Here is a 53,695-nt window from a genome sequence, read left to right as displayed (position 1 = left end):
ACTGATAACTCACTCCCATGTGCATCCAAAACACCTTACAACAGAAAATAGCCAACCTCACCAACGACGGTGAGACCATAGCCATGTTCTTGGCAGACACCTTGCAAAGCGACAGCTATGCCATCAAGCACTGCCACAAGTTGGACGCCGCACGCCTGCTATCCAAGTACGGCTTCGCGCAAGTCGAAGGCAAAGTCATACCCTTCGACCCAACCGGCGACGAACCATCAACCGACAACTCTGAACTGATAACTGATAACTCTAAACTGACACCCACGCTCAGAGACATCGTAGCCTACCCCATTGCCCGATACATCCGAGACCGCACAAACGAAGGCGAAACCCTAGTCGAAGCCCTCTGCGACATAATCCACGACGACGGAGAATACGACAGTCAAGCAGCGCAGGGCTTCGGATACGGTGGAGTCCGCCCGCCCGCAAAGCCACACCACAAGCTCGCAGCAGCAAGCGAACTCCTGCGCCGCGCATTCGGCGAGTCCGCCAAACGCCGCAGGTCCGCATCCTACGACCCCGAAGCGGACTTAGACGACGCAGCCCCCATCAACGGACACTTGGCAAAGCTAGTCCGAGACAAGACAAACGGCGGCACGGAAGCCGCAGAACTCCTCATACGCATAGCCGAAGACGACCGCAGCGATGGTGACTGGACAGCCGCGCACCGCGTAGCAGCCGCGCGTGAACTGCTCCACCGCGCCTACGACCTCAACTACGAAGCCGTAAGCTGGGAGCATGTGCAGGCATACAAGCAAGCCACCGACTTCGCAGATGAAGGCGCGACCCTTGAACACGCCCGCATCCAAGCCGGACGCAACGCGCTGCTCCGCGAATTCAACGAAGCATACGAGTCCGGCGACGAAGAGGCAGCGCAAGAAGCCGAAGATAGGTACAACGCCTACAACCGCTACATCACGGAAGGCAAAAGTCCCGAAGACGCAATGGCATTCGCCACCTGTGGCCCCAACGACCCCGACCCTGAAGACGAGCAGGGAATGCACGACGGCAATCTGACCCGCTACAACCTCGTAGGGGCGACCGGCCGGTCGTCCCACACCGCAGCAGCCCAAATCCCCACTCCCAGGCTAACCATCCCCATCAACAACCGCAGCCCCTAAAAAATCTTGTCCATCGGTGTTAGATGCTCATCCAGTGCCCGCTCGCACCAGGCGGCTGTGGCTAACAGGCGCGCTTCGGCGAAATGGGCGGCGACGAGCTGCACGCCCATCGGCATGCCGCCTTCGCTCAATCCGGACGGCAGCGTTATCTCCGGGAAGCCGCCGAGCGTCCATGTGGCTTGGAACTTTGGGTCGCCGGTGGTCTCGCGGCTTGGCGGCGCGGGCGCGGGCGTGGTCGGCATCAGCAGTGCGTCATAGCCCGGCATGCCCGCGTGCACGGCGCGCGCGAACTTGCGCTGGAAGTGCTTCGCCTTCAGGTATTCCAAGCCGGATGTGGCAAGACCACGCGCTACCAACTCGCGCACATTCGCCGAATAGTCGTCCGCGCGAGTGGCGAAGTTGTTCTCGTGCACCTGTGCGCCTTCGACATCCATCAGAGTGCGCTGTGCGGCGAGCGCGGCGTCGAAGTCCGTGTTCAGCGTAACCTCTTCGACATTCGCGCCGGCGTCTCGCAGCTTGTCTGCGGCGGCGAGCGTGTTCGCGCGCGTCTCGTCGTCGCACTGCTCCATGAAGAACTGCAGCACGATGCCCAAGCGCGGCGGCTTGACCTGCGACTGCGCCGCCTGCAAGTAGTCTTCGGTTGCACGCTCCGACGAATCCGGATCGGCGATGTCGTGCCCGGCGAGCGCGTTCAGCATCAGCGCCGCGTCCGCCACGCTGCGGGTGATGGGCCCCATCGTGTCCAAAGACTCCGCGACCGGATACACGCCATACCTGCTGACGCGCCCGAATGTCGGCTTCAGCCCGACGACGCCGTTGTACGATGCCGGGCGCACGATTGAGCCGCCCGTCTGCGAGCCGAGTGATGCGGGGAACATGCCAACAGCCGCGCCCACGGCAGAACCGCTGCTAGAGCCGCCGGGCGTGTGCGCCGCGTTCCACGGGCTGATGGTGGGCGATGGATCGCCGCACGCGAACTCGGTCGTAATCGTCTTGCCCATGATAATCGCGCCTGCCTGCCGCAGCAGCGCGACCGTGGTGGCGTCGTAATTCGGCACGAAATCCGCGAATATCTTCGAACCGCTGGTCGTCAACACGCCGCGCGTAAAGTATATATCCTTGATGCCCACCGGAACGCCGTGCAGCGCGCCACGAACGCCTTCCGCCGCGAGTTCCGCGTCTCGCTGCCGCGCCGATGCAAGGGCGGCAGCGCCGTCTAGCGTAACCCAAACCTTCAGAGCGTCATCGAGCGCATCGCACCGCGCAAGCAGCGCCTCCATCAGCTCCACCGCAGAAAATTTCCCGCCATGTATCCCTTCGGCAATCTCCACTACGCCAAGCTCATGCAAATCATTCATAGCGTCATCCCCTTTATCATGTCCATCCATGTCGTCTGTCTAACTGATATACTGACGAACTGAAAGACTATTCACGGAGTATATTATGCCCAGACTCACTAATGAGCAAATGATCGACTTTCTGACCGGCGGCGCGCACCTGATGAAGCTGGCGACGCTCACGCCCGAAGGCTGGCCCTATGTCGCGCCCGTATGGTACGACTACGACGGCGAGGCGTTCTATGTCGCCGGCAGACGTACCGCGAACTGGGTGGCGCACCTCCGCGACGACGAGCGCGTGTCGTTCTGCATCGACACCTGCGACGCTCCGTATGTCCGCGTGGTCGTAGAAGGCACGGCGGAGATTGTCGATCCCGCGTGGATGGGCGATTGGAAGCACTGGGCGGTGCGCTATCGCGGCGAGGAAGAGGGTACACAATACTACGAAGAGACCAAACACATGCCCCGCGCCTACATCCGCATCACGCCGCGCAAGATAACGACTTGGGCAGGACCGGGCTGGCATCCACGCTATCAGGAGTAGGGCAAGTTTAACATGTCCCTTCCCCCCTAGAGGAAGGTTAGAGCCTGCCCTTGCGAAGATAGGGATGGGTGAAAGACGAATCGTTCTTATACGCCTGCCCGCCACAGGATATAATCCGCGCAAGGTCGCGGCGATTCGCGTTCCGTCTATCTTTAGGATGAAAGGAGAATGTCTAATGCACATAGCCCGACGGATTATCGGAGCCGTCCTCATCCTGCTGGCAGTGCTTGTGGCAGTCTATTTCGTCGCTACGGAGTACGATGTCGTCTCCAGTTCGTTCGCGCTGGCGAGATTGAGCTGGAGCGTGCTGAACTACCTTATGGCGATTGGCATCGTGCTTGGAGTTGTGTTCGCATGGATTCGCAAGCGCGCCGTCGAAGCCGAAGGACTGTCCAATAGCATCACGCGCCCGTACCTTGAAGCCAATGTCCTTTTCTACGCCTTCATGTTCACCGCGCTGCTCTTCTTCTGGAACTGGTTCGACAGGCTTGCGGGCGGCGATGTATTCCAAGAAAGCGTTACGAGGCGTCTGGCGTGGATTATGCTGGATGCGATATTCCCGCTGATTTCGGGCGCAATGGGCATGTACTTGTGGCGCGGCGGCAACGATAGTTAGACTAGCTGAAAGTGAGCGATGAAAGGAGCAGTGAGCATGGACATCATCAGGCGAATCGTAGGGATATTCCTCTTGATAGTTGCGGTCGCGGTCGCAGTTCATACCATAGTGGAGCCGCTGTACTTCGACAGCAGGCTGTCCGAAAGCGGATACAACGAATCTATTTGGGCGATACTCAATCCGCTGATGGCGCTTGCCGTGATACTGGGCGCGATATTCGCATACTTCCGCAAGCGCGATGTTGGCGGCGCGGGCGATGACACGGTTACGCGTGAGTTCCTGACGGCAAATGTCGTGTTCTACGGCTTGTTGTTCATCGGCATCCTGTTCTTCTGGAACTGGTTCAACCTGCTCAGTGCAGCTTACAACGCCATAGGGCCGGACGCCATTTCGCTGACATGGATTGTCATAGATGCCGCGCTGCCCCTTCTAACGGGTGCGCTGGGCATACACCTGCTGCTTGATGGCGCGGACGGCTAGACAAAGTCCCTGCCTGCTAGAATGTCAGCGACACTTTCAGCGCGCCGTCCTCTCGCGACTCCGCGAGATCGAACGCCTCTTGCACGCGCTCGACCGGGAATTGGTGCGTTACGAACGGTGCCATGTCGATTTCACCATTCGTGATGTAATCCGCAGCGAGCTGGAACGCAGGCAAGCCCGGCTCGTCCTGCGCGCCGAATGTCGTGTACATGTCAAGGCGCTTTCGGAAAAATGTGTCCCAGTCAAACGGGACGCGCTCCATTGTGGGCGGCAGCCCGAACACGGCGACCGTGCCGAGCGGCTTGACTATTTGCAGCGTCTGGTTCAGTGTTTCGACGCTGCCGCACGCCTCTATGACCACATCCGCGCCTTCTCCGTCCGTCAGGTCTAGCACCGCGTCCGTAGCGCGGTTGCCCGTAACGTCGATCGCGTGGTCAACGCCCATGCGTGTGCCGTGTTCGCGCCGCGCTTCCACCGGCTCCACCGCGATAATCTTATGCGCGCCAAGCCGCCGCAGCATAAAGTCGTGGAACAGCCCGACGGAACCTTGTCCCAGCACGGCGACCGTCTTGCCCAGCAGCGGCGGCAGCTTGCGCGCGCCGAACACCACCGTGCCGAGTTGCTGCGCCATCAGCAGGTGCGCGGGCGGCACATCGGTCGGCAGCTTCAGCAAAAACTGCTCTTCGACCATCTGAAAGCCGGCGAACACCTTCGATTTCCAGATGTTCGGCGCGGTCAGCACGATGTCGCCCTCGTTCAGCGAGGTATCGCCCGGATCGACCACCTCGCCCACGCCTTCGTGACCGGGGTAGCCCGGCGGCAGCGGGAACTCGTAGGCATTCCAGCCCATATAGACGATGTGCAAGTCGCTGCCGCAGATAGAGCCGAGCATAGTCCGCACGAGCGCGTGGCCCGGCTCAAGCGCGGGAATCGGCACATCCTCGCAGCGCAATTCCCGCAATCCGGTCGCAATCGCCGCCGGCATCATAGCCATGTTGTTATTCCTTTCCGCTCCGTCAAATCAAGCGTCTGATACAATCGTTGTTGCCGTGTAATACTGCCAGAGATTGTGAACCGACGGCGTAGCGGTGTCAAGGAAGTGGCGCGAGCGCTAACTGCAATTGGCAGAGGCTCGGACGCCGCTTGCCGATACTATGAGTCAGGTGGAATTAGTCGATAGATGCCGCCGTCGAAAGACAGGATAAAAATTTCTCCAGCCTGCTCTTCGCCAAATGATGATATTTCCAGCCTGCTGTCCACAATTTCGAGATGCTCGGTGATTTTCGCGCCGTCGTATCGCAGCGCCCAAATCTTCCCGCTGCAGAAGTCTCCGTAGATGTAAGCGCCATACAGCGAAGGCAGCCTCTTGCCACGATAGACATATCCGCCCGTTACTGAGCATCCATCCTCTCTGCCATATTCGGCTATGGGCATTTCAAGCCCTTGAACATCGCAGCCACGACTGGGCTTGAAGCACGAACTGCCTTCCATCGTGTTCCAGCCGTAGTTCAGCCCACGACTGACGATGTTCACCTCCTCGAGTCTATTCTGCCCCACATCCGCCATCCATAACTCGCCGCTCTCCCTGTCGAACGAGAAACGCCACGGATTCCTGATCCCATACGCCCATATCTCTCTCTTCACCCCCTCGCTGCCGATAAACGGATTGTCCGCCGGAATGGAGTACGAACCGCTTTCGTCTAGCATGCTCACATCTATGCGAAGAATGGAGCCGAGCAGTGTGGACAAGCTCTGACCGTTGCCTTGTGGGTCGCCCCGACTGCCGCCGTCGCCAAGACCGATGTAAAGGTATCCCTCGGGACCGAACGCTATTTGTCCTCCGTTGTGATTGGAATAAGGCTGCTCAATTTCCATAATGATGCGCTCGCTGTCCGCATTCGCAATGCTGCCGATGGAGTGCGCCGTAAATCGAGATAGCACAGACCTCCGGGGATTCGTCGCCGAGTAATACACATAGAAATAACCGTTGGCGTTGAAGTCCGGGTCGAACGCAAGCCCGAGCAGCCCTTCCTCATTGCCCCTGTCGCTTACGCGCTCGCGGATATCCAAGAAGATGCTTGCCGTTTCCACATTCTGGTCGTTGGCAAATGTCATTATAATTCCGGGCTGAAGCAAGACGAACAGTTGATTGCCGCCGTCGTCTGGGTAAGCCATCCCGACCGCGCGCTTGAAGGACAGATTCGGAAAAACTCGCTCGACTCTCATCTTTTGCAGCGGCTCAGGCAGGATTGACAGTGACAAGCTATCCTGAATTTTTGAGGACGCAAAAGTGGGAGACGCCGTGGCAGTTATTGCGTCAGCAGTGTTGATAGAATCCAAAGCCTGTACAGGCGTCGGCGTCGATACGAAAACAAGAAGCGGAGTCGTTGCAGTCGGCGAGGGTAAAACAGCAGACGTCTCCGTTGTTTGCTGAACGGATGTTGCCCCTGTATTCGCGCACCCGACCGCCGCCGGAAGCGCCAACAGAGCCAGCAAAGCAATCCACAATCTCATACAATGAATTATACCAATTCGTCGGTCAATCCATCCAAATGCGTTTTGTCAGCTTAGTCGGCAATGCTACAATTAACCGGACTCGATAATCGTATCTACCAACGACGATTCTACCAACGACAATCACCTGACAACTTAACCTGCTGACAGACTATGCCTCGCACTATAATCGCAATCGCCGCCATCTTTGGGCTGCTCGCCGTCATAGCGGGCGCGGCGGGAACGCATGCGCTGCGCGACACGTTTGATGCGGACGCGCTCCGCACCTTCGAGACTGCGGCGCGCTTTCAGATGTACCATGCCCTCGCGCTGCTTGCCGCCGGGCTGCTGGCGCTGCGCTGGCAGACGCGCGCGCTCACCATATCCGCAGCGCTCTTCACGCTAGGCACGATACTATTCAGCGGCAGCCTGTACATACTCGCGCTGTCCGGCATCGGCATCTTCGGCGCGGTCGCTCCGGTGGGCGGTCTGTGCCTTATGGCGGGCTGGGCTTCGCTTATCGTCGCCACGCTTCGCCCAAAATAATCCCTTCTATCCTGTCCATCCATGCCAATTCTGATATGATATGCCAAATCAAAAATCAGAAGGACGGAGGATAGATACATGCCCAACAGCGAAGACATGAAGCAGCGAATACGCGACGGTGAGATTCTCATCGGTGTCTCGGTGCCTCTCAATGCGACCAAGAGTCTGATGGAGGACATCCTCAGTAAGGACGACTATGCCTTCATACACACTGACAGCCAGCACGGTCCGTTCAACGAGGAGACGCTCGTGCAGTTCTGCGGATACGCCGCCGAACTCGACATCCCCGCGCAGTTCCGCATCAAGCACACGCGACACGCCTATCTCATCGGCAATCTACTAGACCTGGGTCCCGCAGGCATCGAAGTGCCGCAGGTCGAGGAACTGTCAGTAGCGCAGGAGTCTGTGGACTACTTCTACTATCCGCAGTTCGGTAAGCGAAGCTGGGGCGGCGCGGCGCGCTGGAAGGTGCAGGGCCGCGAGGACAGGCTGGAGTACGCCGAATGGTGGAACAACCACGGCTGGCTGTGCCTGCAGATGGAATCCATTCTGGCGACCAGCAACGCGCGCCTGCTTGCGATGGAAGGTGTGGACTGCCTGACATGGGGACCCAACGACCTGCTCGGCGACATCGAGAAGCATCCGAAGCACCCATTCCAGACCGTTGACGACTGCGTGAAGCATGTGTTGACGCAGCTCGAGGGCAGCACGACGCGTGTGTCGTTCCGCAGCTACGACCCCGCGCTGCGCAGCAAGTATATCGACATGGGCGTGACCATTCTGATGGAAAATCCCAAGCCGTAACAAGAACTAACATCGATGGACAGGATGATCAGGATTTTCCTGCATCATCCTGTCCATCCTGTATATCGATGCGAAATTTTTGGAGGGACTGATGGCAGACAAAATCCGCATTGGCAACGTCGAAATAGTCTTCGCGTTGGACATGATTCCGCCTGCTCGTCCGCCGGACGCCTTCTTCGAAGGCATCGCCGCCGCCGACTGGGAGCCGTATCAGGACATACTTGCAGACGGGCAGATTCAGCTCTACTACGGGCATTTCTTCGTGCGCTCTATGGGCAAGACCGTGATGGTTGACACCGGCATGGGACCAGGCCCCCATCCTGACAGAGGTAATGTCAGGGGCGACCTGCTGAACGCCATCCGTGCGCAAGGTGCCAACCCTGAGGACATCGACATCGTGGCGCATACGCACCTGCACGCCGACCATGTGGGCTGGAACATTGACCACAGCGGCGATACGCCCAAGCCCTACTTCCCAAATGCGCGCTACCTCGTGCCGCGCCTCGACTGGGAACATTTCACGCAGCCGGAACCTCTCGCATATTCGCCGCAGGTGCGCGACAGTGTGATTCCCCTCGAAGACTTGGGCTTGATGGACCTCATCGACGAAGGTCATCAGATTACCGACGAGATGACCACTTTGGACACGCCCGGGCACACGCCCGGGCATCAGGTCATACTCATCAGCTCGCAGGGAGAGCGGGCGATGATAGTCGGCGACGCGATACACAGCAGAGTGCAGATACAAGAGCCGGACTGGTGCGCCGGCGTGGACACGAGCAAGCCGGACAGCCGCAGCAGCCGGCACTCCCTGCTGCAGCGCGCCGAAGACGAAAGCTACATCATAGCCGCGGGCCACTTCCACCCAAACGACCACATCGGCAAAATCATCCGCTCCAAAGGCCGCCGTCTCTGGCAAGCACTGTAAGTGAATCAAATACAAGCCAAGATAAGGCATCTCGAAATGATTCAGAGCGCCGTTAACGCGGCATCTGGTAACTCTTTGGGGGATATAAAGGGCTTTGCGATGTTGCTTCTTGCGCGTACTCTGGGCGCTATCTTTGGACTAATTGGCGGCGGCGTAATCTTTTGGATGATATACAACCCCAAAGCCGTGGCTATAACGGCTGCTTCGATATTTTCCGTAGCGCTGTTGTATCTGACGCTACTCGTACTGCAACGCGGCGTCGGAGTACAATAGCCCATTGACTCGATACTGAAACGAACAGGAAGATGCAAAAAATGTCAACAATGGTCACCGGCGGCAACGGACTTATTGGCAGGCGCATCGTGCGCGAGTTGGCGGAGCGCGGCGAGGATGTCGTTAGCTTCGACCTCGCGCCGGCTACGACTCCACTTGACGGCGTGACATACTACCGCGGCGACATAACGCAGCTGCCGCAGATTCTCGAAGCCTGCAACTCGCACGCCGTCAGCCGCATCATCCACATGGCGGCTTTGCTGCCGCCCGATACCGAAGACCGCCCGCACTTCGGCATGCAGGTGAACATCATCGGCACGAACAACATCTTCGAGGCGGCGCGTTGGTGCGGCATCGAGCGCGTGGTCTATGCCAGCTCCATCGCGGTCTATGGTGTGCAAGACACCTTTGGCGAGCGACCCGTCAACGAAGACGACCTGCCTGCGCCTGCAAACGTGTACGGCATGACCAAAGCTGCCAACGATTTCGCTGCCGCGCGTTACCGCGACCTGTACGGGCTGGACCTGCGCGGTATCCGCATCTGCACAGTGTTCGGGCATGGCAGAGTTACAGGTATGACCGGCATGATAGGCGGCCTGATGGTCTCGCTGCCCGCAGTCGGCGCGCCCATCGACCTGCCCTTCCACCGCGACGAACTATCGCCGATGATACACGCCGAAGACGCGGCGCAGATTTTCGTCCGCACCGCACTTGCCGAACGGCTCAACCATCCCGTCTATATCAGCGGCGGCCACCTGTGCAGCGTCGGCGACATGGCGGACATCGTGCGCGGCATTGTCCCGGATGCGCGAATCACCACCGGCGAGCGCCGAGTGCCGCATATCTACCTCGTGGACAACAGCCGCATGCTCGCCGACATCGGCTACGAAATCGCGCCGCTAGACGCCCGCATCCGAGAGCACATCAACGACGCCCGCCGCGAAGCCGGCTTCGCGCCCGTATGATGTCCATGTCTTCTACGCCTCATAACAAACCCGCGCTGCCGTCGCTGCTAATCTCCATCCCAGAAGGCATCATCGACCTTGGATGGGGGCATCCGTCGCCGCGATTGCATCCTATCGAAGCCCTGCGCCGTGCCGCTGAAATCGCGCTCGCGGACGGCTCGCCGGTACCACTGCAATACGGTGCGCCGCAAGGCTATGGACCGCTCATCCACTCGCTCACGGAGTTCCTGTCTGCGCAGAGTTCGTATCCCGATGGAGTATCGCCGAACGAGCTGTTTCTCACGGCGGGCGCGTCGCAGGCGATAGACCACGCCACCACGCTGTTCACGCAGGTCGGCGACACCGTGTTCGTCGAAGAGCCGACCTATTACCTGATTCAGAGCATCTTCGAGGATCACGGGCTGAATGTCGTGGGCGTGCCGACGGACGGCGACGGACTGCGTCCGGACGCGCTCGAATCGATGCTGCAATCTCCGGATGTGCCGCGTCCCAAGATGCTGTACATCATCCCAACATACCAGAATCCGAGCGGCAGCGTACTGCCAGCCGACCGCCGTGAACGCCTTGTCGAACTGGCGCAGCGGTACGGCTTCGTCGTCATCGCGGACGAAGTGTATCACCTGCTGCACTACGGCGAGCCCCCACCGCCGCCAATCGCGTCCCTCGACGATTCTGCGGACGGCTGCGTCATATCGCTCGGTTCGTTCTCTAAGATACTCGGTCCGGGCTTGCGCACCGGCTGGATGCACGCGCGCCCGGCGATAATTCAGCGATTCGCCAATGCGGGCTTGACCATCAGCGGCGGCGGGCTGAACCACTTCACGTCCACGCTAGTCCACGCGGTCGTAGAGCAGGGCATGCTGTCCGACAACATCGCCCTATTGCGGCGCACATACGGCGAGCGCGTATCCGCGATGAGCGCGGCGCTGCGAGAGCAGCTGGGTGATGTCGTTGAGTTCACCGCGCCCGGCGGCGGCTACTTCTTCTGGCTAACCTTCAACGATGGTACGAACGCGGACGCCTTGCTGCCCATAGCGCAAGAATGCGGCGTAAACTACCGGCCGGGCACCGCATTCTCCGCATCCGGCGCCTTCCCCAACGCCATCCGCCTAGCCTTCGCCCTCTACGAACCGGACACCCTGACAGAAGGCATAAGGCGCATCGCAGAAGCGCATAAGGCGCTGAGGGACATTTGACAAACTATGCTATAATTTCCGTAGTGGATAGCGGATTCCCGTTATCGGCGCTCATCTTTCAGAAGGTGAGCGCTTTTAATTCCCTCGGATTGCCCCGCATTGAACCCGATGCACTTCGATTTTGTCCCGAATGTCCGAATCTGGGAATATCTTCACGCCGAACTTGCCACGCATGCCGTCGTCTCGGCAGTATATTTTCTTCTCAAAGACTTCCCACCTATACGGTTTGATACCACATTCGCCGCGTACCCACTCATATAAGTCTCTTGAAAACATGTCCGACAGTTCCATTGGATGGGAATTGGATTTTGGAGCGAATCGCATCCCTGTTTCAAGCCAGTTGCGGAAAGCCGACGACGGCACCCACTGAGTTCCATCTAATAATAGGCGAGCATACTCCAACTGATGCTCGGCGTCTTCCTTAGGACCTTGGCTTTCAAAATATGCGTGTTTTCTCACACCTACGCCAAAGGCAACAAAAGGCGTCGCTTCAATCAGATTATTGAGAGCATCATCAAAAGCATTTTGCTTAGACTTGTCGCCATTGAAGTAATACAGAGCGTCATGGTTTCGCATATAAGGCTCGTGGAATGTAAAATCCGACCGCCCAAAGAAATCGTTCTTCAGTTCGTCCGCCGCATTTCTGTACGAATCGGCATCGTCGGGCGTCATGGAAATTGCGCCTAATGAGAAAAATGTTGGCGTAGCCAATGGTTCCGGCTTGGACTTGCCGTTCTCATCGACATACAAGGAATTTGTGGTGCGATCTTCCAACAGAGGCTGTGAAGATTGACCCTTATATCTTTTCCTAGACTCAAGTCTGCCATAAGTCTTTACCAACTGCGAATTCTCATGTCCCGCAAGGTCTCTCACCAACTTCTTGTAATCGTCGGTGTTGTAGTCCGCGCGCTCAAGAAGAGATTCAAGCAAGCGTGCCACCTTGCCAGCCTCAGCTAAGAGCAAAGCCCTGCGTCTTGCTAATCTTCTCCCATCAGGATCGCCTTTCGGTTTCATGCTGCACATAGGGCAATGTCAACGTAATCGGTTCAATTGATCTAATCAATCTTGCAAAACAACAGTATCATAAGAGTGATGATGAATACACACTACATTTATCTGATTCATTGATTTTATTCTTTGTAATGAATAGGGACATTAGAATCCCCGTTGACATCCATCTCATCCATACTACCCATCGCCCAAGCATGCTAAAATTATCGGACTATTCGGTTTTCTCCGTCCCGTATGCAGGTAGCATAGCATCTAGCCAGACTGTATACAGGCAGCGGGCGGACAGCCATCCTTTCATTCGGGGTACACCTATGCCAGATTCCATGAGCGGCGACGAAATACGAGAAAAGTTCCTCAGCTACTTCGAGGCGAACGGGCACAGCAGACAGGCGAGTTCGTCGCTGATTCCGGTCGGCGACCCTACGCTGCTGCTCACCACCGCGGGTATGGTGCAGTTCAAGCCCTACTTCACCGGCGAGGCGGTGCCCCCCAGCAAGCGCGCCACCACTTCGCAGAAGTGCTTCCGCACGCCCGACATCGAAGAAGTCGGCGACGCCACGCATAACACTCTGTTCGAGATGCTCGGCAACTTCAGCTTCGGAGACTACTTCAAAACGAACGCCGTCGATTTCGCGGTCGAGCTGATGACCGAAGGTTACGGCATACCGCTCAACAAATTCGCCGCCGCCATCCACGAGACCGACGAAGAAACGCGCGGGCTGTGGGAAGCCAAAGGCATCCCCTCCGACCGCATCTATAGCTACGGCGACGACGAAAACTGGTGGGGACCCGCCGGCGACGAGGGACCCTGCGGACCGTGCAGCGAACTGCACTTCGACTTCGGCGCACAGCGCGGCTGCCGACAATCCGACTGCAAACCCAATTGCACGAACGTCATGTCCAACGGCGTAGTCTGCGACAGATATGTCGAGCTGTGGAACCTCGTGTTTATGCAGTACTACCACCACCTCGACGGCACGCGCACCAACCTGCCCGCGCCCAGCGTGGACACCGGCATGGGCTTCGAGCGCCTCGTGCGCATCCTGCAAAATGTGGACACCGCCTACGAAACCGACCTGTTTACTCCCATTATCGGTGCGGTAGAGCGCGTCAGCGGCAGGCGCTACGACAACCTTGACGACACATACGCCATCCGCGTCGTCGCCGAACACGGACGCAGCGTAACCTTCCTCATTGCCGACGGCGTTGTGCCGGGCAACGAAGGCCGCGGATATGTGCTGCGCCGCGTCATCCGCCGCGCCATCCGATATGCCCGCAGGCTCGGCATCGAAGGCAACTTCCTTGGCGACATTGCAGACGCCACCATCGAAAAAATGGGGCATGTCTATCCCGAACTGGTCAACAACCGCGAGTTCATCCTGACAGTGCTGCGACTCGAAGAAGAGCGCTTCCAGCAGGCGTTCCAGAACGGCTACAACATGCTGACCGATGCGCTCGAAGATGTGGAAACGCTCGACGGCGCGATGATGTTCCGCCTATGGGATACCTACGGCTTCCCTGTTGAAATGACACGCGAAATCGCTTCCGAGCAGGGCGTTGAAGTCGATTCGGAAGGCTTCGAGCGTGAGATGGAAGCGCAGCGGGAGCGCGGCAGAGCGTCCGCTCAGTTCGGCGATTCCCGCGCGAAAATCCGCGTGTACGAAAGTCTGGGCGTCGGCGCAACGCAGTTCCTCGGCTATGAGCAAATCAGCGCGTCATCGCCCATCGTCGGGCTTATTGCGGACGACGAAGTAGTCAGCGAGGCGACCGTAGGGCAGGATGTCGAGGTTCTACTGGTGCAGACGCCATTCTACGCGGAAGGCGGCGGGCAAGTGGGCGACGCCGGCACACTCACCGCGCCGGACGGCAGAATCGCAGTGCATGATACGCAGGCAGTGATGCCCGATGTCATTATGCACTTCGGCAAGGTAGCCGATGGCGTTGTGCGCTTGGGCGACACAGTGCAAGCCGATGTCGATCCCGTGCGCCGCGAAGACATTACGCGCAACCACACTGCGACGCACATGCTGCATGCCGCGTTGCGTGATGTCCTGGGCGCGCATGTACGGCAGGCAGGTTCCCTGGTCGCCCCGGACAGACTGCGCTTCGACTTCTCGCACGTGCAGCCGGTCACGGACGACGAACTTTGGCAGGTGCAGCATCTGGTCAACGAGCAGATTCGGCAAAACGCGGGCATCCATCGCGACGAAGACACATACTCGGCGGCGATACAGCGCGGCGCTTTGGCGTTCTTCGGCGACCGCTACGGTGAGCGTGTGCGCCTGATAGAAATCGCCAACGGCGACACATTCAGCTTCGAGGTCTGCGGCGGCACGCATGTGCAGCACACCGGCGAGGTCGGATGCGTCTATATTCTCGGCGAATCCAGCATCGGCGCCGGAATGCGCCGCCTCGAAGCAGTAAGCGGCAGGGCGGCTGAACGGCTGGTCTGGGAGCGATTCAACCGCGAGAACAATCTCGCAGTATCGCTGAATACTACCCCGCCCGAACTCGGCGGCGCCGTGCAGCGTATCCAAGACGAAAACGACGAACTTCGACGGCAGCTCCAAACGTTAGAACGACAAAACACGCTCCAAGCGGCGGCGATTCTGCTCGACACGAAGCAGGACATCAACGGCGTTTCGTTGCTCGCGGCGCGGACGGAAGTATCCAGCTCAGACGGCATGCGCGAGATAAGCGACTGGCTGCGCGACAAGATGGGCAGTGGTATCGTCGTGCTGGGCGCGGTGGTAAACGACCGCCCGACAATCAGCGTAGGCATCACGCGAGATTTGGTTGATGACGGCGCGGACGCCCGCGAGTATGCGCGTGAGCTCGGCAGGATTATCGGCGGCGGCGGCGGCGGACGCCCCGACATGGCACAGGCAGGTGGCCGCAACGCGGACAAGCTCGCCGCCGCGATTGACGGCGCAACCGACCTAGTGCGCCAGAAGACAGGAAACTAACATGGATGGACGGGATAAACATGATGGAAATATCCTGTCCATCCCCTTTATCCAAGTGAGTTGCTCATGAGAGTAATGGCGCTGGATGTAGGCGATAAGCGCATAGGCGTGGCGCTCAGCGACCCGCTGGGAATGCTCGCATCACCGCTCACGACCATCGAACGGCGCACGCCGGACATCGCCGCCGCGATTGACGCCATACTGGCGCTCGCGGACGAGCATGCCGCCGAAGAGATTCTGGTCGGCATACCGTACCTGATGTCCGGCCGCATCGGAGCGCAGACGCGCATCACGCTAGACTTCGCAGACGAACTAGCAGCGCGCGCCAAAATCCTCATAACGCGCATCGACGAGCGCCTATCGTCCGTGCAAGCAGAAAGAATGCTGGCGCAAGCGGGTATCACCGCCGCCGACCGCGCGCGCGACCGAGGCACCACGGACGCCGCCGCCGCCGCAATAATGCTCCAAGCCCACTTAGACGCCAAGCCCTAGCCTATCCTGCCTATCCTGCATGTTCTGTCCATCGATGTTAATCTCTCGCGCTATGCTTGCGGGCAAGTCAGGCTGACACGGTAATTGATACCTCCCGCAGATTTTCCGCTATACTGGAGCATCGGGGACGCGTTATCGTTGAGCCATAGCTGGGAGCCGTAGGCTGGGGTGTGCTTATGCAAGATAGCAAGGTGAACACCATCGGAGACACCGCTAAGCGTGGGCTGGGGCGGCGTATTCTGGGCGCGTTCAAGCCGTACTGGTTCAAAGTGTCGGTCGTGGGCGCGCTGATTCTTATCACCGCCGGGCTGGGCGTGGTCAACCCTATCCTCATCCGCGTCGTGTTCGACTCGGCGCTGTTCCCGCCGTCCGGCATGCCGGATCTCAATCTGCTGTGGATAATCGTGGGCGTTATGGCGGGCATTACCGTGGTGACCGGCGCGCTCGGCATCGTGCAGACCTACCTCACGAACGAAGTTGGGCAGCGCGTGATGCGCGACCTGCGCGATAGACTCTACGAACACCTGCAAACACTCTCCATCTCATTCTTCACGGACACGCGCACCGGCGAGATTCAGTCGCGGGTGGCGAACGATGTCGGCGGCGTGCAGAATGTCGTGTCCGGCACCGTGTCCAACGTGCTGTCCAACATCGTCATATTCATCAGCACGCTCGTGGCGATGTTCGTGCTGTCGTGGGAACTCACGGTCGTTTCCATGTGCTCCGTGCCAATCTTCGCGCTCATATCCAAGTTCGTGGGCGCAAGGCGGCGCGTGGCGGCGGCGCAAACGCAGCAAGCGTCCGCAGAAGTAACCGCCATTACGCAGGAAACGCTGTCCATATCCGGCATGATGCTGTCCAAGCTGTTCGGCAGGCAAGAGCGCGAAATCGAGCGCTTCCACCACGAAAACGAACATCTCGCCGTCCTGACGCTGCGGCAGCAGATGACTGGACGATCGTTCTTCGCGCTTGTGCAGATATTCTTCTCGCTTACGCCGGTGCTGATATACCTCATCGCGGGTTATCTGTTGAGCGGCGACGCGGCGCAAGGGCTGTCCGCAGGCACGATAGTCGCGTTCACCACGCTGCAATCGCGGCTGTTCTGGCCAATAGGCAGTCTGCTGCAAGTGTCGGTCGAACTTCAGGGATCCATGGCGCTGTTCGAGCGCATATTCGGCTACTTGGACATAGAGCCGGAAATCGTGGACGCCGATGACGCCGTAACGCTCGCCCCCGAGGATGTCGCGGGCAAGATTACGCTCGAGAATGTGCGGCTGATGTACGGACTGTCGGCGGAAGAGCGCATCGCGGGCACATCAGCAGGTGTATCGGCAGGATTATCGGCGAACGGCGATGTGGTTGGCGATGGCAGTTCTGTAAATGGTCATTCGCGGAACGGCGCGGGTGTAGATGGCAAATCGAACGGCGCATCTGCGATCGGCATATCCGGCGGCGGTGCATCGGTGAGCGGCGCGCGACGATACGCGCTGGACGGCGTGAATATGCAGATCGAGGCGGGACAGCTTGCGGCGCTCGTGGGACCGAGCGGCTCCGGCAAGACGACCATTTCATACCTGATACCGCGTCTGTACGATGTTACCGAAGGCGCGGTGAAGATAGACGACATCGATGTGCGCGACATACGGCTGGAATCGCTTGCTCGGCTGATAGGCTATGTGTCGCAGGAGAGCTACTTATTCCACGCGACACTGCGCGAAAACCTGCTGTACGGCGCGCCGGACGCGAGCGAAGAGCAGATGATAGCCGCGGCAAAAGCGGCGTTCATCCACGACCGCATACTGGAGTTCCCGGACGGCTACGACACCGTCGTGGGCGAACGTGGATACCGGCTGTCCGGTGGCGAACGGCAGCGGCTGTCCATTGCGCGGGTTATACTGCACGACCCGCGCATATTGATACTGGACGAGGCAACATCGGCGCTGGACACTGCGAGCGAGCGGTATGTACAGGCGGCTCTAGAACCGTTGATGAAGGGGCGCACCACAATCGCGATAGCGCACAGGCTGTCCACGATACTGTCGGCAGATGTGATATTCTCGGTGGAAGACGGCCGCATCGTGGAACAAGGCACGCACGACGAACTGCTAGAAAACGACGGTCTCTACGCGAACCTGTACTACGAACAATACGACGGCGGCCGCGTAGAAAGCTGCTGTGAAGACGGCATAGTGCTGGTCAACGGCAGGATCTTATCGCACTACGACCCAGTGCCGTCGGCGTGATGTCATTTTAGTCTCTTACCCCCACATACCCGTGCTGAAGTAGCGTTCGCCTATGTCGTTGAAGACGGTTACGATGCGGCCGGCGCGTTCTCGCTGCGCTATTTCGTGCGCGCCTTGCACATACGCGCCGGACGATTGCCCTGCGAACAAGCCGACAGCCGACAGCCGCCGTGACATCGCGTACGACGCGTCCACATCTATGACCAGCATCTCGTCCACGACTGACGAATCGAAGGTGTCCGGGATGATGTGCCCCGCGCTAAGCGGCTTCAGCCCTTCGACGCCGGGCCATTCCGGCGGATCGATGCTGATGACCTTGATGTCCGGATTATGCTCCTTGAGCCGACGCCCGACGCCCGAAATCGTGCCGCCCGTGCCCACACCGCCGACAAAATGCGTAACATCCGGCATCTGTCGCAGGATCTCCTCCGCCGTCGTGTCGTAGTGCGCTTGCGGGTTATTCTGGTTGCTGTACTGGTCGCTGTAATAGTACGACTCCGGCGACTGCTCGTAGCGCCGCTTCACCTCGTACAGCGCCTCGTCGTACCCGAGCATCGGATCGGTGTAGATAATCTCCGCACCGTGCGCAATGAGCCGCTTCTTGCGCTCTTCGCTCGCGTTCTCCGGCATCACCAGCGTAACGCCGTAGCCCAGCACCGCGCCAATCATCGCGTAGGCGATGCCCGCGTTGCCCGAAGTAGCGTCGATGATGGACTTGTCCTTCGTCAGCTCGCCCGCGAGAATCGCCTCGACCAGCATACGCAGCACGGGTCTGTCCTTGATAGAACCGCCCGGATTCAGGTGCTCGTACTTCACATAAATCTCCGCGTCGCCGATGTCGAAATCGGCATCGACCTTGACCAACGGCGTATTTCCAATCGCCAGCAGCGGAGGATACTGTGCGATGAAATCCTTATACTCATTCGACTCGGGCAAAATGTCATACCTCAAATCAGATTCTCCGTAAAGTATATCTACCCTGCTAATGCGCGTCCACTTTTCTGTGCGGAATCCTAATCCACAACCACACAACCCCAACAGCGCTTGAACGCCACGCCGCCTTTCGTGTTAGCATCGGAGTAGTATCTGTTCAAAGAGTAGTTAATAGATGGAGTAAGTCCCTTCCCCTTGGGGGAAGAGTAGGGCGGGGACAATAAGCTAGCGTCCGCATTTCAAAGTATCAAGGCAAGTCATAGCCATAGATAGTCTATTCGCCAAAATTACGCTAATTTAGAGCCAACCCCACATTCCATTATCATTATATTCCGTATATTCCGTCCATTCTGGTGAAAACTCATGACGATCACCGAAATGCCCACTCTATTTTCCAATAGCGCGTCCGATAGTGCAGACGATGGCAACACAATTGCCAACGCCGCATCTTCCCACACCATCGCCCATCGCATCGAGGCGCTGCGTGCTGCGCTGAACCACCACAACTACCGCTACTATGTGCTCGACAGTCCGGAAGTCAGCGATGCGGAGTATGATGCGCTGATGCGCGAACTCCGCGCTATCGAAGCCGACAATCCGGATCTGATAACCGCCGATTCGCCCACGCAGCGGGTTGGCGCACCGCCGGCGGATGGGTTCGAGCAGGTGGAGCATCCGCGCCAAATGCACAGCCTCGGCAACGCGTTTGACGACGAAGAGTTTATGGCGTGGCACAAGCGCGTCTCCGACCTGCTCGAAGGCGAGCCGTTCGCTATGGTCTGCGAGCTGAAGTACGACGGGCTTGCGGTCGCGCTGACATACGAAGACGGCGTGTTCGTGCGCGGCGCGACTCGCGGCAACGGCACTGTCGGCGAGGATGTAACCGGCAATCTGCGCACCATCAAATCCATCCCGCTGCGTCTGCTGCCCCGCGATGACGGCGTACCCATCCCACGGCGTCTCGAAGTACGCGGCGAAGTGTATTTCCCCAAGTCGTTGTTCGCCAAGTTCAACGAAGAGCGCGCCGCCAAGGGCGAACAAACATACGCCAACCCGCGCAACACGGCGGCAGGCTCGCTGCGCCAACTCGATCCGCGCAATACGGCAGCGCGTCCGCTCGACATCTATATCTACTCGCTTGGATATGCAGAAGGCGGCGATGTGCCTGCCACGCATTGGGAAATGCTGCAGTATCTCAAAGGACTGGGTTTCAAGGTCAGCGACGACAGTCGCCGCGCCCACTCGCCCCAAGAGGCGATCGCGTTCTACCGGCATTGGGTGGACCGTGTGGAAAAAGACATTGATGTCGCCGCGGACGGCGTGGTAGTGAAGGTGGACGACCTCGCGTATCAACGGCACCTGGGTGTGGTAGGCAGAGAGCCGCGCTGGGCGGTCGCGTACAAGTTCCCCGCCGTGCAAGAGATTACGCGCCTGCTGGACATCCGAGTGAATGTGGGCAGGACGGGCAGCATGAACCCGTACGCCGTCTTGCAGCCCGTCAACATCGCCGGCGCGACCGTCCGGCAGGCGACGCTCCACAACGAAGACTACATCCGCGCCAAAGACCTGATGATAGGCGATTGGGTTGTGGTGGAACGGGCGGGTGAGGTTATCCCGCAGGTCGTCAGCGTCATAACAAAAGAGCGCAAGCGAACCGACAGGCTGTTCAGTAGGCTCATACGCAAACCTGCCTATCTCTATGACCAGACAGGAAGGCTCCGGCGTAAGCGTCGCGCCAGATTTCCTATCAGACGACGTTATGAAGGCAGGCGCACTTTTCGCATGCCTTCGTCTTGCCCAAGTTGCGGCGAACCCGTAGTCAGGCCGGAAGACGACGCCATGTCCTACTGCGTCAACGCTTCCTGCCCTGCGCAGCTCGTGCGCTTGCTGGAACACTTCGTCAGCCGCTCTGCGATGGATATCGAGGGCATGGGCATCAAGTGGGGCGAATACCTGATTCGGCAAGGGCTGATTCGAGATGTCGCAGACCTGTACTATCTGAACCGCGAGCATCTGGCGCGGCTGAACCTGCTGGATGTCATCGAAGCCGCCAAGGACAAGCCGTTTGCGGATGCGTTGGCAAGCAGCCGCATCCCGACGGTGGGCAAGAAGTCGGCAGGCATCATCGCTGAACGCTTTGCAGATATGAGCGCGCTGTCCACGGCAAGCGAACCGGAAATAGGCGAAATCAAGGGCGTGAGCGCGCGTACCGCGAAGGCAATGTTCACACATTTCTCCGACTTGCGCTTCAGTCAGAACTTTACCGAACTAGGTTCATACTTCTTGGGCAACGGGTTGATAGGCGTGCAATCGGACTTGTTCTATGTGAACAGGAAACACCTGCTGCAGCCCGAAACGCTGCGGCAGAAGAGCGTGTCGAACTTGCTCGGCGCAATCGATGAGAGCAAGGAGCGTCCGCTCGCGCGCGTTCTGGTCGCGCTGGGGATACGGCATGTCGGCGGCGAGGTTGCGGAACTGCTGGCGCGCTCGTTCACCACCATCGACAATCTTATGGCGGCGGACGAAGAGGCGCTGATCGCCATTGACAGCATAGGACCGCGCATCGCCGATAGCGTGGTGTCATACTTCCGCAATGAGGCAAATCGCAGTGTCGTGGAGAAGCTGCGAACCGCCGGCGTGCGACTCGAGGACGAAGCGCGCACTGTGCCGACCGAGCAGCCGTTCGCGGGCATGCGCTTCGTGGTAACCGGCAGGCTGGAACAATACAGCCGCTCGCAAGTGCAAGACCTGATAAAGCAATACGGCGGCGCGGTCAGCGGCAGTGTCAGCAAGAACACCGATTACCTTGTGGCGGGCGAAGGCGGCGGCTCCAAACTAGCCGACGCCGAACGCCTAGAAGTCGCCATCCTAACCGAAGAAGACCTGTTAGTGATGCTATCCGACGGTTAACTGACATCGATGGACAGGGTGGGCAGGATGATGGATAGGACAGGATAGGATAGGTAGGATTTAGTCTTCTCCTAAACCTGGCTCATCAGGATGTCGCTAACATTGAGCGTGGCGTTGGGCAGCAGAGTTGGTGTTATTGTCTGCCCGCGCAGGAAACGGCGCACATTGCGGTATCTGCCGGTGTCGGTGTCCGGGTCGCTGTAGGAATCTACGAGGTCGTGCTGTAGGTTGACTTGCCACACTTCGGGAACGCCCGCCTGCGCGTACTTTGGAATCTTCACATTCCTGTCATACGCGATCGTGCTGTCGGAGACTTCAATGACCAGCAAAATATCCGGCGGAGTGGGGCGCGAGGTTGTGTAGTTGTCGTGGCGCGGACGCAGAACCGCCAAGTCCGGCTCGAACTCCGTGAGTGAATCAACCTGTAAAGGCCCCTGCACTCGAACACGCACACCTTCAGGCGCAGTTCTGACAAAAGTGTGAGTAAGCTCATCCACGCAGCCCGCATGATAGTCTCCGATAGGCGCCATCTCGATAAACTCCCCATCCACAAGCTCCACGCGGTCATACTTGGTTAATATCCCGGCGTCCACCATCTTGATGAACTCTTTTACGCTGAAGCGCCGCTTGGTCAAAAGCGTGGTCATTGCGCCCTCCTGTTTTCGATTGTGCCGATTCACAAGTGTCTGGCATGCGGTGAATGGGTAATAGATTTAGCGAACGATGACCTCTACGCGCTGTACTAGGTTGTTGCCCATGCCTTGCAGCGTCCAAGGCTGTGCGATTGGCTGCACATTGCCCTGTTCGTCGGTGGCGCGCACGGATAGATAGTGCCTTCCGGGCTTCGCGTCCCAGTCGAACGACCAGTTGCGCCACGCGAATTGCCCGACCTGCTCGCCAAGTGTTGCCTGCTGCCAACTCATGCCGTCATCCACGCTGACTTCAACCTGCGTAACTTCAAGCCTGCCTGCCCACGCCTTGCCAGACAGCGCGACCGAGCCTGCGTCCATCAGGCGCGTGCGTGTCATGAAGTCGGGTATGCCCGGCGGAATCATCAGCGCGCGCACTCGCATCGTGCTCACCGGCTCGCCTGGGTCGTCGGGCGAAGTTTTGTAGCGGTATGTCTGGTCCATCTGGTATCCGGTGAACGGCTCCGCGACAGCCTCGATGTTGTTAAGCCACTTGACGCTGGTCATACCGTACCAGCCCGGCACAATCAGCCGCAGCGGGTAGCCGTGCTGTGGTTCGAGCGGCGCGCCGTTCATCTCGTAGGCGAGCATCACCTCGTCGCGCATCGCCTCCTTGACGGTCAGGCTGCGCTGGTAGAGTTGCGCCTCGCCGCCCTGCACGCCCTCGTCGCTGCCCGTGAACACTAGCTCCACCGCGCTCGAATCCACGCCCGCGTCTTCGAGTATGCCGCGCAACGGTGTGCCTGCCCACTCCGCCGTGCCGATGGCTTCAAGCAGCCATGGCTGGCTGACGGGACGGGGATTCAGCCGCGCTCTGCCGTTGCCCGCGCACTCCATCGTAACAGGCATCGTAACGCGCGGTCGTTGCCGAATGTCCGCCATGCTCAGGCTGGTAGCGTTCGATACCAACCCGCTTATGTCCAGTTGCCACGAATCTGCGTCCGCAGCCGGGATGTCGAAATGTATCAGCAGGTAGTGCATGCCTGTGGGCGTGATGTCGTAGCGCAGTCCTTCAAGAGGCATCCCTCGATTGCGAAACGCGAGCGCGAGTTCCTCTTCGTGGTATGTATTGGAGTGGCTAAGTCCGCTGCCATCGCCTACCGCGCGAAATAGGTGTCGTAGGTCTTCCTGTGTCATAATCTCTCCGCCCATTAAAAAACGCAATGTTAAATTATGGGCTTAAACTCCCACAGCGGGGATACCCGGCATTCTCGGTTCGAGCGTATGCCTGCCCGCCACTGTCGGCGTAGCGAATCGCTTACCCTCGAATATCTCTTCCACCGTCAGTATCTGCATGCGCGGATACTCTATCCCCAGTATATCCAGCGTTCCGGCGTCTGCTGAGAATCGCTCAAAGTTCCGTGCCTTGATTTTGCCCAGAGGCTCCATGATAATCAAGCCCGCCATTAGCCCATCGTCATAATCCAGGACACCTTTCAATGCGCGTAGGTCTCGAATGCTGACATTCTTACCGCCCTTGACCTCTATCACCATGCTTTGCAAGTCCTGAGCGTGGGGAACGGCAAAGTACAGCCGCCCATCGACTCCACCATCCGCCGCGCGGCGAGTTGTCACGAAGCCCTCCACCTGTTCCACCGCCCATTTCTGGAAATGATAGGGGTCTTTCTGCCAAAGGTCTTTCGCGCCCTCGACATTGCGCGGCACGCCTTCGATTTCAAAGTCCTGACCCTCCACCAGTCCCAGCCGCTCATTCAGCCTGATACGCGCAACGCGCTTGACCGCGTGAATCGCTATGTCTATACCTATCCACCTTCTGTCGAGGCTGTGCGCTGCCTCCAGCGTAGTAGCGCAGCCACAGAATGGGTCAAGTACAACATCGCCGGGGTTGCTGGACGCGGAAATGATGCGCTCCAATAAGGCGAGGGGTTTCTGGGTAGCATAACCCATCCTCTCCCCAGATGTGTTCCCAATGCGTGGAATATCCGTCCAAAGATTTTGTACTGGTGGACCTGGCATTTCATCAAGATACCTCTTATGCCCATCCAATCGGGGCGTACCGTCGCGCTTCAGTAAAATCCGTCCCTCCCCCCAAAGTTGCTCGAGGGCCTCAACTGAATGCCCCCATCCCCTCGTGCGGGGAGTAGTCCCTCGCCATTCAAACATACGGCTCGAACCAGGAGCCGTTAAGTCGTCACCCCGATAGAGGCGTCCATTTTCGTCTGCTCTATATCTCGACAACTGCGCTTCGGAATACTCTTGCCCATAAATTGGATTCCATATGGCATGTTCTGTGCGATGATAATAGAGAATGGTATCTGTGACATTCCCATACCCTTTTGCGTTGTTGTGAGCCGAAGTACGCCGCCAAATAATTTCATTACGAAAGTTCGCATGCCCGAATACGGCGTCCATGAGAGCCTTGATGTAATGGCTTGCCGTTGGGTCGCAATGAAGGTAGATACTCCCTGTCGGCTTCAAGAGCCTGTGCATCACCAGTAGGCGTTGCGCCATATAGGACAGGTAGGCAAGCAGACGCGGTTGTGTGTCGCGCAAGGCGCGCATCCAGAGCTTCCAGAACTCGGCTATCGCATCGTCAATCCCTGCGTCGCGCATCAAGACAGGCATGGCTCGGATAGCGCGATCGCGCTCGGCGTCCAGCTCCCACATATCGCAGAACGCCTCTATCTGGTCAGGGAGCTGTCGCCCTGTTTCATCCTTGTAGATTGCGTTGTACTGACGATTTGAGTTGAACGGCGGGTCTAGGTATATCAGATCAACGCTTGCTGAGGGCATTTCCATCATGATGGTGAGGCAATCGCCGTAATAGAGTTTGTTCATGCCAGCACCGCCGACCGAAGGAACGAGCCGAAGGCGTCAGTGGACTTGCGGATGTTGTACTTGTAGCAAGCCTCAATGACATAGGCGGGAGCGAACTTGCGGGAATAGTGGTGATGCTGTCCATACCATGCCCGCTTGAGATTTGACCAGAAGCCTTCGATGGTGTTCGTATGAACAATCCCATCGGCGTAGCGCACTGAATGGTCAATAGTGGCGTGGCGCATGCGCTTGTGCATCGCATTGTAGCCGCCATATTCGTCTGTGATTAGCAGTGCTTCAGGCTCGACATTCCGACTCAAGAAGTCGGTGAGAGCCGACATGTTGACACTAATGGACGGCTTGGCTACTACACGACCGCCGCGCTCAACCGCGCCAATTATGGGGAGTTTGCGAGTTCCACGACCGCGCTTTGCGGGGGGGGGATTGTTCTTGTCGCGGTGATTGTGCTTGCGAGGCTTCCCGCCGATATACGCCTCGTCTGCTTCCACAATGCCGCTCAACATCTCGGCATCGCTGTCATTCATTGCCTTGCGTATCTGGTGAGCCATGCGCCACGCCGTGGGCACCGTTAGGTCGAGGTCTCGCGCCAACTGGTGCGCTGAGAGGCTTTTCTTGGCGTTCAGTATCAACGATATACCGAGAAACCATTTCTGCAACGGCTGTCTCGTCTGCTGGAATATCGTGCCGGATAGGACATTGAAACTGGACTTGCACTCATGGCAATTCCAGCGTCCTATCCGCTCCCCATCAGCCTTGCGCGCCACATTCTCGGATTGGCATAGCGGGCAGGATGGGTTATCATTCCAGCGTACCTTTTCGAGGTGCTCAATGCAGGCTTCTTGAGTGGGAAAGCGGTGAAAGACTTGCACGAGGTTCATATCTATCTCCCTGTTCTTAGTATGGGAGAATTGTATATCAGCCCTCATGAAAAGTCAAGCCCATAACTTAACATTGGGTTAAAAAAAGGGACGTCCCGGCGCTTAACAGGGACGCCCCACTATATCCCAAGTCTGACAGACTGATCGACTGACGAACTGAACGACCTATCGCCTATCGCTCGATTGGCGCGCGCACGATACTGCCGTACTCGGTCCAAGAACCGTCGTAGTTGGACACATTGTCCAGCCCCAGCAGCTGCGTCAGCACGAACCAAGTGTGCGAAGATCGCTCGCCGATGCGGCAGTAGGCGATGGTGGGCTTGGAGTTGTCCACGCTGCCGCCGTAGATGTCAATGAGCTCGTCCGCAGACTTGAAGCTGCCGTCCGGAGCGACCGCCGTTGCCCAAGGCACATTTGCCGCGCCGGGGATATGCCCGCCGCGCTGTGAGCCTTCCTGTGGCAGTGCCGCCGGCGCGAGCAACTCGCCGCTGAACTCTTCCGGCGCGCGCACATCGACGAAGTAGGCGCTGCCGCTGCTTGCGGCATTCAGCACATCCTCGCGGAATGCTCGGATGTCGTTGTCCGCCTCTGCCGCCATGTATCTGACCGACTCGGGGGAGGGAACATCGGTCGTGAGTGGGCGACCTTCCGATTCCCACTTGACGCGGCCGCCGTTCATCAGCTTGACATTTTCGTGCCCATACAGCCGCATCTGCCAGAACGCCCACGCCGCGAACCAGTTGTTGTTGTCGCCGTAGAGGACGACCGTCGTGGCGTTGCTGATGCCGGAGCCGCCGAGCAACTCCTCCATGTCCGACTTAGAAATAATATCGCGGCTGAGCGTGTCCTGCAGCTGCTCCGTCCAATCCCAGCCAATTGCGCCTTCGATATGCCCTTGGTCGTAAGCGCTTGTGTCCACATCGACCTCAACGAGCCGAACGCCATCATCGCCGCCGTGCTCAGCGACCCATTCCGTGCTAACTAGTGATTCAGGATGCGCGTATTCCGCCATGAAAAGCCTCCTAATGTGTTGCTTGTCATATGTATGTAATTCTCTGAAGGTGAATGTCTTGTGCTGCGTGCGCTACTTGGACACCTTGCCCTAACCTAACCTTCCAGCACAGGGATAAGGTACAACCGACACCGTCCACTCTCATTGACGCATAGGGGCAAGGCAGTGGTGAATAGCCCGCTACCGTAAAGTTTATCACCATGTCCAATTGCTAGTCCAATTCAGGCAGATCGGAAAGACTATTTCACAAATGCAATTTACTCCTGTCATTTGCAATTCATCCTTGTCATTTCGAGCGAAGCGAGAAATCTAGAGTCGGAAACAGATTTGCATGTGACGACTTCAGATTCCTCACTGCGTTCGGAATGACAACATTAAGGATTTGTGAAATCGTCTCGATTGGATAACCGTCCCACAACATGGCATAAGGTTAGGAATGGGGCAAACCCTTGCACAACACCTATCCCGAACATGCAAAGCCATCTCTGGACAGCATTCACTGACAGACTGAAAGACTGACCGACTGAATTACCCCGAGCCCCGCGCCATCAACCTATTCGTATTCACATATCGCCCCGGATCCAGATCTCGCCCGATGAGCGCCGGATGGTCCGCGCTGTAGCGGTGGCAGCGGAATGCGGCGTTCGAGTTTTCCATACCGTCGCCGCCCGTCATTCTGCCGTAAACGAAGTGTGGGTTGATGTACTCCCAGACGATTTCGCCGCGCTGCGTAACCTCGAAGAAACGCCCCGGCGCACCTTCGCAGATAAGCGTGTTGCCGTTAGGTAGTCGATCCGCGCCGCTAATGTTGTAGCTGTAGAACGATATTGCCGGCGCGCCCCGATATTCCCAGTGGATTTCATTCGTCGCCGGGTCCACTTCTATTACGCGCGAGTAGTTCACGCCCGGCCTCTGCGCTCCGTTGTCGAAGAGCAGCACGCGCCCACCGTCCACCCAAGTCGGATGATGCTGGTGGTATATTTCGCCCGGGCCCCACTTCCACTTGTACTCGCCGCTTGCCCTATCTACGATGCCCACCGTGCTGGTCAGGCGAAAGCTCACCAGCATATCGCCGTCGGGCGTGAGGTTCACACAGTTGGCATGCGTCCACTCGCGGCGCGGGCTAAGCGGGCTTATTATATCTTCGTTAACATCCAAGTATTCCCAAGAGTGCCACTCTGATACGGTCTCGCCGTCGGGCGTAACCTCGCGCACGACATCGCCCAGCATGCCCGGCGCGAAATCGACATCGAAACCGCCCTTCACCTGCGCTTCGAGTTCTTTAGGGAGTGCCTCCCACAGCAGCAGCAGCGTGTTGCCGTTCGGCATGCGCTCGAAGTCGTGGTGCAGCATCGGGTCGCGGTACGCCCAGACGATGTTGCTGTCCCAGTCCAATTCCACGATTGCCGCCGCCGACCCGCCCAAAGTCTCCACGCCGCCGGCGTCTCTCGGACGGGCGACGCGGCATAGCAGATTGCCGTTGTCCAGCAGGTACGCATAGGCTATGCCCTCGTCCAATTGCCAGCGGTGGACGAGATTGCCCGCCATATCGATGAGGTATGTGTTCTTGCCTCCGTGCGTGGTGGAAAACAGCGTGTAGCCCGTATAGCAAGCCGCCGGCGTATAGTGAATCAGCCCGACCGGATGATGAATAGACCAACCCATAAATCCCCCTTCGCAATTGCGCGTTAAGCCAAGTCGAATTACGGCGGATTATAGCAGGTCATGTGAGTTCGCAATTATGCCCAGCCCTAGTAGGTCGGATTCATGATATGATGCGCTGATAGATTACCGTTCCACCTTGAGGTATCACCATTGTTTTGGGACTAGGATGATGACAAAGCACGCGTAAACATTCGCAAGCACAAAATCCCCTTTGAACTCGCAATTCGTGTGTTCCAAGACCCGCTACACAGCACGACTGAAGACGACAATGAAACTGAGGAACGATGGAAGACCATTGGACGGGTGCGGCACCATATACTGATTGTCATACACACCGCTCCCTCAGACGAAGTTCCCGGTCGAATCATCAGTGCAAGGAAAGCGACTAGGTATGAGAGAAGACTGTATGAAGAAGAAATATAACACTGATGAAATGTCCGAGGTCGAGTTAGAGGCTATGCGACAAATCGACGCTATGTCCGACGAGGATATCGATACCAGCGATATTCCTGAGCAGACTGCTTGGACCGGCAGTGTGCGCGGAAAGTTCTACGACCCCCAAGCCCGAAGCGTAACTCGGAAACCGCGCGAAAATCTCACGAGTCAGTCTCGAAGGTAGAGCGGCATTATTGGCAGTAACGGCGTTTTGCCTTGCCAATGCCTTTCATCTTGCCCGTTCTCCCCCGCCACCCCATAAACGCCGCCGGCGCCAGCGCGACAACACACAGCGCAGCCGCCACTACGAAGAAATCGCTGAACAGCGTCAAGCCTGCGTCCGTGAGCTGCTGCTGTATTTCGCCGATTCGCGCTTGCGCTTGTTGCGCCGTCTCGCCGGGTAGCGCGAAAGGCGCGCCGACGCCCTTCACCAGGTCGTCGAATCTGCCCGTTCCCCACGCCGTCAGCGCGGCGACTCCGAGCGTCATCCCAACTACGCGCATCGTGGTTATCAGCGCCGCCGCCGCGCCGCGCACATCGTCGGAGACGGAGTTCGTTGCCGCCAACGCGATGGGCGCGATGAGTAGCCCAAAGCCGAATCCCGCAGTTGCCAGATGCACGGTCAGCCATGGGTCCGCGATGTCCAAGTCCCATCCGCTCATCAACCAGAAGCCCAGCGCCGCAAGCATCAGTCCCAGTGCGGTTGGCAGGCGGTAGTCGTATCGCTGGCACGCGATGCCGCCCAGCACCGCGCCAGCCGGTATCGCCGCCGTCATTCTCAGCAGCATCAGCCCGCCGCCCAACGGCGATTCGCCCAGCAGCGTGTTTGCCATCAACGGCAAGGTTACCATGCCGATTATCAGTGCGCCGCCGACGAACAGGTGCGCCGCGTTCGCCGCGACGAACGCGCGCACGCGGAACATCGCTCGCGGCAACAGCGGGTCCGTCGCCGTACTCTGCCTCAGCACGAACAGTCCTAGCGAGACCGCAGCCAGCGCAAACCACAACACCATCAGCGCGTCGAGTTCGTCGATTCGCGCCAATGCGAGTGTTAGCGCGGCAAGGCTCGTCGTTACGAGTGCGCCGCCGATGTAGTCAAACCTTGCCGGATGTCGCGGGCTTTTCGGCAGCAGGATTAGCGTGCCTGCAATGATGACGGCGCAGAGCGGGATATTCAGCCAGAATACCCACTGCCACGCGAAAAACTTGGTGATGGCGCCGCCCCAGAGCGGTCCAATGACGCCGCCTGCCTCGGCTGACGCGCCGACCAGTCCAAGTGGCGCGCCGCGCTTGTCCGGCGGGAACAGGTCGCCGACGATTGCGATTGCGATTGGCACGAGCGCGCCCGCTCCCAGCGCCTGAAACACGCGCAGTCCGATGAGCCAGTTGATGTCGGTCGCCAGCGCAACGCCCGCCGACCCAATCACGAACAGCAGCAGCGATGCCACGAACGTGCTACGATGCCCCCAGATGTCCGACAGCCTGCCGATGAACGGCATCGCCGCTACATATCCGAGCAGGTATCCGGTGATAATCCAAGAAGTGTGGTCCAGCTCGACAACCGTCAGGTTGAGGTCGAGCATCATCTGTGGCAGGACAGTGACAACGACCGTCTGGTCGTCCGCCGCCACAAACACCCCGGCGCCCACCACCGCCAGCGCGAGATAAGCCCTACCGCGCGACAAATCCGTGTTCAATGCGCCATCCTAACCAACATGACAGTCCTGTGCTAACTATCCCAAGTGATTACGTGCCTATTGTACATACTGCCACTGGGTCGAGTTACGAAATGTCCCTTCACCCTCAGTAGTAAGGTTAGGATGGCGCAATTTGCTTGTCTGCGAGAAGCTAATCTCTATGTTCATGGCGCGTGATTGCACTATCAACCCACCGGCGCTTCTATGCCCGTCGGCTCGTTGAAGTTAGACAGCGTGATGGCGCGCTTGATGCCGGCGGGTTCGGTCGGCGTGATGATGCCTTGCAGTTCGGCGCGCGTGAGGTGCAGATGCGCCTTGTCGATTGTCAGCGTTACATCGACGCTGCTTTGGGGTTTTGTTTCGCCGAACAGCGGCGCGAGCGCCGATGCGGGCAGTGCGCCGCCGATGCGGAATACGCCGTCGTCGTGCGATATGAGCGTAGGGTTTCGCACTTGCGACAGTATCTCCGCGATGCCCTGCGACGGCGCGAAAAACTTCAGCGGACTGAGCGCGGCCGCCGCCGCGTGCCACTCGCCGGTCAGCGGATTGGTCATATACACATCCTCTCCGATGGCGATGAGTCTGCCCTTGACGGCGAAGTTGCCCGCCGCGCCAGTGAAATCGAGGGCGAGATTGTCCGGCACAGCGACTTCCCCGCTCGCCTCCGTGAGCGACATCCCCTGATTCAACGGAGTGCTGCCGCCTTCATGTTCGATGTGAAATCGATACGATTTTAGCGCTGCCATCGTGCGACCGCAGTCGTCTAGTATCGCCTGCGGATTTATTGGCGTGGGCGTCGCAGGCGCAGACGCGCTGCCGCATGCCTGCGAGAACAATGCTGTCGCCAGCAGCAGCGGCATAATGCTTAGAACGAGGGTGGGCTTTGGCCTCTTGATGTTGTGCATTTTCATAGACTTAGGGTGTATGCTGTCGCCGTTGATACCGTCCTTAATCGGCACACGCTACCATCGGCAATTTGGCATTGCGAATCATACACACCACCTTTGACGGCACAAAGCGAACGCGCGAGAGACTCCATCCACTTATGCGGATGGAGTCTCTCTTGTTGACACCTATTGTGTCTTGCGTACCGCCTCTGGGCGGATGCCCGGATAACGGTGGGGCGATTAGCCTGCCTTAGGTTATGCCCTTGCACCGAGCCTGCGCTCCCTGTAGAGCAGGGCACCGCCGGTGGCTAGGAGCATCAGCGCTGCGAAGAGCATCAGATGCATCGTGGTCGGCACATAGTTGTCGCCAACTGAGGGGGCTGCTGCGGGGGTAGGCGGCGGCAGTGTGAATGTCGCCATGCGCTGCGCGCTCATGTATGCGTCGCTTGCGCCGCCCATGTCGGAGGCTTCAATCCCGTCCGCCGCTGCCATCAGCTTGCCGTTAACTATGTTTAGCAGGACCTTGGCGGTATCAAGGTCATCCTCTGCCATAACCGCAGCGGCATCTTCCTTGGCTGACGCAGCCCAACTCTGTATATTTTCCCCGGACATCGTTACACACTCGCAAGCATCTTTGACAACGGCATCAACTGCGGCTTGATACACAATCGAACCGAGTTCCGTGGTCTTCGCTGCCAGCGCGATGACGCCGTCATCGGCGTCGATTATGTCCACCGCTTCTTGGGTAGAGGCGTGAAGAGCATCCAGGTCGTCGGCGGCCTGCGCGTCGCTAATCTTGCTCATCGCCGCGCCAACCTGCGTCTGTAGCATATATGCCACCGCCTGCTCGCCTACGACAAGTTCGCGAACGGGGCCAAGCAAATTGCTTGGAAGCGTATTGGCGAATGCCATAGTTGCAGATGGGCCGGGGTCGTCATCCGGCACCGTCTCAACCGTAATCGCCACGGTATCGTACATGGCGAGTATGTTTCCGCCATCCGGATCAGTCCAAGAATGGCTGATGCTGCCGTCAGGCAGTACGGTCATAACGCCGGTGCTGACCTTGTCATCGGAGTCGCTGTTGACCAGCCAGCCTTCGTACGCCATTCCGGATTCGAGCCTTGTGACTCCGGACATAGAGAATGTGACCTTATCGCTCATTGCGCCAGCGTCCGATACAACGGCAGTGCCAGAGCCGCTGTATGGATGCGCGTCTGCGTGCGCGACCGCGATGGGCGTAGTCATCAAGAGTATGAGACCGAGTGTAATCAGAAGCTTAGACATAGACATGCTAAGAGTCTTTCCTCCTTGCTTTTGAGTTTCATTGCTCAAGTATGAACAATACCACAACCCGCTTGAACATAACAGACCTTAGCGGGCACAGTTTTCTATATATTTACTAAAATTGTTCAATACATCGTTGAAGGATGCTTGGGAACAGCCGTCCTTTTCTCGATGATTCAGATTTCGCGGCGATTCAGCCTTGGCGAGTCAGCCCAATGCGGAATAGACCGCGCCGCAACAATCATACCACAACGAAAACTGCATGGTGAACAACTAGCGGTTTGACCGCAGGTATTATACCCCAAAGGCTACTGTTAGGCTATACTTTTGCGCACAATAGCGCAATCGGCGCGCGGATGCTCCGGTCTGCGCAGTTTTCCGTAGTTCCAAGCCACGCAGCACAATGGCAAACTGACGCACAATTTGGGAAGGGGAAAGGCTAACTACGGCGAAGGCATATCATCCCCTACATTCCCACATCAATCGGCGGCTCCGGTATTTCCCCCGCCAATATCGGCGGCAGCAACTCCGGCATGCCGCGCGGTACAAAGACTTCGGTATCTCTATCGGCAATCATCTCCGGTACACTCCACCAGCGCTGCTCGTGGACATACTGCATCTCCCACTCATCGGGAGCAGTTGGCACAGCATCAAACGCTGGGACGCGCAGCAGGTAGTATCGCTCGTCGGATCCTATCCACCGTGCTTCCCACTGCCACACGTGACACCGCGTCCAGATACACGGCCCCAGCTTCGCAGCCTTTAGCCCGGTCTCCTCGTACAACTCGCGCAGTGCGGCATCCTCATGCGTTTCGCCAGCGTCAAGACCGCCGCCCGGCGTAATCCACAGCCTAATGTCAGGGTCGTTCGGCGTGGTTACACGCATGAGCAGCACGCGGCCGCTTTCGTCAATGAGCAGCACGCGCGCCGTCGGACGAAACTCCGGGTTGTCCCTGCTGCCGGCTTTGCCGTTGGGCATAGCGCCGCCTATCCGGAGCGCGCTCGCAGCGCCGCCAGCACCTCGTTCATGCTGCCCGAGCGGAAGCCCTGCAGGTCGAGCGTTACATACGAATAGCCAATCTCGCGGAACTTGCGCACGACCTCTTCGCGCACTGCCTCGTCCGTCAGCGTGATGAAGTCCTGTGGTTCGACTTCGATGCGCGCGACCGTGTCGTGATGGCGCACGCGCAATTGGCGGATGCCGATTTCGTGGCGCAGGTATTCTTCCGCCTGCGCGATGCGGGTAAGCGCCTCAACTGTGACCATCGAGCCGTATGGAATGCGCGAAGACAGGCACGCCTGCGCCGGCTTGTCCCATGTGGGCAAGTCCATGTCTTTCGACAGCTCGCGGATTTCTGCTTTTGACAGGTCGGCTTCGACCATCGGGCTGCGTACGCCATACTGCTTCGCGGCGTTCAAGCCTGGGCGGAAGTCTCCCAAGTCGTCCGTGTTCGTGCCGTTGGCGATGCTGTCGTAGCCTTCGTCGTGTGCGTAGGCGCTAAGATAGGTGTACAGCTCGTCCTTGCAGAAGAAGCAGCGGTTGGGGTTGTTCGCCGCGTAGTCTTCGCGCTCGACTTCGTGCGTTTCGACGATGCGATGCTGAAGTCCTAGCCGTTCCGCAAGCTCGACGGCTTCACGAAGCTCGGAAGGCGCGAGGCTCGGCGACTTCGCGGTAACGGCGAGCGCCTTTTCGCCCAGCACATCGTGCGCCGTGGCGGCGAGAAACGCGCTGTCCGTCCCGCCCGAATACGCCACAATGACTGACCCCATATCCGCGAGGATGGTCTTCAGCGCGTCCATCTTCTCTTCGATTGTTCTGGTTGTTTCGACTTGCGTCGCCATGGGTTGTACCCCCGTTCGTGGTGAGCTTATAAAACCACCACACCTGACAGACTGACCTACTGACAGACTGAAAACTTTACTCCGCCATCATCTCTTCGATGATAGCATTCATCTCGTCCGAGTAGTGCTGATACGACCTATTCTGATAACCCAGCAGACGCTGTGACTCTTCGGTATCGTACCAGTCCACCCAGCCGGGCGACGGCCGGTAGTCCACATCCTCGAAGGGCGCGCCCATAAAGCCGTAGAAGTCGCGCGCGTAGTCTTCGCCGTGCATCTGCCAAGTCGGACCGCCTGCGATGTTGAGAATCTTGTTCGCGGCGTCCGGCGCATTCACAGACGCGAACAGCGCATCGACAACGTCGTCGCGGTGCACCATCTCAACCCGCTGCTCCGCCACGAAGGGCCAGGGGCTTGGCGGTTCCATGAACGCGGGCACCATAATGCCCGCTATGCGCATTGCGACCCAATTCAGCGACGATTCCCGCACCATTCGCTCGCCGACAATCTTGCTGTCCGCGTATATGTCGATAGCGGACTGCGGATGATCTACGCGCACGGGCGGCTCTTCGTCGAAAGTGGTGCCGTAAGTGCTGATGGACGATGTGAAAATCAGCGTGGCGTCGGGCGCGCGTTCTTCCATCGCCTTGATGATGTTCTCCGTGCCGCCGACATTGACGGAGAAAGTGCGGTCGCGGTTTCTCTCACTGTTCGGTGGCAGCAGCGCCGCCAGATGCACCACGACACCCACGCCATCGATGGCGTCTGCCACCTGCGCCGCGTCCGTAATGTCGCCCTTGACGATTTCTATGCCGTCCCTGTCCTCCAGCCCGGAAAAGTCCATAAAGGGCAGGTCGAAGATGCGCGCGGGCTGTCCGTCCGCCGCCAGCTTTTCCACCAGCATGCGGCCAACGCTGCCCGCGCCGCCCGTAACGAGAACTACGCCGCTCATGTGAGGGTTACCCCCTTCATGCCCGCCTTCTCGATGAGGTTCTGTGAGGATGCGATGAGCGTGGTTATCGCCGTGCCGAACTCGTCCCACTCTTCGGTCTGCCGCAGCGCGAGCACCGACTCGGAGTCGCGCACAACCGCGCGCGCCGCCGGAACACTCGGCATAGTCTTGAAGAAGAAGGTGTCGCTAATCTCGTCGAACTTCTCCAGTATCTCGACTATCGAAGTCTCCCAAGATGCGTTCACCGTGCCGAGTCCGTCGGCAATCTGCTGGCAGTTGTCTATCGATTGTTCCAGAAGTTCCTGTCCTGATGCTGGCATTTTCAAGTACCTCCGTTGTTGTTGTATTGCTGCCTCATATTTTGCCGTTCATTCCCGTCCCTGTCAAACCGCCGCATATTGAGACGATTTCACAAATGCAATCTATCTTTGTCATTTCGAGCGAGAGAGAAACCTGAAGTTGAAAACGGGCTTGCATGCAACGATTTCAGCAACCGTTCGCAAGAGCACACAGAAAAAAGGACGCCGCCCATGAAGAACGGCGTCCCCTGTTGTTCAATCCGCTATGCGGCTTGAAGCCTATTCGTCGTCGTCCGCAGGCTGCAACTCGCGGATCTCGACTTCCTCTTCTGCATGGTGGCCATTGGTGGAATGGTCATAGTGCCGCTTCACAGTCTCGAAGTCCACAACGTCGTTGCGGAGGAAGCCCTTGCCGTCGTGCCTGTCATACGGGAACGGCTGGAACTTGGCGAAGCGCTCCTTGAACCGCTGCCTGCTGGGCCTGCGGTCGTACGGGAACTTGTGCATTTCGGCGTCTTGCGGCTCTACCTCGACCAGCGTGTAGTCGCGGCTGCCCAAGCCAATCTCGTGACCGGTGTTGATGCTTGCGACTTCGCTCTGACCATGGAATGTCGCGGCTGCGGCTTCGAACTTGTGGTCGCCCGGATGGTGCGCTTCCATCATCTCGGCTGCGGAGCCGGGCATGCCCTGCGACTCCTTCGCCTTGTCAACGCACGCCATGTCAATGGCGACGGCGTCCGTGCTGGCGAACACGCCCAGATGCGGAACAATCGGAACATCCGCGTGGTTCGCGCAGTCGCAGCGTGGCGAAACATCGATAGCCAGGTTGATGTAACCGACCTTGTCGCGTCCGACAACCTTCTCCACTGCCAAGCAGGCGTCTGCGATGGCGACATCGACCGCATCGAAGTTGACCGGCGGGATTTCGGCGAGACCGCGCGGTCCCATAACGCCGAAGCAGCCTAGGCAGGTCGCGCAGCGGTCGCGATCCCACTCGAGCTCGTCGTTCTCATTGATGTGATACAGGTCGAACGGGCAGCAATCCTCGAGAATCTCCCAGTCCGGCGTATTCTCCTTACCCTGGAAGCGTTCCGGATGGAAAATCGCCGCTGCGCCGTAGCCGTAGTTCGGGTGGCCGCCCATGTGTACATTCAGCTTGCCGCGCTTGGACTGCGCGCCGATACCGAGGTTCTTGAGCGCGCCGCCGATGACGCCCATGCCGTGTCCCTTGAAGTGAGTCAGCGCGATGAGCACATCAGCCGCCGCTATAGCCTGCGCGACATAGGCTTCCTTCAGCAGGTAGCCTTCGGGGATGTCCACGCGGAAGTCGCTCGTGCCGATAAAGCCGTCCGCGCAGATGAACGGGCAACCCAGCGTCGCCGAGTTGTAACCGTTGCGCTCTGCCGTCAGCAAGATGTCCAGCTCGCTGGAGCGCGAGCCCCAAGGCGAATAGGTGGAGGTGGTCGTGTCGCAAACGAACGGCCGCCCACCCAGTTCCTTGATGCGGTCTGCCAGCGCCCGCGCATAGACGGGTCGCAGATAAGCCGTGTTGTTCCACTCGCCGCAGTGCAACTTGATAGCCACGATGTCGTTGGGCTTGATCATCTTGTCAAGCCCTGCAGCGTCGAACACCGTAGTCATCTTCGCGACGAGGCTAGTCTCCGTGGATTCCGAATGAGCATCCATATAGAAAACTTCGGATCTTGCCATATCTACCCTCCCAGTAAGATTCGGCAGGAAGGCGACCTGCCCCCATTGCCATGCCAAATATAGATTATCTGGTTGAGATTAGCATCAAGCCTAACCATTTGTCAATGAACCATATAGCGGGTATCCTCGGCAAGCTCGCAAACTCAGAAGTGTCGCAATTTTACATCGCGGCGCTTGGCGGATACGATGTATGCACATGAGTTTCTAGGAGGACCACATACATGGCAAATACATCGTTTGATTTGAGCGGCAGGGCGGCGGTTATTACGGGCGGCAATGGCGGCATTGGGCTTGGCATCGCGGTTGGGCTGGCGGAGGCTGGCGCGGATATTCTCGTCGCGGCGCGCAATGTGCAGAAGACGGAAGCGGCGGTCAAGCAGCTGCGGGCGCTTGGCGTGCGCGCAGTGGGAACTACTACGAATGTGCAGAACGAAGGTGAAGTCGTCGATATGGTGAAGCTGGCGCTCGACGAGTTCGGCAGGCTGGACATTCTGGTGAACAACGCCGGCATCGGCATCCGCAAGTCGCCGCAAGACTACACGCTCGACGACTGGAACCTGATTATGGACATCAACCTGACCGGCACATTCCTGCCGTGCCGAGAGGCGTATTCGCACATGGCAGGCTCAGGCGGCGGCAAAATCATCAACATCGGCTCGATGACATCCATATTCGGGCACGACCTGGTTATGCCGTACTCGGCGAGCAAGGGCGGAGTGGTGCAGCTGACGAAGAGCCTCGCCACCGCCTGGGCGAAGGACAACATTCAGGTGAACGCCATACTGCCCGGCTGGATCGAGACCGATATGACCGAGCCGCTGCGCACCGAAGAGGGCTTCCGCGAGCGCTACGAGCTAATCTCGGCGCGCATTCCGCACGGTCGCTGGGGAACGCCGGACGACATGGCGGGCACGGCGGTGTTCCTCGCCGCGTCTGCGTCCGACTACGTTACGGGCGTATCCATCCCCGTGGACGGTGGCTATGTAGCTTTCTAGGCATCAATCGGCGGGTGCAGATTGTGCCAATCTGTCGCCTGCTCGTAGGCGTGGCCGATGCGACACAGCAGCGGCTCTGACAAAGCCTTGCCCACGAATTGCAGGCTCAAGGGCAAGCCGTCGGAGTTTAGTCCGCAGGGTAGCGAAATCGTGGGCGCGCCGTTGTAGTCGTAGGGCACTGTGTAACGCTGGAACGATGTGCCTCGGTCTGCGCTTAAGGGCCCGTACATCTCTTCTCGCGTGATGGAACGGGCTGGTCCTATCGTCGAGGGACATGCCAGCACGTCTATGTCCGCGAACACATCACGGATAAGCCCGTTGAGTTCGGCGCGGCGGTTGTTTGCCTCTGCGTAATCCGCGCCCGTTACGCCTGCGCCCATATCGAGCCAGCCCCGGAACCAAGGACCATAATCGTCGCGACGCGAAGGGTAGTTCTCCCTGTGTGCGGCAACAGCCTCGGCGGAGCAGAGCACGGGCCAGGCGGGCAGGTAGCTGTCCACATCCGGCATCTGCACCTGCACTATCTCCGCGCCAAGCTCCTTCATCACTGCCACACCCTCAATCACTGCCGCCGCAAGCTCCTGGTCAACGCCGTCCGTGGCATACTTCTCGTCCAGACCAATGCGGACGCCCTGTACACCTCCGTCAATGCCATCGAGCATGTCGGGGACGGGCGCGGGCAGCGATGTGGGGTCATTGGGGTCATGCCCGGCGATTGCTTGGAGTGATATGGCGGCGTCGGCGGAGCTTCGTGTGAGAGGACCAACATGGTCGAGGGATTCGGCGAGAGCGAACACTCCGTAGCGGCTGACGCGCCCCCAGGTGGGCTTCAGTCCGACTGTGCCGCAGGCTGCGGCGGGGAAGCGTATGGAGCCGCCCGTGTCGCTGCCGAGCGAGCCGAAACACAGACCCGCAGCCGTCGCCACGCCGGAGCCGCTCGACGACGAACCGCACCAGTGATCGATGTTCCACGGGTTCAAAGGCAGGTCGAGCGCAGGGTTGTATCCGCCCATAGCGCCCTCGGTGAGGTTCAGCTTGCCCAAGGGAACGGCTCCCGCTGCATTTAGCTTCACGACCACTGTCGCGTCGAAACTCGGCACATGGTCTATGTACACCTTGCTGCCGCCCATAGTGCGAACGCCTTCAGTGAAGCAGAGGTCTTTAACGGCAAATGGCACGCCATGAAGATGCCCCCGGTACTGACCTGCGGCAATCTCGGATTCGGCGGCTTTGGCAGCGGCCTGAGCCTGATCTGCCATTACGATGGCGTAGCTCTTGTACTTGCCGTCGATTTGCTCGATGCGGCGGAGCATCGCTTCCGTAACCTCGACCGGCGAGATTTCGCGCGCCTTGATGAGCGCGGCTACCTCGGTGATGGTCTTGTAGTGCAGTGGCGTGTCAGCCATCGGTTGGCTCTCCTTTAACTACCAGCCTTCACGAAGTCGGCGATGCGCTCGCCTATCATCATCGTGGTTACATTGATGTTCGCGCGCACGCAGTCGGGCATGATGGACGCGTCCACTACGCGCAAGCCTTCGATTCCGTGCACCTTGCCGTACTGGTCAACGACAGCCATCGGGTCGTCTGCCGGCCCCATCTTGTTCGTGCAAGATATGTGATGCCCGGTCGTAACCTCGCTCATCATCCACGCGTCCAGCGTGTCGTCGGACTCGAACGCCTCGTCCGGCGGCTCGATGCGCCGGTCAATGATGTCCTTCCACGCCTCGTGGTCGCCCAGCTTGGAGCATATCCGCACCGCCTCGCGCACCCGCTCGCGGTCGAACTCTTCCTCGAAGTAGTTGTAGTCCAGCATCGGCTGCACGCTTGGGTCGGACGACTGCAATTTCAGCTCGCCCGCGCCGACTGCCAGGTCTAGCCCGATAATCATGCGTATGCCGATGGGCGTCATGCGGTCGCCGCCGCGGTCGATGCGCCCGGTGGCGAAGATGTTCATATAAACGATCATATCGTTTTCGAGGTCGGAGTTGCTCGCCGTGTAGCGTAGCCCGAACTGGATGCGAGGACCGAATGTCTCAAGTTCATACTCGGGCTTGGTCGTCCAAGTCACATACACCAAAGGATGGTCGCGCAGGTTCTGCCCAACGCCGGGTACATCCTTGACGACGGGGATGCCCATGTCCGACAGATGGTCGGCAGGACCGATGCCCGACAACATCAGAATCTGCGGCGATCCGACAGCGCCTGCGCTCAGAATTATCTCGTCGCCCTCGACGACGAACCGCTCGCCTCCGCTCGAAACATCAACGCCCGTCGCTCTGTCGCCATCCATCACGATGCGATGCACGAGGCAGTTCGGGCGAATCGTCAGGTTCAGGCGATGCCGCGACAGGGCGAGATAGCCCAAGTTCGTGCTCCAGCGTATGCCATCCGGATTGTTCAGCGGCAAGGGACCTACGCCGGTCGTATCCGGCGCATTGTGGTCGGGGCAGTCTGCGAATCCGTAGTCTAGGCAGGATTCGTAGAACGCCTTGGACGCGCCGCGCCACTGATCTTCGGGAAATCGGTGGCAGATTATCGGCCCGTCTGTGCCGTGGAAGTCATCGCTGTATGTGGTGTCTGTCTCCAGCTTGCGGAAGTACGGCAGCGAGTTCTCGAAAGTCCATTCGTCGTTGCCCCAGCTCGCCCAGCGGTCATAGTCGTCCGGCACGCCGCGCAGGAAAATCTGCCCGTTGATTGCGCTCGACCCGCCCGTAACCTTGCCGCGCGGCACCAGCATAGGCTGTGCCTGCTCGGTGGCGCGCGCGGTGAACTGCCAGTTGTGGTCACTGGTCATGATGTCGGTCGCTGAGGCGTAGCCGTACTTGACCTCTTCGGGCAGGTCGTCCAGGTCCGCGTAATCCGGGCCCGCTTCCAGCAGCAGCACCGATGTGTTCGGATCTTCCGTAAGCCGCGTGGCGAGAATCGCGCCCGCCGAACCCGCACCAATGATGATGTAATCGTATTTCATAGTTGCTCCTTTGAGGTGAACATCGTTGAATGAAAGGGGAAGATAGATGCGTTTATCGCCGGTACGCGCTGTCCCTTCGGCTGATTCGCTTTACAAGAATCTCACTATCGTTGCTATCGAATTCGAAGATGACCCGCCAATCACCGATGCGAAGTCTCCACTCACTCGCTGAGCCACGTAGCCGACGTATATCTCCCGAGCGGTCGGCAGCCAATCTCTCCAGTGCATTCAGTATCCGCGTTGCTGAAACCCTATCAAGCCGTCTCAAGTCTCTTCGAGATTGAGGACTGTAAATGATCCTGCGGATCACAGACCCAGCTCTTTCTTCAATTCTTCGTGGGTGACAAACCTACCCGCAGCAAAATCCTCATCAGCCTCTTTGATGGCTTGAATGTCTTCCTCAGTCAGCGGCTCATCATCCAATGGGGCATTCAAAAACGCTTCCCAAACGGGATCATGGTCTGTCGCAACATCGACTTGTCTATTGTCATCGGGCTTTGTCGCCATTCTGCAACCTCCGTATCCTACGGAATTGTTCATAGCCAAACTATCGGCATCTTACCAGACTTGCGCCCGCAACGCCCTATCCCATTCCTATCCATCCTCCGCTTTCACAGGGGCAGGCTTTGTATATCCTGTTAGTTCCCATCCTTGATAAACTCCGCCACGCGCTCCCCGATAACCATCGAGGTGGCGTTCGTGTTGGCGCGGATGCAGTCCGGCATGATCGCCGCGTCCGCCACGCGCAAGCCCTCGATGCCATGCATCCTAGCGTACTGGTCAACGACAGCCATCGTGTCATCAGCGGGACCCATCTTGCATGTGCCGGAGATGTGGTGACTGGTCCTGACATTGCGCATCATCCAGTCGTCGAGTGCCTGCTCTGATTCGAGGTCGGCGTCTGCGGGGAACCGTCTGCTTTCAATCAGCTCCGCCAGCGCGTCTTTCTCGGCAAGGTCAAGGCATATCCGGACGGACTCGCGCATTCGTCTGCGGTCGAAGTCGGTCGCCAGCAGGTTGTAATTGAGGAACGGCTGAATGTGGGGATCGGTCGTCCTGAGCAGCATCTCGCCTGCCGATTCCGCCAGATAGATAGCGGCAATCATGCCGATGCCGATGGGTTCTGTGTTCGGGTCCGTGTAGTAGAGGCTGCGCGTCGCATACGAGAACGGGTGAATGAGCATATCGTTGCGCAGGTTCGAGCCTTCTGCCGTGTAGCGCACGATGAACTGTATGCGCGGGGCGAGGCTGTCCTGCTCGAAACCGGGCTTGGTCTCCCATGTGAGCTGCACCTGCGGATGGTCGCGCAGATTCTTGCCCACGCCGGGCAATTCATGAACGACGGCGACGCCCATATCGCGCAGATGGTCAGCGGGACCAACGCCGGACAGCAGCAGCAAGTGCGGCGAGCCGATCGCGCCGGCGGACAGGATAATCTCATCACCATAGACCGATTGCAGCTCGCCGTCAGCCTCGAACTCCACGCCGACCGCTCTGCCGCCATCGAACAGGATGCGGTGAGCAAGCGCGCGCGCCGTGATGGTCAGATTCGGGCGGCTGCGCGCCTCGCTCAGGTAGCCGATGTTCGTGCTCCATCGGATGCGGTTGGGGTTGTTGAACGGCGAAGGTCCCACGCCCGTGGAGTCCGGGTCGTTATGGTCCGGACATTCCGCGAAGCCGTACTCGCGCGCAGCCTGATACCATGCCTGCTGGTCGGGCAGCCACTCGTCGGGCTTGTAGCGCCGGACGATAGTTGGACCGTCCACGCCGTGGAAGTCGTCTGCGAAATCCGTGTCCGTCTCCATACGGCGGAAAAACGGGATAAGCTTCTGAAAGCCCCACTCATCATTGCCCCAAGACGCCCAGTCGTCATAGTCTTCCGGCACGCCGCGCAGGAATATCTGCGCGTTCACGGCGGAAGAGCCGCCCGTAGTCTTGCCGCGCGGAACGAGCATAGGAGCTGCCTGGTCGGTTGACTTGGCAACGAAGTGCCAGCGATGCTCCGTGCCAAGCACATCAATCGCCGCCAAGCCATGCCCATAGCCGAACTTCACATCCGGCGGCATCTCGTCCAGTTCCGGGTAGTCGGGACCCGCTTCGAGCAGCAGAACGGTGCGGTTCGGGTCTTCGGTAAGCCGGCTGGCGATAATAGCCCCCGCCGAGCCTGCGCCAACGATGATGTGGTCGTAGTTCATGGACAATTCCTCGAAACAGGATGCACAGGATGCGCGGGACAGCAAGACGAGCGGACGCGCATACCAATTAAAATAATGAGGCGATATTATACGCGGAGTATGCGTGCGTCAAGGTAGGCTGATGGGCTAGAAGTTTCTCTTCTACTAAGATGTGGGAAGGATAAGAATGGCGTAAAATTGCCGAGCGTCACACAACGCCATCATCTGATTAGCCCATCCCTACGAAGGGAATGGCTGCTTTAATTCATGCCTGCGATTTCTTCCAGCAGTGTATGCAGATTGTTGACGCTTGCGACATAACTTCGCGGACTCTGCAATCGTACCAAGCCTTGCAGCCGCGCCAAGCGCGCTTGGTCGTAGTATGCGCCATCAACGAGAACAATCAACGCAACTCCGTTGTTGGTTCGCCCCTGGAAATTGCGAAGCAGTCGCTCTAGTTCGTTGAATTGGTTATCCTGATTGCCCCCGCCTGCCTTTGTGTACTTCTGCGCGGCGTAGCAAGTGACTCCAGAGGTAGTCCATTGAAAATCGATGGATTTGAATGGGCGAGGCGCACCTGCGAGCTGCTGACCGGACAGGATTTGTCCATCGCTATTTACATATAGGGCGTTGCTTCCCGAAGAAGGCAACTTGCGAAAATCGGCGACATTGGACATATCTTCAATGTAAGCGGCGGCGGCGTTTTCATGAATATTCTTGCGGCGCGCTTCTCGTGCGAGTGTTGCGGCAAGTGTACCTGTTGGGTTAGCGTCCAAGTCCCACCAGAAATCTTATTCCGGTATGCCGAATTGCTCTGCGAAGTGCAGTATGCGAGTTCTCAACCTCTTGGAACGCCCTGCAATCTCCGCTTCCATTGCGGATAGGTTCTCCAAGCGTCTCTGATGCTCATTGGCTTCAAAGTCCAACGGGGGTAGTTCACCGCACATTATTCGGCCGTTCCTGCGGAATTCGCCTGCAACGCCACGCCATCTTCAGTCAGCGTCGCGTATTCCACGCCTGCGTCCCCTAATCGCCGCTCAATCACCTGACGCGCCGCTTCCGAATCGTCCATGCCGACAAAGCGCCGTCCCAGTCGATGCGCTTGCAACAACGTGCCCCCGCTGCCCGCGTAGCAGTCCATGACCGTATCGCCCGGGTCTGAAGATGTGAGGATGATACGGCGCAGCATATCTTCGTTCTTCTGTGTGGGATATAAGGCGCGCTGCGGGTCCTTATATTCCCATACATCCTGCGGCAGCTTCCTAGGCGCATCGTCATCGCCGTGCGGATCGTGAGCGTATCGTATCTTGCGCGGATTGCCGGTCGCGCTCCACGCTATCATTCCGGCGGCGTCGAGTGCGTCTAGCTTGTGCGGTGGATAGCGCCAATGTCTGCCCGCCGGCGGCGACATTCCGCGCCATTGCCGCCCGGTCGCTCCATTGCGCGTTACGCCGGGCGCGTGCAGCGGCGTGGTCGTGTAGCGCTTTCCTTCAGCGTCCACTAGCGGGTAGAGCCGCTCAATGTCTTCGCGCGACATAGGCTCTTTCTGCGGATTCCAAGTGATGCGCTCGGGCGACATCGAGTAGAACAAGATGGTGTCCTTGATGTTGCCGTAGGAGTAGCGGTCGAAGTTCTTCGGGTTGCACTTGATTCGCGTGATGCTGTTGCGGAAGTTCCGCGCGCCAAAAACTTCGTCCATTAGCAGGCGAACATGGTGCTCCATCTTCACATCGATGTGCACATATATCGAGCCGCTTGGCGATATCACATCGTGGATGGCCACCAAGCGCAGCCGTAGGTCGCGCAGGTAGTCCACGCCGCGCGTCTTGTCCGAATACGCCAGACTGCCGGACGCGCTTATCGCATTGGCGCGGTGCGAGTCAATCAGGAAATCGTTGTTCGTGGCGAATGGCGGGTCGATATAGACGAGATCGACCGAGATGCCAATCAGCGCTAATCTCTGCAAGCCCTCTAGGTTGTCGCCGGAGTGAAAATAATGCTGCAAGGATATGCCCGCCTAAACTCACTGCTATGGAAAGCCGCACAAGACACGCTCATTTGTGCGCCCAACTATATCACAGCGAATCTGATATGAGAAGGGCGACGAAGGTCAGTTATTCATACCCAAAACAAATGAAAATCTCACGCATCCATCGCGCAGCGGAAGCCTAGGTTGCTTTCGGACTGAGAGACAATTACGGGTCGAAACTTTCGAGCATGGCGTCGCGCTGTTCGTCATAAATGTCAAGGCTGTCTTCGCACACGCTGCCATATACAGCAAAGCCGTAAGGTTTGGACGGATAATCGTCAGAGAGATAAATCACAGTAAGCACATCTTCAACGCAATACTCGTCCGAGATGTGTGCGCGGTAACGCATTATGTAATTATCGTTCTGTTCCGCAAACGCAGTTATCTCAAACATATTCCATTCGTCGTCGGAATGGTTTTCAAGAAAATCGCGTTCGCTCTCAGCATGTTCTTTGAGAGTCCAACCCTGCCCCAAGTTGTAGGTGAGCACATCGACACTTGCATAGCCGCTACCGTGTATGAAGTATGCGTCACCTTCGTCCGATTCCTCATCCAAGTGCCATCCGTAAGGCACCTCTATTTGGTAGCCGTATTCCGCGTTGCGGTATTTTGTGGGTTCTGGAGTGGGTGTCGGCTGAGGCATGGCGGGAAGCGTATTATGTTCGACGAAACTTGCGAGCATTGCGTCGCGCTCTTCGCTGTGTAGGTCGAGGCTGCCTTCGCACACGCCACCATTGATAACAAATCCGTAAGGTTTGGACGGGTAGAAGTCGGACAGAAAAATCAGGCTGACGACGTCAGAGATACAATACTCTTCAGACGATTGCCAACGATATGCGAGGATGTAATAGTCGTATTGATCATCCTGCCGCCTCTCAAATGCGGTTATCTCGAACACGTCCCAGGCTTCGTCGTGCGCTAGTTCCTCCCAGAAATCCCTTTCCCACTGCGCGTGCTCTTCAAGCGTCCAGTCGCTGCCCAGTTCGTCGGTATAAATCTCTACCAAACTCGTCCCGTCCTCATGCCAGAACGCGCGGTCGATTTCATCCGACTCTTCATCCAGATACCAGCCGGGCGCGATTTCCAGGCTGTAGCCGTAATCGTCGTTGCGGTAAGTTGCCCAGGTACCGGGAGTGGGCATTGGAAGAAGGACTTGTTCGCCTCTCTTGAGGCTATCCATTCTGTCCTTAAGCTCGTTTATGGCAATGGAGAAGCCAATGTTGTCAACAGGACTGCCATCTGATAATGCTAATTTGGCGTAATTGATACCCACTACTTTTCCGGCACGGCTCATCAAAGGACCGCCGCTGTTGCCCGGATTTATAGCAGCATCCGTTTGTAATTCCTCAATTCCGCCATATACCCGCTTGGATGAGATTATGCCCTTGGTTACCGTTAACGAATTGCCAAGTTCATAACTCAATGGAAAACCCAACGCGATTACATCATCGCCTACTCGCACATCGTCGGAGTTTCCTAATTGGATAGCCTCAAACTTTTCGGTGGTGTTCAATTTCACGATAGCGAGATCGGCAATCTCGTCTGTGCCCAGCACATCACCCTCGTATGCTCTACCATCAGACATTACGATAGTTACGGTATTAAAACCCTCTATAACATGTTCGTTAGTAACAACCAAACCATCTTCTTCAACAACGAAGCCTGTACCATTGCCCGTGTCCGTTTCAATATAGACAAGGCTGCGTTCTATATCTTCTATCATCTGTGCCAACGTAGGCGTGGCAGTTGGCAGAGGCGTGTGCGTCGGTAACGGTGTGTTCGTCGGTTGCGGCGGCGCTGTTGGTTCCGGAGTGGGAGTGGGTACTGGCGTTGCGCTTGGTACGGGCGTGTTTATTGGCACAGACATTTGCGTTGGGGCTGGCGTAGGAGTATCCGCCGGCGTTGGCGTTGGAGGGATTGGAACGGGCGTTGAGGTTGACGCCGCTTTTGCCAAGGCGTTCGCATCGACGGTCGCCTGCACGCCTGCTGCGATGGTGGCATCAACATCCGGCGCAGGCGCGGAATCTCCGCAAGCGACTGCGGCTGATACTATCAGCAACGCTACAATAACTAGCAAACCCGCAAAAACTCTGTTAACTGGCATTCAAATCCCTGCTCAAATAGCATGCGAATGATATTTGAGGGCCAATTTGGCTTATAGGGCGAAGATGTCCATTATTCATTTAACATTTGTATCAACGAATGCAATGCGCAAGTCCATGTCGGCGCAGCAGGTCACGCATCCCGCGCGCACCGAAACCCCAGATTCCCCGTAGAACTGTCCGGCGTATTCGATGTCCGAGCCGCCACCCGATACCGATTGCAGTACGAGTCATGACATAAATAAGACCCGCCCCGTATCGTCTTCGCCTGTCCCCTTGGAGGCCCCTGCGGATTATCGCGCGTCCCCTCGACACTGCTCGCATCAACATGAAATGTCGGGCTGAACCAGTCGCTCGTCCACTCCCAGACATTGCCCGCGACATTGTACAGCCCGAATCCATTGGGTTCGTATGCGTCAACCGGCGCAGTACCCTTGTAGCCGTCGTCCGCCGAGTTCTCATCGGGAAACACGCCTTGCCAGATGTTGCAGCGATGCTCGCCGCTGGGCGTCAGCTCGTCTCCCCATGCGTAGCGCTTTTGCGCCAAGCCGCCCCGCGCCGCGTACTCCCATTCTGCCTCGGTAGGAAGGCGCTTGCCCGCCCATTTGCAGTACTCCAGGGCGTCGTTCCAAGATATGTGCGTAACCGGGTGATTCCAGCGCCGCTTGAGATTGGAGCCCGGTCCCTCCGGCCTGCGCCAGTACGCGCCGTTGATGACCCACCACCACGGTGCATCGGCAACGGCTTGCTTTGCCGTGCGGCGTGCCTTCGACCTCAGGAACATGTGGAAGACGAACGACCAGCCGAAACGCTCGGCGTCCGTCTTGTAGCCTGTCTCGCGCGCGAACTGGTCGAACTGCTGGTTGGTTATGGCGCAAGTGTCGATGTAGAAGGAGTTCACATGCACAGAGCGTATGGGACCTTCGCCGTCCGCGGGGAAGCCGCCGGGGTCGTCCGTGCCCATTAGGAACTCGCCGCCGGGGATGAGCGCCATGCCGTCCGTGCTGCCATTGGCGGCTTGCGGCGTGGAGGGCGCGGCGGCGGGCGTTAAGGGTGTTGAGGGCATGCGGGCTGCGGCGCAGCAGGGGGAGGGTTGGTGTTGCATTGGATTACCTTGGGCACTGTTATCGAGTTCCGACTATCACATTACCATAGGATGCAAGAATTTTCCGCAACGCTATTCAGGACTTATAAGGCTACTCGCCAATCTGCCCCTACTCTATCATCGCCTGATACGTCGCCGTCTGAAATTCGCGGTGCAGTGGATACCACGTAACGGGCAGGAACTGGCTCTTGAGGATAGCGATGAGTTCCTCTGTGGGGTCTATCCAGAAGTAGCAGCTCGCCGCGCCGAACCAGCTATACATGCCGTTCGAGCCGGGTATGCCGTGCTGGGCTATATCGTTGACCATGCTGAACCCCAATCCGAATCCGCAGCCTTTCGTATAGGCAGCCATGCGATCCTCGACGATGTACGGCTTGAGATCGTCCGTGAGATGGTCAGTCACCATCATCTGCACTGTCTTGGGGGCGAGCAGGCGCTCGCCGTCGAGGACGCCGCCGTTCAGCAGCATCTGGCAGAAGCGCATGTAATCGGGCGCGGTCGATACAAGCCCAGCGCCTCCGGACTGCATCGCGTGCGGTCTCTTGTGCCTCGTCGTCACCGAGCCTTCGTGTGGCGCGATTCCACCTCCACGTGAAGGCACATACGCGGTCGCCAGCCTGTCCAGATTTTCCTCAGGCACGAAAAAGGATGTGTCTTCCATTCCCAATGGGGTGAATATCCTCTCTCGCAGGAAGCGGTCGAACGGCTTACCCGATACGACCTCCACAAGATAACCAAGAACGGTGGACGACATGCTGTACCGCCACCTGGTGCCCGGTTGATTGACAAGGGGAATTTCCCCCAGCCTACCCGTTACGTCCTTTAGCGTGCTATCTGCGTCCGCAATTCTTGCCTCGTGATACATCGCGTCGATGGGAGTGTCCCGGTGAAGACCGTAGCTCAGTCCTGATGTGTGTGTCAGCAGGTGGCGTATGGTGATCGGACGGTCCTGTGCAACAAGGCGCATGCCGATCTCGCCCATGCCGTCGAAGACCTGCATGTTCGCGAAGTCCGGGATGAACTTGCCCACAGGGTCGTCGAGCGAGAAGTGCCCTTCTTCGTAGAGCATCATGGCGGCGACGCTGGTAATGGGTTTGGTCATCGAGTATAGGCGGAATATGGTGTCGCTACTGACCGGCGCGCCGCTTTCGAGGTCCTGCACACCGTAGGTCTCGAAGTGAAACACTTCATCGCGCCGCGCGAGCATGGTCAGCGCACCTGCGAGCTTGCCGTTATCTATGTAGCTATGCATTCGCTCGTTGACACGGTTCAGGCGTTTGGACGAGAAGCCGACCGATTCAGGTGATACGCAGTTCATCAAGTGCCTCTTTGCGGGAAATGTCAGATATTGTGGTAGGCACACATCTACTCGACGAGCGCTTGATACGTCGCTATCTGGAATTCGCGCCGCAGGGGGTAGTGCGAGCTGGGCATGAACTGCGTCAGCAGGATGGCAACCAGGTCTTCCTGCGGGTCGATCCAGAATACGGTGCTCGCCGCGCCGCCCCACGAGTAGATGCCGTTGGAGCCGATGATGCCGTGCTGCGCGATGTCCATCACAACGCGGAAGCCCAGCCCGAAGCCGCAGCCCTTCGTGTCGGATGCGTTGCTCTGCCCGACCGCGAAAGGACGCATGTCGTCGGTCAAGTGGTTCGAGCGCATCATCTCGACAGTCTTTGGCGCGAGCAGCCGTTCGTCGCCAAGGATACCGCCGTTGAGGAGCATCTGGCAGAAGCGCATGTAGTCGGACCCGGTGGATACGAGTCCGCCGCCGCCTGAGAATAGTGTGTGCGGCCTCCTCTGCCTGTTGACCATCGGATTGTCGAGAGGCGTTATTTTGCCGTTGGTCGCCGCGCCGTACACCGTTGCAAGCCGGTCCAGGTTCTCCTCGGACACATAGAAGGACGTGTCTGTCATGCCCAGCGGTTCGAGGATATTGTCCTGTAAGTAGCGGTCGAAGGGCGTGCCGGAGACGACCTCGACGAGGTAGCCTAGCACATCGGTGGCGTTGCTGTACCGCCATTTCGTGCCGGGCTGGGTTACGAGGGGCAGTTTGCCGAGCTTTTCCGCCATTTCTTTCAGGGTGCTGTCCGGGTCGGTGACGTTCGCTTCGCGGTACATCTCCTCGATGGGGCTGTCCTGGTGAAAGCCGTAGCTGAGGCCGGATGTGTGCGTGAGCAGGTGGCGGACGGTGATGGGCTGCTTCTGGTCAACGAGGCGCATGCCAGTCTCGCCCATGCCGTCATAGACCTTCAGGCTGGCGAGTTCGGGGATGAACTTGCCCACAGGGTCATCGAGCGAGAAGTACCCTTGTTCATACAGCATCATGACGGCGGCGCTGGTGATGGGCTTCGTCATCGAGTAGATGCGGAAGAGCGTATCGCGCTCCACAGGCGTGCCGCTTTCAAGGTCGAGCATGCCATACGGCTCGAAGTGGAACGTCTCGCCGTGCCGCGCAAGCATCGTCAGCCCGTTGGCGAGCTTGCCGTCGTCTATGTAGCCCTGCATCATCTTGTTGACGCGGCTGAGGCGCTGGGATGAGAAGCCTACGGATTCGGGAGATGATACGCCGTTTGTCATTTGCTGCTCCTTGAACTTACATTGATGTACAGGATAGACAGGATGGATACGGAATTATGCAACCCCCAACTGTTCTGCCATTCGCAGCATCGCCCGCGCTGTCTGCTCGTGCGCGATGTCCACCATGTCGCCGCCGAAAGTTACCGCCGCGCCGCCGGTCTCACGCATCTGCTCCATCGCGTCCACAAGCCCGCGCCACTCGGCGATTTCATCCGGCGTGGGCGTGAAAACCTCGTTGACGATGGGCACATGATAAGGGTGTATGAGGCTCATCCCGTTGTAGCCGAGCCGCTTCAGCTCGCCGGCGTATGTGCGCAAGCCGTCGAGATCGCGGATGTCGAACCATCCGCCGGATATGGGGAACTGCACGCCCGCCGCGCGCGAATCGACAAGCACCTTCGATCGGATGAACAGCGTCTCCATGCCTTCAGGCGTCCACTGGTAGCCGATAGAGCGCGCGGTGTCGCCGCCTTTGCCGCCGCTGCCGCCCATATGCGCGATGCGGTCGGACGCGCAGGCGATGTCGTAGGCGCTGCGGATGCCCGCCGCCGTCTCCAAGCCTGGATCAATGAATATCTTGCCCACTTCCGCGCCCGCCTTACGCTCGAAAAATCGCAACAGCACATCCACCTCCACCACATCGGCGGGGCACTGCACCTTCGGCAGCGTGATGCCGTACAGATTCGGCTGCGTAATCGCCTCCAAGTCGAAGCCCGTAATGCCGGTCTCCAACGGATTGACGCGCACGAACAGCGTCTGTTCAGCGCCGATTTCGGCAATCATCCTGCCGACAATCGCGCGCGCCGCGTCCTTCTCCTGCGGCGGCACCGAATCTTCGAGATCCAGGATAAGTGCATCCGCGCCGTACTTAGGCGCTTTGCGTATCCAGTCCTCCTTGTTGCCGGGAACAAAGAGGACAGAGCGTAGGGGTTTGGCGTCGTATTTCATTGATTTACTCCGAAGTTATTGTAGGGGTTAACAAGATGGAGAACTCGAATCCTATTGAGATTTATCGGCAAGTTCGAGGGCTTCCTCGGCTTCTGCGTTGTTAGGGTCAAATTTAATTGCTATGTTGAAATCAGTAATCGCACTGTTGTAATCCCCTTTGTCAACATAGGCGAGTCCTCGCAAATAGTAAGCATTAGAGTCGTCTGGATTCAGATGGATTTGTACGTTGTGGTCGGCAATCGCACCGTCATAATCTCCATTCATGGCAAGTAAGATCCCTCGTAAATGGTAAAGGCGAGCATCGTATGGATGCAATTCAATTGCTCTGTCTAGGTCAAGAATCGCACTGTTGTCATCCCCTTTGCGAGAATAGGCTAGTCCTCTATTGAAGTAAGCCTCAACGCGATCTGCGTTCAGGCGAATTGCTTCATTATAATCATCTATCGCCGCGTCATGTTCACCTTCATCGAGGTGTTCGCCTCCCCGATTGAGGTATGTATCATAATTTTCTCCGCAAGCCGCAAGCGCCATCAGCCCAACCGCCACCAACAGAAACATCAAACGCATTAGAACCTCTTTCGCATCCACTGATTGCCGTAAGATATTACCACAGCACGACAGCCTGTCGCCGTCTTGCTATACACCGATGGCAGTAGGTGATTGTATGCGTCTGCTAAAATACGTTCAGCAGGTGAGTAACGGAAGTAGCGTAGGAAAGGGGTATGAGATGGTATTGTACCAGTTGGACTACATCCTGCACGAACCCAGTGAGGAT

General features: G+C 58.2%; 47 protein-coding genes and 1 pseudogene. 16 read left to right on the top strand and 32 right to left on the bottom strand.

The genetic code is table 11. The features are described from left to right. Window positions 1-17 precede the first annotated feature (17 nt). A complete protein-coding gene (locus tag F4X57_12655) occupies window positions 18-1,133 on the top strand; it encodes a hypothetical protein (GenBank protein MYC08000.1) in 1,116 nt (371 codons plus the stop codon). Here the strand turns inward: F4X57_12655 and F4X57_12650 are convergent. After that, on the bottom strand, window positions 1,130-2,521 hold the full coding sequence (locus F4X57_12650) for an amidase (protein MYC07999.1): 1,392 nt from the start codon (window positions 2,519-2,521) through the stop codon (window positions 1,130-1,132). The two genes, F4X57_12655 and F4X57_12650, sit on opposite strands and share 4 nt — an antisense overlap. Before the next feature lie 55 nt (window positions 2,522-2,576). Here F4X57_12650 and F4X57_12645 point away from each other — a divergent pair, with 55 nt between their 5' ends. The 3 genes from F4X57_12645 to F4X57_12635 all read left to right on the top strand — a co-directional run bounded on the left by F4X57_12645 (window position 2,577) and on the right by F4X57_12635 (window position 4,110). Then, window positions 2,577-3,014, top strand: a complete 438-nt coding sequence (locus tag F4X57_12645; GenBank protein MYC07998.1) for a hypothetical protein — start codon at window positions 2,577-2,579, stop codon at window positions 3,012-3,014. A 175-nt stretch (window positions 3,015-3,189) separates the two neighbouring features. Then, entirely contained in the window at window positions 3,190-3,630 is a 441-nt protein-coding gene (locus tag F4X57_12640; GenBank protein MYC07997.1) for a hypothetical protein, read from the top strand. A 36-nt stretch (window positions 3,631-3,666) separates the two neighbouring features. Further along, window positions 3,667-4,110 (top strand): hypothetical protein, encoded by a 444-nt coding sequence (locus F4X57_12635; GenBank protein ID MYC07996.1) that lies wholly within the window; start codon window positions 3,667-3,669, stop codon window positions 4,108-4,110. A gap of 16 nt (window positions 4,111-4,126) precedes the next feature. Here the strand turns inward: F4X57_12635 and F4X57_12630 are convergent, their stop codons facing one another. Both F4X57_12630 and F4X57_12625 read right to left on the bottom strand, forming a co-directional pair. Further along, a complete protein-coding gene (locus tag F4X57_12630; protein ID MYC07995.1) occupies window positions 4,127-5,104 on the bottom strand; it encodes a zinc-binding dehydrogenase in 978 nt (325 codons plus the stop codon). A 158-nt stretch (window positions 5,105-5,262) separates the two neighbouring features. Continuing rightward, complete coding sequence (locus F4X57_12625) at window positions 5,263-6,336, bottom strand: PQQ-dependent sugar dehydrogenase (GenBank protein ID MYC07994.1); 1,074 nt, start codon at window positions 6,334-6,336, stop codon at window positions 5,263-5,265. 441 nt (window positions 6,337-6,777) lie between these two features. Between F4X57_12625 and F4X57_12620 the strand changes: the two genes are divergently transcribed. From F4X57_12620 to F4X57_12600, 5 genes are all read left to right on the top strand, one after another. After that, window positions 6,778-7,149, top strand: coding sequence for a DUF423 domain-containing protein (locus F4X57_12620; protein MYC07993.1), 372 nt, complete (start codon window positions 6,778-6,780; stop codon window positions 7,147-7,149). Window positions 7,150-7,227: 78 nt separating this feature from the next. Further along, window positions 7,228-7,953: a hypothetical protein gene (locus F4X57_12615; GenBank protein MYC07992.1), complete on the top strand. Its 726-nt coding sequence runs from the start codon at window positions 7,228-7,230 to the stop codon at window positions 7,951-7,953. Between the two features lie 91 nt (window positions 7,954-8,044). Further along, window positions 8,045-8,881, top strand: coding sequence for an MBL fold metallo-hydrolase (locus tag F4X57_12610; GenBank protein ID MYC07991.1), 837 nt, complete (start codon window positions 8,045-8,047; stop codon window positions 8,879-8,881). A gap of 305 nt (window positions 8,882-9,186) precedes the next feature. Then, window positions 9,187-10,119 (top strand): NAD(P)-dependent oxidoreductase, encoded by a 933-nt coding sequence (locus tag F4X57_12605; protein MYC07990.1) that lies wholly within the window; start codon window positions 9,187-9,189, stop codon window positions 10,117-10,119. Further along, entirely contained in the window at window positions 10,116-11,315 is a 1,200-nt protein-coding gene (locus F4X57_12600; GenBank protein ID MYC07989.1) for a PLP-dependent aminotransferase family protein, read from the top strand. The genes F4X57_12605 and F4X57_12600 overlap by 4 nt, the downstream gene beginning before the upstream one ends. Before the next feature lie 75 nt (window positions 11,316-11,390). On the opposite strand, the gene F4X57_12595 is transcribed toward F4X57_12600, so the two are convergent. Beyond that, window positions 11,391-12,278, bottom strand: a complete 888-nt coding sequence (locus F4X57_12595) for a DUF3800 domain-containing protein (GenBank protein ID MYC07988.1) — start codon at window positions 12,276-12,278, stop codon at window positions 11,391-11,393. Window positions 12,279-12,457: 179 nt separating this feature from the next. On the opposite strand from F4X57_12595, the gene alaS reads away from it, so the two are divergent. The 3 genes from alaS to F4X57_12580 all read left to right on the top strand — a co-directional run bounded on the left by alaS (window position 12,458) and on the right by F4X57_12580 (window position 18,027). Then, on the top strand, window positions 12,458-15,292 hold the full coding sequence (alaS, locus tag F4X57_12590) for an alanine--tRNA ligase (GenBank protein ID MYC07987.1): 2,835 nt from the start codon (window positions 12,458-12,460) through the stop codon (window positions 15,290-15,292). A gap of 66 nt (window positions 15,293-15,358) precedes the next feature. Then, window positions 15,359-15,784 carry a Holliday junction resolvase RuvX gene (ruvX, locus tag F4X57_12585; protein ID MYC07986.1) on the top strand — a complete coding sequence of 142 codons (426 nt, stop codon included), beginning with the start codon at window positions 15,359-15,361 and terminating at the stop codon, window positions 15,782-15,784. A 176-nt stretch (window positions 15,785-15,960) separates the two neighbouring features. Next, window positions 15,961-18,027, top strand: a complete 2,067-nt coding sequence (locus tag F4X57_12580; protein MYC07985.1) for an ABC transporter ATP-binding protein — start codon at window positions 15,961-15,963, stop codon at window positions 18,025-18,027. 15 nt (window positions 18,028-18,042) lie between these two features. Here the strand turns inward: F4X57_12580 and F4X57_12575 are convergent, their stop codons facing one another. After that, window positions 18,043-18,933, bottom strand: coding sequence for a cysteine synthase family protein (locus tag F4X57_12575; protein MYC07984.1), 891 nt, complete (start codon window positions 18,931-18,933; stop codon window positions 18,043-18,045). 390 nt (window positions 18,934-19,323) lie between these two features. Here F4X57_12575 and ligA point away from each other — a divergent pair, with 390 nt between their 5' ends. Beyond that, complete coding sequence (gene ligA, locus F4X57_12570) at window positions 19,324-21,870, top strand: NAD-dependent DNA ligase LigA (protein ID MYC07983.1); 2,547 nt, start codon at window positions 19,324-19,326, stop codon at window positions 21,868-21,870. A gap of 71 nt (window positions 21,871-21,941) precedes the next feature. Here ligA and F4X57_12565 read toward each other — a convergent pair whose 3' ends face one another. From F4X57_12565 to F4X57_12540, 6 genes are all read right to left on the bottom strand, one after another. Further along, entirely contained in the window at window positions 21,942-22,517 is a 576-nt protein-coding gene (locus F4X57_12565) for a Uma2 family endonuclease (GenBank protein MYC07982.1), read from the bottom strand. Window positions 22,518-22,583: 66 nt separating this feature from the next. Further along, on the bottom strand, window positions 22,584-23,696 hold the full coding sequence (locus F4X57_12560; GenBank protein ID MYC07981.1) for a sulfite oxidase: 1,113 nt from the start codon (window positions 23,694-23,696) through the stop codon (window positions 22,584-22,586). Between the two features lie 42 nt (window positions 23,697-23,738). Next, window positions 23,739-25,358: a site-specific DNA-methyltransferase gene (locus tag F4X57_12555; GenBank protein MYC07980.1), complete on the bottom strand. Its 1,620-nt coding sequence runs from the start codon at window positions 25,356-25,358 to the stop codon at window positions 23,739-23,741. Beyond that, window positions 25,355-26,284, bottom strand: coding sequence for an IS1595 family transposase (locus F4X57_12550; protein ID MYC07979.1), 930 nt, complete (start codon window positions 26,282-26,284; stop codon window positions 25,355-25,357). Before F4X57_12550 ends, F4X57_12555 begins: the two co-directional genes overlap by 4 nt. Before the next feature lie 124 nt (window positions 26,285-26,408). Next, window positions 26,409-27,248, bottom strand: coding sequence for a sulfurtransferase (locus F4X57_12545; GenBank protein MYC07978.1), 840 nt, complete (start codon window positions 27,246-27,248; stop codon window positions 26,409-26,411). Between the two features lie 528 nt (window positions 27,249-27,776). After that, entirely contained in the window at window positions 27,777-28,913 is a 1,137-nt protein-coding gene (locus F4X57_12540; GenBank protein MYC07977.1) for an aryl sulfotransferase, read from the bottom strand. Between the two features lie 150 nt (window positions 28,914-29,063). Here F4X57_12540 and F4X57_12535 point away from each other — a divergent pair. Together F4X57_12535 and F4X57_12530 are read left to right on the top strand one after the other, a co-directional pair. Beyond that, window positions 29,064-29,336: pseudogene (locus F4X57_12535) on the top strand (BrnT family toxin). Next, window positions 29,320-29,532 carry a hypothetical protein gene (locus F4X57_12530; protein MYC07976.1) on the top strand — a complete coding sequence of 71 codons (213 nt, stop codon included), beginning with the start codon at window positions 29,320-29,322 and terminating at the stop codon, window positions 29,530-29,532. The pseudogene F4X57_12535 and the gene F4X57_12530 overlap by 17 nt, the downstream one beginning before the upstream one ends. Before the next feature lie 7 nt (window positions 29,533-29,539). Here F4X57_12530 and F4X57_12525 read toward each other — a convergent pair whose 3' ends face one another. The 8 genes from F4X57_12525 to F4X57_12490 all read right to left on the bottom strand — a co-directional run bounded on the left by F4X57_12525 (window position 29,540) and on the right by F4X57_12490 (window position 38,019). Then, window positions 29,540-31,045, bottom strand: a complete 1,506-nt coding sequence (locus F4X57_12525; GenBank protein MYC07975.1) for an MFS transporter — start codon at window positions 31,043-31,045, stop codon at window positions 29,540-29,542. A gap of 185 nt (window positions 31,046-31,230) precedes the next feature. Next, window positions 31,231-32,004 carry an LppX_LprAFG lipoprotein gene (locus F4X57_12520; protein ID MYC07974.1) on the bottom strand — a complete coding sequence of 258 codons (774 nt, stop codon included), beginning with the start codon at window positions 32,002-32,004 and terminating at the stop codon, window positions 31,231-31,233. 183 nt (window positions 32,005-32,187) lie between these two features. After that, a complete protein-coding gene (locus F4X57_12515; GenBank protein MYC07973.1) occupies window positions 32,188-33,222 on the bottom strand; it encodes an anti-sigma factor in 1,035 nt (344 codons plus the stop codon). Window positions 33,223-33,682: 460 nt separating this feature from the next. Further along, window positions 33,683-34,195 carry an NUDIX domain-containing protein gene (locus tag F4X57_12510; protein MYC07972.1) on the bottom strand — a complete coding sequence of 171 codons (513 nt, stop codon included), beginning with the start codon at window positions 34,193-34,195 and terminating at the stop codon, window positions 33,683-33,685. Between the two features lie 8 nt (window positions 34,196-34,203). Further along, a complete protein-coding gene (gene larE / locus F4X57_12505) occupies window positions 34,204-35,058 on the bottom strand; it encodes an ATP-dependent sacrificial sulfur transferase LarE (GenBank protein ID MYC07971.1) in 855 nt (284 codons plus the stop codon). A 76-nt stretch (window positions 35,059-35,134) separates the two neighbouring features. After that, window positions 35,135-36,010 carry an NAD(P)-dependent oxidoreductase gene (locus tag F4X57_12500; GenBank protein ID MYC07970.1) on the bottom strand — a complete coding sequence of 292 codons (876 nt, stop codon included), beginning with the start codon at window positions 36,008-36,010 and terminating at the stop codon, window positions 35,135-35,137. Further along, complete coding sequence (locus tag F4X57_12495) at window positions 36,007-36,330, bottom strand: hypothetical protein (protein MYC07969.1); 324 nt, start codon at window positions 36,328-36,330, stop codon at window positions 36,007-36,009. Before F4X57_12495 ends, F4X57_12500 begins: the two co-directional genes overlap by 4 nt. 258 nt (window positions 36,331-36,588) lie before the next feature. Further along, window positions 36,589-38,019: a DUF362 domain-containing protein gene (locus tag F4X57_12490; GenBank protein MYC07968.1), complete on the bottom strand. Its 1,431-nt coding sequence runs from the start codon at window positions 38,017-38,019 to the stop codon at window positions 36,589-36,591. A 221-nt stretch (window positions 38,020-38,240) separates the two neighbouring features. On the opposite strand from F4X57_12490, the gene F4X57_12485 reads away from it, so the two are divergent. Further along, entirely contained in the window at window positions 38,241-39,014 is a 774-nt protein-coding gene (locus F4X57_12485) for a glucose 1-dehydrogenase (GenBank protein MYC07967.1), read from the top strand. Here the strand turns inward: F4X57_12485 and F4X57_12480 are convergent. The 13 genes from F4X57_12480 to F4X57_12420 all read right to left on the bottom strand — a co-directional run bounded on the left by F4X57_12480 (window position 39,011) and on the right by F4X57_12420 (window position 53,487). Then, a complete protein-coding gene (locus F4X57_12480) occupies window positions 39,011-40,420 on the bottom strand; it encodes an amidase (GenBank protein ID MYC07966.1) in 1,410 nt (469 codons plus the stop codon). The two genes, F4X57_12485 and F4X57_12480, sit on opposite strands and share 4 nt — an antisense overlap. Before the next feature lie 14 nt (window positions 40,421-40,434). Further along, window positions 40,435-41,982, bottom strand: coding sequence for a mycofactocin system GMC family oxidoreductase MftG (locus tag F4X57_12475; GenBank protein MYC07965.1), 1,548 nt, complete (start codon window positions 41,980-41,982; stop codon window positions 40,435-40,437). A gap of 52 nt (window positions 41,983-42,034) precedes the next feature. Next, window positions 42,035-42,313, bottom strand: a complete 279-nt coding sequence (locus F4X57_12470) for a plasmid stabilization protein (protein ID MYC07964.1) — start codon at window positions 42,311-42,313, stop codon at window positions 42,035-42,037. Next, window positions 42,289-42,489 carry a hypothetical protein gene (locus F4X57_12465; protein MYC07963.1) on the bottom strand — a complete coding sequence of 67 codons (201 nt, stop codon included), beginning with the start codon at window positions 42,487-42,489 and terminating at the stop codon, window positions 42,289-42,291. The genes F4X57_12470 and F4X57_12465 overlap by 25 nt, the downstream gene beginning before the upstream one ends. Before the next feature lie 131 nt (window positions 42,490-42,620). Then, window positions 42,621-44,177 carry a mycofactocin system GMC family oxidoreductase MftG gene (locus F4X57_12460; GenBank protein ID MYC07962.1) on the bottom strand — a complete coding sequence of 519 codons (1,557 nt, stop codon included), beginning with the start codon at window positions 44,175-44,177 and terminating at the stop codon, window positions 42,621-42,623. A gap of 239 nt (window positions 44,178-44,416) precedes the next feature. Further along, complete coding sequence (locus tag F4X57_12455; protein ID MYC07961.1) at window positions 44,417-44,932, bottom strand: hypothetical protein; 516 nt, start codon at window positions 44,930-44,932, stop codon at window positions 44,417-44,419. Between the two features lie 170 nt (window positions 44,933-45,102). Then, window positions 45,103-46,161, bottom strand: coding sequence for a site-specific DNA-methyltransferase (locus F4X57_12450; GenBank protein MYC07960.1), 1,059 nt, complete (start codon window positions 46,159-46,161; stop codon window positions 45,103-45,105). Window positions 46,162-46,351: 190 nt separating this feature from the next. Further along, window positions 46,352-48,289 carry a trypsin-like serine protease gene (locus F4X57_12445; GenBank protein MYC07959.1) on the bottom strand — a complete coding sequence of 646 codons (1,938 nt, stop codon included), beginning with the start codon at window positions 48,287-48,289 and terminating at the stop codon, window positions 46,352-46,354. Between the two features lie 131 nt (window positions 48,290-48,420). Further along, window positions 48,421-49,392 carry a formylglycine-generating enzyme family protein gene (locus F4X57_12440; GenBank protein MYC07958.1) on the bottom strand — a complete coding sequence of 324 codons (972 nt, stop codon included), beginning with the start codon at window positions 49,390-49,392 and terminating at the stop codon, window positions 48,421-48,423. A 109-nt stretch (window positions 49,393-49,501) separates the two neighbouring features. Further along, the gene (locus tag F4X57_12435; protein MYC07957.1) at window positions 49,502-50,710 is read right to left on the bottom strand and encodes a beta-lactamase family protein; all 1,209 of its coding nucleotides are present in this window, start codon (window positions 50,708-50,710) and stop codon (window positions 49,502-49,504) included. A 47-nt stretch (window positions 50,711-50,757) separates the two neighbouring features. Beyond that, a complete protein-coding gene (locus F4X57_12430; protein ID MYC07956.1) occupies window positions 50,758-51,972 on the bottom strand; it encodes a beta-lactamase family protein in 1,215 nt (404 codons plus the stop codon). 54 nt (window positions 51,973-52,026) lie between these two features. Further along, window positions 52,027-52,920, bottom strand: a complete 894-nt coding sequence (locus tag F4X57_12425; protein ID MYC07955.1) for a CoA ester lyase — start codon at window positions 52,918-52,920, stop codon at window positions 52,027-52,029. Window positions 52,921-52,971: 51 nt separating this feature from the next. Then, on the bottom strand, window positions 52,972-53,487 hold the full coding sequence (locus tag F4X57_12420) for a tetratricopeptide repeat protein (GenBank protein MYC07954.1): 516 nt from the start codon (window positions 53,485-53,487) through the stop codon (window positions 52,972-52,974). Window positions 53,488-53,695 lie beyond the last annotated feature (208 nt).

The sequence above is a fragment of the Chloroflexota bacterium genome, assembly GCA_009840355.1.
Lineage (GTDB): Bacteria > Chloroflexota > Dehalococcoidia > Lucifugimonadales > JADFKI01 > Bin90.
The sequence above is the reverse complement of the archived record's forward strand: the minus strand, read 5'-3'. Positions and strand labels throughout refer to the sequence as shown.

Coding starts and splice junctions, on each gene's coding strand:
- F4X57_12550 (MYC07979.1), bottom strand. CDS start 26,284: ATGAGGGCTGATATACAATTCTCCCATACTAAGAACAGGGAGATAGAT.
- F4X57_12565 (MYC07982.1), bottom strand. CDS start 22,517: ATGACCACGCTTTTGACCAAGCGGCGCTTCAGCGTAAAAGAGTTCATC.
- F4X57_12560 (MYC07981.1), bottom strand. CDS start 23,696: ATGACACAGGAAGACCTACGACACCTATTTCGCGCGGTAGGCGATGGC.
- F4X57_12540 (MYC07977.1), bottom strand. CDS start 28,913: ATGGGTTGGTCTATTCATCATCCGGTCGGGCTGATTCACTATACGCCG.
- larE (MYC07971.1), bottom strand. CDS start 35,058: ATGGCGACGCAAGTCGAAACAACCAGAACAATCGAAGAGAAGATGGAC.
- F4X57_12655 (MYC08000.1), top strand. CDS start 18: ATGTGCATCCAAAACACCTTACAACAGAAAATAGCCAACCTCACCAAC.
- F4X57_12420 (MYC07954.1), bottom strand. CDS start 53,487: ATGCGTTTGATGTTTCTGTTGGTGGCGGTTGGGCTGATGGCGCTTGCG.
- F4X57_12555 (MYC07980.1), bottom strand. CDS start 25,358: ATGAACAAACTCTATTACGGCGATTGCCTCACCATCATGATGGAAATG.
- F4X57_12605 (MYC07990.1), top strand. CDS start 9,187: ATGCAAAAAATGTCAACAATGGTCACCGGCGGCAACGGACTTATTGGC.
- F4X57_12610 (MYC07991.1), top strand. CDS start 8,045: ATGGCAGACAAAATCCGCATTGGCAACGTCGAAATAGTCTTCGCGTTG.
- F4X57_12615 (MYC07992.1), top strand. CDS start 7,228: ATGCCCAACAGCGAAGACATGAAGCAGCGAATACGCGACGGTGAGATT.
- F4X57_12545 (MYC07978.1), bottom strand. CDS start 27,248: ATGGCGGAATACGCGCATCCTGAATCACTAGTTAGCACGGAATGGGTC.
- F4X57_12530 (MYC07976.1), top strand. CDS start 29,320: ATGAAGAAGAAATATAACACTGATGAAATGTCCGAGGTCGAGTTAGAG.
- F4X57_12515 (MYC07973.1), bottom strand. CDS start 33,222: ATGTCTATGTCTAAGCTTCTGATTACACTCGGTCTCATACTCTTGATG.
- F4X57_12460 (MYC07962.1), bottom strand. CDS start 44,177: ATGAACTACGACCACATCATCGTTGGCGCAGGCTCGGCGGGGGCTATT.
- F4X57_12635 (MYC07996.1), top strand. CDS start 3,667: ATGGACATCATCAGGCGAATCGTAGGGATATTCCTCTTGATAGTTGCG.
- F4X57_12580 (MYC07985.1), top strand. CDS start 15,961: ATGCAAGATAGCAAGGTGAACACCATCGGAGACACCGCTAAGCGTGGG.
- F4X57_12485 (MYC07967.1), top strand. CDS start 38,241: ATGGCAAATACATCGTTTGATTTGAGCGGCAGGGCGGCGGTTATTACG.
- F4X57_12495 (MYC07969.1), bottom strand. CDS start 36,330: ATGCCAGCATCAGGACAGGAACTTCTGGAACAATCGATAGACAACTGC.
- ruvX (MYC07986.1), top strand. CDS start 15,359: ATGAGAGTAATGGCGCTGGATGTAGGCGATAAGCGCATAGGCGTGGCG.
- ligA (MYC07983.1), top strand. CDS start 19,324: ATGACGATCACCGAAATGCCCACTCTATTTTCCAATAGCGCGTCCGAT.
- F4X57_12435 (MYC07957.1), bottom strand. CDS start 50,710: ATGAACTGCGTATCACCTGAATCGGTCGGCTTCTCGTCCAAACGCCTG.
- F4X57_12625 (MYC07994.1), bottom strand. CDS start 6,336: ATGAGAGTCGAGCGAGTTTTTCCGAATCTGTCCTTCAAGCGCGCGGTC.
- F4X57_12510 (MYC07972.1), bottom strand. CDS start 34,195: ATGCCCAACGGCAAAGCCGGCAGCAGGGACAACCCGGAGTTTCGTCCG.
- F4X57_12630 (MYC07995.1), bottom strand. CDS start 5,104: ATGGCTATGATGCCGGCGGCGATTGCGACCGGATTGCGGGAATTGCGC.
- alaS (MYC07987.1), top strand. CDS start 12,458: ATGAATAGGGACATTAGAATCCCCGTTGACATCCATCTCATCCATACT.
- F4X57_12650 (MYC07999.1), bottom strand. CDS start 2,521: ATGGATGGACATGATAAAGGGGATGACGCTATGAATGATTTGCATGAG.
- F4X57_12640 (MYC07997.1), top strand. CDS start 3,190: ATGCACATAGCCCGACGGATTATCGGAGCCGTCCTCATCCTGCTGGCA.
- F4X57_12500 (MYC07970.1), bottom strand. CDS start 36,010: ATGAGCGGCGTAGTTCTCGTTACGGGCGGCGCGGGCAGCGTTGGCCGC.
- F4X57_12445 (MYC07959.1), bottom strand. CDS start 48,289: ATGCCAGTTAACAGAGTTTTTGCGGGTTTGCTAGTTATTGTAGCGTTG.
- F4X57_12425 (MYC07955.1), bottom strand. CDS start 52,920: ATGAAATACGACGCCAAACCCCTACGCTCTGTCCTCTTTGTTCCCGGC.
- F4X57_12475 (MYC07965.1), bottom strand. CDS start 41,982: ATGAAATACGATTACATCATCATTGGTGCGGGTTCGGCGGGCGCGATT.
- F4X57_12440 (MYC07958.1), bottom strand. CDS start 49,392: ATGCAACACCAACCCTCCCCCTGCTGCGCCGCAGCCCGCATGCCCTCA.
- F4X57_12490 (MYC07968.1), bottom strand. CDS start 38,019: ATGGCAAGATCCGAAGTTTTCTATATGGATGCTCATTCGGAATCCACG.
- F4X57_12600 (MYC07989.1), top strand. CDS start 10,116: ATGATGTCCATGTCTTCTACGCCTCATAACAAACCCGCGCTGCCGTCG.
- F4X57_12620 (MYC07993.1), top strand. CDS start 6,778: ATGCCTCGCACTATAATCGCAATCGCCGCCATCTTTGGGCTGCTCGCC.
- F4X57_12465 (MYC07963.1), bottom strand. CDS start 42,489: ATGGCGACAAAGCCCGATGACAATAGACAAGTCGATGTTGCGACAGAC.
- F4X57_12645 (MYC07998.1), top strand. CDS start 2,577: ATGCCCAGACTCACTAATGAGCAAATGATCGACTTTCTGACCGGCGGC.
- F4X57_12480 (MYC07966.1), bottom strand. CDS start 40,420: ATGGCTGACACGCCACTGCACTACAAGACCATCACCGAGGTAGCCGCG.
- F4X57_12430 (MYC07956.1), bottom strand. CDS start 51,972: ATGACAAACGGCGTATCATCTCCCGAATCCGTAGGCTTCTCATCCCAG.